This is a genomic window from Actinomycetospora termitidis, assembly GCF_030286555.1.
GTDB classification, from domain to species: domain Bacteria; phylum Actinomycetota; class Actinomycetes; order Mycobacteriales; family Pseudonocardiaceae; genus Actinomycetospora; species Actinomycetospora termitidis.
Map to the genome: position 1 here is coordinate 1 of NZ_JASVWF010000002.1, position 56,792 is coordinate 56,792.

Annotated in this window: 51 protein-coding genes and 2 tRNA genes (1 of these 53 running past the window's edge); 27 read left to right on the forward strand and 26 right to left on the reverse strand. The window is 73.5% G+C overall.

The annotated features are described in order from the left end of the window. Positions 1-83 precede the first annotated feature (83 nt). Positions 84-1,250, reverse strand: coding sequence for a PQQ-dependent sugar dehydrogenase (locus QRT03_RS07895; protein WP_286052094.1), 1,167 nt, complete (start codon positions 1,248-1,250; stop codon positions 84-86). Between the two features lie 69 nt (positions 1,251-1,319). Between QRT03_RS07895 and QRT03_RS07900 the strand changes: the two genes are divergently transcribed. Then, on the forward strand, positions 1,320-2,255 hold the full coding sequence (locus QRT03_RS07900) for a 2-hydroxyacid dehydrogenase (protein ID WP_286052095.1): 936 nt from the start codon (positions 1,320-1,322) through the stop codon (positions 2,253-2,255). A gap of 65 nt (positions 2,256-2,320) precedes the next feature. Next, on the forward strand, positions 2,321-2,983 hold the full coding sequence (locus tag QRT03_RS07905; RefSeq protein ID WP_286052096.1) for a DoxX family protein: 663 nt from the start codon (positions 2,321-2,323) through the stop codon (positions 2,981-2,983). Here the strand turns inward: QRT03_RS07905 and QRT03_RS07910 are convergent, their stop codons facing one another. The 4 genes from QRT03_RS07910 to QRT03_RS07925 form a co-directional block, all read right to left on the reverse strand. Then, positions 2,984-3,481: a DapH/DapD/GlmU-related protein gene (locus QRT03_RS07910; RefSeq protein ID WP_286052097.1), complete on the reverse strand. Its 498-nt coding sequence runs from the start codon at positions 3,479-3,481 to the stop codon at positions 2,984-2,986. Positions 3,482-3,522: 41 nt separating this feature from the next. Further along, positions 3,523-4,026, reverse strand: a complete 504-nt coding sequence (locus QRT03_RS07915; protein ID WP_286052098.1) for an LbetaH domain-containing protein — start codon at positions 4,024-4,026, stop codon at positions 3,523-3,525. Between the two features lie 103 nt (positions 4,027-4,129). Beyond that, positions 4,130-5,971: a dihydroxy-acid dehydratase gene (ilvD, locus tag QRT03_RS07920; RefSeq protein WP_286052099.1), complete on the reverse strand. Its 1,842-nt coding sequence runs from the start codon at positions 5,969-5,971 to the stop codon at positions 4,130-4,132. Positions 5,972-6,007: 36 nt separating this feature from the next. Continuing rightward, positions 6,008-6,637, reverse strand: a complete 630-nt coding sequence (locus QRT03_RS07925) for a PH domain-containing protein (protein WP_286052100.1) — start codon at positions 6,635-6,637, stop codon at positions 6,008-6,010. A 254-nt stretch (positions 6,638-6,891) separates the two neighbouring features. Between QRT03_RS07925 and QRT03_RS07930 the strand changes: the two genes are divergently transcribed. From QRT03_RS07930 to lysS, 9 genes are all read left to right on the forward strand, one after another. Beyond that, entirely contained in the window at positions 6,892-8,790 is a 1,899-nt protein-coding gene (locus QRT03_RS07930; protein WP_286052101.1) for an acetolactate synthase large subunit, read from the forward strand. Further along, positions 8,790-9,290, forward strand: a complete 501-nt coding sequence (ilvN, locus tag QRT03_RS07935; RefSeq protein WP_286052103.1) for an acetolactate synthase small subunit — start codon at positions 8,790-8,792, stop codon at positions 9,288-9,290. Before QRT03_RS07930 ends, ilvN begins: the two co-directional genes overlap by 1 nt. A 43-nt stretch (positions 9,291-9,333) precedes the next feature. Continuing rightward, a complete protein-coding gene (gene ilvC / locus QRT03_RS07940) occupies positions 9,334-10,338 on the forward strand; it encodes a ketol-acid reductoisomerase (protein ID WP_286052104.1) in 1,005 nt (334 codons plus the stop codon). Between the two features lie 246 nt (positions 10,339-10,584). Then, entirely contained in the window at positions 10,585-11,565 is a 981-nt protein-coding gene (locus QRT03_RS07945; protein WP_286052105.1) for a hypothetical protein, read from the forward strand. Between the two features lie 251 nt (positions 11,566-11,816). Next, positions 11,817-13,385, forward strand: coding sequence for a phosphoglycerate dehydrogenase (gene serA / locus QRT03_RS07950; protein WP_286052106.1), 1,569 nt, complete (start codon positions 11,817-11,819; stop codon positions 13,383-13,385). 142 nt (positions 13,386-13,527) lie between these two features. Then, complete coding sequence (locus QRT03_RS07955) at positions 13,528-14,574, forward strand: 3-isopropylmalate dehydrogenase (protein ID WP_286052108.1); 1,047 nt, start codon at positions 13,528-13,530, stop codon at positions 14,572-14,574. A gap of 4 nt (positions 14,575-14,578) precedes the next feature. After that, positions 14,579-15,523 carry a hypothetical protein gene (locus QRT03_RS07960; RefSeq protein ID WP_286052110.1) on the forward strand — a complete coding sequence of 315 codons (945 nt, stop codon included), beginning with the start codon at positions 14,579-14,581 and terminating at the stop codon, positions 15,521-15,523. Positions 15,524-15,533: 10 nt separating this feature from the next. Further along, complete coding sequence (locus QRT03_RS07965) at positions 15,534-16,337, forward strand: fumarylacetoacetate hydrolase family protein (RefSeq protein WP_286052112.1); 804 nt, start codon at positions 15,534-15,536, stop codon at positions 16,335-16,337. Beyond that, positions 16,334-18,040 carry a lysine--tRNA ligase gene (gene lysS, locus QRT03_RS07970; protein WP_286052113.1) on the forward strand — a complete coding sequence of 569 codons (1,707 nt, stop codon included), beginning with the start codon at positions 16,334-16,336 and terminating at the stop codon, positions 18,038-18,040. The genes QRT03_RS07965 and lysS overlap by 4 nt, the downstream gene beginning before the upstream one ends. Here lysS and QRT03_RS07975 read toward each other — a convergent pair. The 4 genes from QRT03_RS07975 to QRT03_RS07990 all read right to left on the reverse strand — a co-directional run bounded on the left by QRT03_RS07975 (position 18,030) and on the right by QRT03_RS07990 (position 23,307). Next, positions 18,030-18,884 (reverse strand): transketolase family protein, encoded by an 855-nt coding sequence (locus QRT03_RS07975; RefSeq protein WP_286052115.1) that lies wholly within the window; start codon positions 18,882-18,884, stop codon positions 18,030-18,032. The genes lysS and QRT03_RS07975 overlap by 11 nt on opposite strands. A 2-nt stretch (positions 18,885-18,886) precedes the next feature. Beyond that, positions 18,887-19,576 carry a thiamine pyrophosphate-dependent enzyme gene (locus tag QRT03_RS07980; RefSeq protein WP_286052116.1) on the reverse strand — a complete coding sequence of 230 codons (690 nt, stop codon included), beginning with the start codon at positions 19,574-19,576 and terminating at the stop codon, positions 18,887-18,889. 48 nt (positions 19,577-19,624) lie between these two features. Then, positions 19,625-20,374, reverse strand: coding sequence for an AIM24 family protein (locus QRT03_RS07985; protein ID WP_286052117.1), 750 nt, complete (start codon positions 20,372-20,374; stop codon positions 19,625-19,627). 284 nt (positions 20,375-20,658) lie between these two features. Next, the gene (locus QRT03_RS07990) at positions 20,659-23,307 is read right to left on the reverse strand and encodes a class F sortase (RefSeq protein WP_286052118.1); all 2,649 of its coding nucleotides are present in this window, start codon (positions 23,305-23,307) and stop codon (positions 20,659-20,661) included. A gap of 143 nt (positions 23,308-23,450) precedes the next feature. On the opposite strand from QRT03_RS07990, the gene QRT03_RS07995 reads away from it, so the two are divergent. Then, the gene (locus tag QRT03_RS07995; RefSeq protein ID WP_286052120.1) at positions 23,451-24,578 is read left to right on the forward strand and encodes a CaiB/BaiF CoA transferase family protein; all 1,128 of its coding nucleotides are present in this window, start codon (positions 23,451-23,453) and stop codon (positions 24,576-24,578) included. 90 nt (positions 24,579-24,668) lie between these two features. Here QRT03_RS07995 and QRT03_RS08000 read toward each other — a convergent pair whose 3' ends face one another. Together QRT03_RS08000 and QRT03_RS08005 are read right to left on the reverse strand one after the other, a co-directional pair. Beyond that, entirely contained in the window at positions 24,669-24,953 is a 285-nt protein-coding gene (locus QRT03_RS08000; protein ID WP_286052121.1) for a hypothetical protein, read from the reverse strand. Between the two features lie 16 nt (positions 24,954-24,969). Next, positions 24,970-26,631 (reverse strand): sodium:solute symporter family protein, encoded by a 1,662-nt coding sequence (locus QRT03_RS08005; protein ID WP_286052122.1) that lies wholly within the window; start codon positions 26,629-26,631, stop codon positions 24,970-24,972. Between the two features lie 119 nt (positions 26,632-26,750). Between QRT03_RS08005 and QRT03_RS08010 the strand changes: the two genes are divergently transcribed. Genes QRT03_RS08010 through QRT03_RS08025 form a run of 4 tightly spaced genes read left to right on the forward strand, consistent with a single transcriptional unit; the run spans position 26,751 to position 30,071 of the window. Further along, positions 26,751-26,969 carry a hypothetical protein gene (locus QRT03_RS08010; protein WP_286052123.1) on the forward strand — a complete coding sequence of 73 codons (219 nt, stop codon included), beginning with the start codon at positions 26,751-26,753 and terminating at the stop codon, positions 26,967-26,969. Then, positions 26,966-27,958, forward strand: coding sequence for a galactose-1-phosphate uridylyltransferase (gene galT, locus QRT03_RS08015; RefSeq protein WP_286052124.1), 993 nt, complete (start codon positions 26,966-26,968; stop codon positions 27,956-27,958). The genes QRT03_RS08010 and galT overlap by 4 nt, the downstream gene beginning before the upstream one ends. Further along, the gene (gene galK / locus QRT03_RS08020) at positions 27,955-29,061 is read left to right on the forward strand and encodes a galactokinase (RefSeq protein WP_286052125.1); all 1,107 of its coding nucleotides are present in this window, start codon (positions 27,955-27,957) and stop codon (positions 29,059-29,061) included. Before galT ends, galK begins: the two co-directional genes overlap by 4 nt. A gap of 29 nt (positions 29,062-29,090) precedes the next feature. Further along, positions 29,091-30,071, forward strand: a complete 981-nt coding sequence (locus QRT03_RS08025; RefSeq protein WP_286052126.1) for a LacI family DNA-binding transcriptional regulator — start codon at positions 29,091-29,093, stop codon at positions 30,069-30,071. On the opposite strand, the gene QRT03_RS08030 is transcribed toward QRT03_RS08025, so the two are convergent. Together QRT03_RS08030 and QRT03_RS08035 are read right to left on the reverse strand one after the other, a co-directional pair. Further along, a complete protein-coding gene (locus QRT03_RS08030; protein WP_286052127.1) occupies positions 30,068-30,787 on the reverse strand; it encodes a DUF899 domain-containing protein in 720 nt (239 codons plus the stop codon). The genes QRT03_RS08025 and QRT03_RS08030 overlap by 4 nt on opposite strands. A gap of 40 nt (positions 30,788-30,827) precedes the next feature. Continuing rightward, positions 30,828-31,691 carry a Vgb family protein gene (locus QRT03_RS08035; protein WP_286052129.1) on the reverse strand — a complete coding sequence of 288 codons (864 nt, stop codon included), beginning with the start codon at positions 31,689-31,691 and terminating at the stop codon, positions 30,828-30,830. 41 nt (positions 31,692-31,732) lie between these two features. Here QRT03_RS08035 and QRT03_RS08040 point away from each other — a divergent pair, with 41 nt between their 5' ends. Together QRT03_RS08040 and QRT03_RS08045 are read left to right on the forward strand one after the other, a co-directional pair. Continuing rightward, the gene (locus QRT03_RS08040; protein WP_286052130.1) at positions 31,733-32,305 is read left to right on the forward strand and encodes a TetR-like C-terminal domain-containing protein; all 573 of its coding nucleotides are present in this window, start codon (positions 31,733-31,735) and stop codon (positions 32,303-32,305) included. A gap of 81 nt (positions 32,306-32,386) precedes the next feature. Further along, positions 32,387-33,826 carry a glycosyltransferase family 39 protein gene (locus QRT03_RS08045; protein ID WP_286052131.1) on the forward strand — a complete coding sequence of 480 codons (1,440 nt, stop codon included), beginning with the start codon at positions 32,387-32,389 and terminating at the stop codon, positions 33,824-33,826. Positions 33,827-33,923: 97 nt separating this feature from the next. Here the strand turns inward: QRT03_RS08045 and ileS are convergent, their stop codons facing one another. After that, on the reverse strand, positions 33,924-37,052 hold the full coding sequence (gene ileS, locus QRT03_RS08050; RefSeq protein WP_286052132.1) for an isoleucine--tRNA ligase: 3,129 nt from the start codon (positions 37,050-37,052) through the stop codon (positions 33,924-33,926). A 176-nt stretch (positions 37,053-37,228) separates the two neighbouring features. Here ileS and QRT03_RS08055 point away from each other — a divergent pair. Next, positions 37,229-37,300 (forward strand) — tRNA-Gln (locus tag QRT03_RS08055). 53 nt (positions 37,301-37,353) lie between these two features. After that, positions 37,354-37,426 (forward strand) — tRNA-Glu (locus QRT03_RS08060). 43 nt (positions 37,427-37,469) lie between these two features. Here the strand turns inward: QRT03_RS08060 and QRT03_RS08065 are convergent. Next, positions 37,470-38,045 carry a dimethylsulfonioproprionate lyase family protein gene (locus tag QRT03_RS08065; RefSeq protein WP_286052133.1) on the reverse strand — a complete coding sequence of 192 codons (576 nt, stop codon included), beginning with the start codon at positions 38,043-38,045 and terminating at the stop codon, positions 37,470-37,472. A gap of 228 nt (positions 38,046-38,273) precedes the next feature. On the opposite strand from QRT03_RS08065, the gene QRT03_RS08070 reads away from it, so the two are divergent. Continuing rightward, entirely contained in the window at positions 38,274-39,347 is a 1,074-nt protein-coding gene (locus QRT03_RS08070; RefSeq protein WP_286052134.1) for a winged helix DNA-binding domain-containing protein, read from the forward strand. Here the strand turns inward: QRT03_RS08070 and QRT03_RS08075 are convergent. Both QRT03_RS08075 and QRT03_RS08080 read right to left on the reverse strand, forming a co-directional pair. Beyond that, a complete protein-coding gene (locus tag QRT03_RS08075; protein ID WP_286052136.1) occupies positions 39,322-39,951 on the reverse strand; it encodes a pyridoxamine 5'-phosphate oxidase family protein in 630 nt (209 codons plus the stop codon). The genes QRT03_RS08070 and QRT03_RS08075 overlap by 26 nt on opposite strands. A 16-nt stretch (positions 39,952-39,967) precedes the next feature. Next, positions 39,968-40,651 carry an IclR family transcriptional regulator gene (locus tag QRT03_RS08080; protein WP_286052137.1) on the reverse strand — a complete coding sequence of 228 codons (684 nt, stop codon included), beginning with the start codon at positions 40,649-40,651 and terminating at the stop codon, positions 39,968-39,970. Positions 40,652-40,707: 56 nt separating this feature from the next. On the opposite strand from QRT03_RS08080, the gene leuC reads away from it, so the two are divergent. Together leuC and leuD are read left to right on the forward strand one after the other, a co-directional pair. Then, complete coding sequence (gene leuC, locus QRT03_RS08085; RefSeq protein ID WP_286052138.1) at positions 40,708-42,120, forward strand: 3-isopropylmalate dehydratase large subunit; 1,413 nt, start codon at positions 40,708-40,710, stop codon at positions 42,118-42,120. Positions 42,121-42,122: 2 nt separating this feature from the next. Then, positions 42,123-42,710: a 3-isopropylmalate dehydratase small subunit gene (gene leuD, locus QRT03_RS08090; protein WP_286052140.1), complete on the forward strand. Its 588-nt coding sequence runs from the start codon at positions 42,123-42,125 to the stop codon at positions 42,708-42,710. A 27-nt stretch (positions 42,711-42,737) separates the two neighbouring features. Here the strand turns inward: leuD and QRT03_RS08095 are convergent, their stop codons facing one another. Next, positions 42,738-43,448: an SDR family NAD(P)-dependent oxidoreductase gene (locus QRT03_RS08095; RefSeq protein ID WP_286052141.1), complete on the reverse strand. Its 711-nt coding sequence runs from the start codon at positions 43,446-43,448 to the stop codon at positions 42,738-42,740. An 83-nt stretch (positions 43,449-43,531) separates the two neighbouring features. On the opposite strand from QRT03_RS08095, the gene QRT03_RS08100 reads away from it, so the two are divergent. After that, complete coding sequence (locus QRT03_RS08100) at positions 43,532-44,359, forward strand: LysR family transcriptional regulator (protein WP_286052142.1); 828 nt, start codon at positions 43,532-43,534, stop codon at positions 44,357-44,359. Between the two features lie 13 nt (positions 44,360-44,372). Here QRT03_RS08100 and QRT03_RS08105 read toward each other — a convergent pair whose 3' ends face one another. From QRT03_RS08105 to cofC, 7 genes are all read right to left on the reverse strand, one after another. Continuing rightward, entirely contained in the window at positions 44,373-46,049 is a 1,677-nt protein-coding gene (locus QRT03_RS08105; RefSeq protein ID WP_286052143.1) for a flavin monoamine oxidase family protein, read from the reverse strand. Beyond that, on the reverse strand, positions 46,043-46,750 hold the full coding sequence (locus QRT03_RS08110) for a nitrilase-related carbon-nitrogen hydrolase (protein ID WP_286052145.1): 708 nt from the start codon (positions 46,748-46,750) through the stop codon (positions 46,043-46,045). Before QRT03_RS08110 ends, QRT03_RS08105 begins: the two co-directional genes overlap by 7 nt. Before the next feature lie 77 nt (positions 46,751-46,827). Further along, entirely contained in the window at positions 46,828-47,760 is a 933-nt protein-coding gene (gene speB, locus QRT03_RS08115; RefSeq protein WP_286052146.1) for an agmatinase, read from the reverse strand. A 60-nt stretch (positions 47,761-47,820) separates the two neighbouring features. After that, positions 47,821-49,758 carry a radical copper oxidase GlxA gene (glxA, locus tag QRT03_RS08120; protein WP_486598981.1) on the reverse strand — a complete coding sequence of 646 codons (1,938 nt, stop codon included), beginning with the start codon at positions 49,756-49,758 and terminating at the stop codon, positions 47,821-47,823. A 132-nt stretch (positions 49,759-49,890) separates the two neighbouring features. Further along, entirely contained in the window at positions 49,891-50,841 is a 951-nt protein-coding gene (locus tag QRT03_RS08125) for an NUDIX hydrolase (protein ID WP_286052148.1), read from the reverse strand. Next, positions 50,838-53,120, reverse strand: coding sequence for an RNA degradosome polyphosphate kinase (locus QRT03_RS08130; RefSeq protein WP_286052150.1), 2,283 nt, complete (start codon positions 53,118-53,120; stop codon positions 50,838-50,840). The genes QRT03_RS08125 and QRT03_RS08130 overlap by 4 nt, the downstream gene beginning before the upstream one ends. Before the next feature lie 42 nt (positions 53,121-53,162). Further along, positions 53,163-53,855: a 2-phospho-L-lactate guanylyltransferase gene (cofC, locus tag QRT03_RS08135; protein WP_286052151.1), complete on the reverse strand. Its 693-nt coding sequence runs from the start codon at positions 53,853-53,855 to the stop codon at positions 53,163-53,165. A 156-nt stretch (positions 53,856-54,011) separates the two neighbouring features. Between cofC and QRT03_RS08140 the strand changes: the two genes are divergently transcribed. The 3 genes from QRT03_RS08140 to QRT03_RS08150 all read left to right on the forward strand — a co-directional run bounded on the left by QRT03_RS08140 (position 54,012) and on the right by QRT03_RS08150 (position 56,274). Next, positions 54,012-54,770 (forward strand): lysophospholipid acyltransferase family protein, encoded by a 759-nt coding sequence (locus QRT03_RS08140; RefSeq protein WP_286053329.1) that lies wholly within the window; start codon positions 54,012-54,014, stop codon positions 54,768-54,770. After that, on the forward strand, positions 54,770-55,768 hold the full coding sequence (locus tag QRT03_RS08145) for an NAD(P)H-dependent glycerol-3-phosphate dehydrogenase (RefSeq protein WP_286052152.1): 999 nt from the start codon (positions 54,770-54,772) through the stop codon (positions 55,766-55,768). The genes QRT03_RS08140 and QRT03_RS08145 overlap by 1 nt, the downstream gene beginning before the upstream one ends. 77 nt (positions 55,769-55,845) lie before the next feature. Next, positions 55,846-56,274, forward strand: coding sequence for an ATP-binding protein (locus QRT03_RS08150; RefSeq protein ID WP_286052153.1), 429 nt, complete (start codon positions 55,846-55,848; stop codon positions 56,272-56,274). Positions 56,275-56,286: 12 nt separating this feature from the next. Here the strand turns inward: QRT03_RS08150 and QRT03_RS08155 are convergent, their stop codons facing one another. Then, positions 56,287-56,792 carry the 3' portion of a pyridoxamine 5'-phosphate oxidase family protein gene (locus QRT03_RS08155; RefSeq protein ID WP_286052154.1) on the reverse strand. Its footprint extends 139 nt past the window's final position, so 506 of the gene's 645 nt are visible here — the last part of the coding sequence; its start codon lies off the right edge, out of view; it ends in the stop codon at positions 56,287-56,289.

The following is a 56,792-nucleotide window of genomic DNA, read 5'->3' on the forward strand; positions in this document are numbered from 1 at the left end:
TCGTCGCTGACAGCCAATCCCGAGGGGCTCACCCCCTCAAGATCTCACCTCCAGCCATGTCAAGCAACTAACGACGCGCGACACTAGTCCGGCCCGGAGCCCCCGCCCGACGGCGGACGGATGCGGACGACCCGGTCGTCGGTGGCGCCGGGCGCGCCACCGGGGTCCTTGTTCACGGTGCCGAACCAGACGAAGCCGTCGGAGGCGAGGTCGGCGCCGGAGATCCGACCGTAGGTGTTCTGCAGGACGGTCTCGGGCGGCCCGACGAACCGGCCCTCGGCGGTCGGCTTGAGCACGAACAGCCCCTTGGCGTCCGCGAGGCCGACGAGCAACGTCCCGCCGCCCGCGGCGCACCCGGACACGCCGGGTCGGTCCGGCCAGGTCCAGGCCGGCGCGGCGGCCGCCGCCGTGCCCGCGGGCGCGCCGGGCGGGACGTTCAGGAGCACGTCGCGGGGTCCCGTGCGGTCGGTGACCCACGTGGCGTTCGACGACGGGTCGGCGCAGGCGTCGCCGGGGGAGTGCAGGCCCGACCCGACGATCGGCGACGCGGGGTCCGGGTTGCCCGGTGCGGGCCGGCCGAAGGGATCGATGCGCAGCAGCTTGCCGGCCAGGGAGGTCGGGCCGGGCGCGGTCCCCGCGTCGCCGGTCGCGACGAGGAGGGTCCCGGTCGGCTCGACGCCGAGCGCTCCGCGGTTGTTCGACGACCCCCGCGGGATGCCGGACAGCACCGGCTTCGGCACGTCGCCGGGCGCGATGCGCAGCACGGCGTTGCCCGACGAGGTCGTCGCGTAGACGTAGAGCAGCTGGTCCTCGGCGTAGGAGGGGGAGAGGACGAGCCCGGTGAGCCCGCCGTCGCCCGCGGCGTCGACGGGCACCGTCGTGACGACCTCGGGCGCGGTCTGCGGGGCCACCCGCAGGATGCGGCCGGTGGTGCGCTCCGCGACCAGCGCGGCCTGCCCGCCGGGCAGCGTCACCACCGCCGAGACCGGAGCCAGGCACGTGGCCACCACCTGCGGGTCCGGGTCCACGCACGCCCCGGTCGGAGCGGGGGCGCCCCCGGGCGGGGCCGACGGGGCCTGCGGCTCGGACGGCGGCGGCGACTGCGGCTGCGGAGCGCGCTCGGCGCCGATGTCGGGCTTGTCGCGCCACGGCTCGTCCGAGGCGTCCGGGAAGCGGGCGCACCCGGCGACGAGGGCCAGCAGCACCACGGCCAGGCCGATGGCGCGCGCGAACGGACCCGGGTGCTGCATCGCCGGTCACCCTAGGCGCCCCCGGCTGAGCCCACCGTGAGACCCGGGCTGGTCTAGCCTCCGGAGCCGATGAGCGAGGACATCCTGACGGTGCTGGTCCCCGACGAGGTCGGCGAGCGGGAGCTCGACCGGGTCGACGGGGTCCGGGCGGTCCGCTACGACGAGTCCGCCGGCGTCGACGGGCTCCCGCCCGAGGCGGCCGAGGCCGAGGTGTTCGTGCCCGGCTTCCTCGGTCAGGACGCCGCCCGCGAGCTGATCGCGGCGTGCCCGCGGCTGCGCCTGGTGCAGCTGCTCTCGGCGGGCGCGGAGAAGTTCGTGGGGATGCTGCCCGACGGCGTCGCGCTCTCGGACTGCAAGGGCGCGCACGGCGGGGTCACCGCGGAGTGGGTGCTCGCCGCGATCCTCGCCGTCCTGCGCGAGATCCCGGAGTTCGTCCGCCACCAGGTCGCCGCCCACTGGGACCAGCACCTCACCGACACCCTCACCGGCAAGAGCGTCCTGCTCGTCGGCGCCGGCGACCTCGCCGAGCAGACCCGCCGTCGTCTGGAGCCGTTCGACGTCGGCCCGATCACGCTGGTCGGCACCCGCGCCCGCGACGGCGTCCACGGCGTCGACGAGCTCCCCGACCTGCTCGGACGCCACGACATCACCGTCCTGCTCGTCCCCCTCACCGACGCGACGCACGGGCTGGTCGACGCCGCCTTCCTCGCCGCGATGCCCGACGGCGCCCTGCTCGTCAACGCCGCACGCGGCCCCGTCGTGGACACCGACGCCCTGCTCGCGGAGCTGACGTCGCAGCGGCTCCGGGCGGTCGTCGACGTCACCGACCCGGAACCGCTGCCCGCCGACCACCCGCTCTGGCGCGCCCCGAACCTGCTGATCACCCCGCACGTCGGCGGCAGCGTCCCCGGGCACCTGGACCGCGCGTACCGGATCGTCGTGCCGCAGATCGAGGCGGTCGTCCGCGGCGAGGACCCACCGAACCTCGTCGTCGGTCAGTATTAGGCAGTATCGGGCACCTCCCGCGCGGCGCCACGACCACCCGAACGCGCCGACCTACGCTGCCGGGCGTGAGTCTGTGGCGACGGGACCGGGCCCCGGCCGCCGACGGTGAGGTGGCGTTCCTGGGCTTCGAGGGCGCGCCGAGTGACACCGCGGTGTTCCCGTGGCGCGAGGAGCGGGGCGCGTCGACGGTCGACGAGCCGGTCCCGACGACGACGGTGCTCGCGGTGCGCCCGTGGGGCACCGAGGTCGGGCTGCTGGTCGCGCGGGTCACCCTCGGGGTCACCGCCGTGCTCGGCGGCGCGCGCACCCTGTTCGACCTGCCCCGCGGTCACGGCGACGGCACCGCCCACACGCAGGCGCTCCTCGGCGGGCTCGGGTTCGCGCCGCCCGCCGAGCTCGCGACCGCCCTCGGGTGGGCCCAGCTGGTCGCGGGGCTCCTGGTGGCGCTGGGGATGTTCGCGTCGTTCGCGGCGTCGGCACTGCTCGCGGTCGCGCTGGTGGCCGTCGTCGTGACGATCCCGACCGCGTGGGCCTCGGGCACCGTCGGGCCGGCCGAGGCGCCGCTGTTCGGGCTGGCCCTTGCCGCGGTCGTCGTGTTCGCCGGGCCCGGGCGGATCAGCGGGGACGCCGACCGGCCGTGGTACCGCGCGCAGACGCCGGTCGGGACCACGTGCGCCGTCATCGGCGTCGGGACCGCCCTGACGGTGCTGCTCGCGATGCGCGCCTGATCAGGCCTCCGCGGCGTGCCGCGCGCCGACGGCGAGGCCGAGCGCGCGGGCCTCGACCTCGTCGCGCCGGGCGACGCACCGGGCGGGGTTGCCGGCCCACACCTCGCCGACCCCGGTCGAGCGGGTGAGCACCGCGTTCGCGCCGATCACGGTGTCCCGGCCGATGATCACCGGGCGCTCCGGGCTGCCCGCGACCACCGCCCCGGTGCAGATCACGGCACCGTCCTCGACGATCACGCAGGGACGCTCGTCGTGCTGGTGCAGCCACGGCACGTCCCGGCCGAGCATCACGCCCTGGTAGAGCGTGACGTCGGCGCCGATGCGGGTGTGCGGGTGGACCATCGTGCCCAGCGCCCGGTGCTGCAGCGAGAGCCGCGGGCCGACCTCGATGGTGTGGTGCCAGTCGATGCCGTAGAGCGCGAGCAGTTCGAGGGCGGCCCGGCGGACCAGCCGCGAGCGGCTGCGGCGGGCCCGGATCAGGCGGTGGACGACGGACATGCCCGGATCCTGCGATCACCCCGCGCCCGCCGTCGGGTGGATCACCCGATCGGGACGGGTGCCCGGTCCTGATCGTGAGCGGCCGGTGACGCGACCGTGGCCCGGTCACGGGCGCCGAGGCACCGGGCGGGGTTGCCCGCCCAGATCTCGCCGACGCCGGTGGAGCGGGTGAGGACGGCGTTCGCGCCGACCACCGTGTCCCGCCCGACGATCGTCGGCCGTTCCGGGCTCCCGAGGACGACGGCCCCGGCGCACAGCACCGCCCCGTCCTCGACGATCACCCGCGGACGGTGGTCGCCGGGCCGCGGCTCCCACGGCGCACGATCGCCCAGGGTGACGCGGTGGAAGACCGTCACGTCGGCCCCGATGCGGACCCACGGGTGCACGACCGTCCCGAGCGCCCGGTGCTGCAGGACCAGGCCCGGCCCCACCTCGACCGTGTCCGGCCAGTCGATGCCGTACAGGGCGAGGAGCTCGAGCGCGGAGCGCCGCACCAGCGGCTGACGGCTGCGGCGGGCGCGGAGGAGGCGCTGCACGATGGGCACGATTCGATCGTGCACAGTTGACCGTCGCGGCGACAGTCGGACCACCCGAAGGAGAACACCCTTTCCCGACGACGGGCCCGGCAGGGCCCGTCGTCAGGAACGGTCAGAGGTCGCGGACCGCGCCGGTGGCGCCCGACGTCACGAGCTTCGCGTAGGCGCGCAGGGCCGCGGTGAGGTGCCGGCCGCGGTCCGTGCGCGGCTGCCACGGGCGCTCCGAGGCCTCCATCTTGGCCCGCCGCTCGGCGAGGACGTCGTCGTCGACGAGCAGCTCGATCCGCCGCGAGTCGACGTCGAGGAGGATCTGGTCACCCTGTTCGACGAGCGCGATCACGCCACCGTGCGCGGCCTCGGGCGAGATGTGCCCGACGCTGATGCCCGAGGAGCCGCCGGAGAAGCGGCCGTCGGTGATCAGCGCACAGACCGCGCCGAGCCCCGCCCCCTTGAGGAACGCCGTCGGGTGCAGCATCTCCTGCATCCCGGGGCCGCCGGCCGGGCCCTCGTAGCGCACGACGACGACGTCGCCCGGCTGCACCTCCCGCTTGAGGATGATCGAGACGGCCTCCTCCTGGGAGTCGACGACGCGCGCCGGACCCTGGAAGTGCCGCCCGTCCTCGGGCAGGCCGGCACTCTTGATGACGGCGCCGTCGGTGGAGAGATTGCCGGTGAGCACGGCGAGCCCGCCGTCAGCGCTGTGCGCGTGGGCGACGTCGCGGATGCAGCCGCCGGACGCGTCCGTGTCCAGCGACGACCAGCGGTTCTGCGTGGAGAACGGTTCCACGGTGCGGACGCCACCCGGGGCGGCGTGGTAGAGCTCGATCGCCTCGGCGGAGGGGTTCTCGGCGCGGATGTCCCAGGCGCCGAGCCAGGCCTCCAGGCTGTCCGCGTGGACCGCGTGGACGTCGCGGTGCAGCATCCCGCCGCGGTCGAGCTCGCCGAGGATGGCCGGAATGCCGCCGGCGCGGTGCACGTCCTCCATGTGGAAGTTCGAGTTCGGCGCGACCTTCGCGACGCACGGCACCCGGCGGCTGACCGCGTCGATGTCGGCGAGGGTGAAGTCCAGGCCGGCCTCGTGGGCGGCGGCCAGGATGTGCAGGACGGTGTTCGTCGAGCCGCCCATCGCGACGTCGAGCGCCATCGCGTTCTCGAAGGCGTGCTTGTTCGCGACGTTCCGCGGCAGCACCGACTCGTCGTCCTGCTCGTACCAGCGGCGGGCGATCTCGACGACGGTCCGACCCGCCGTCAGGAAGAGCTCCCGGCGGGCGGCGTGCGTGGCGAGCGTCGACCCGTTGCCGGGGAGGCTCAGCCCGAGGGCCTCGGTCAGGCAGTTCATCGAGTTGGCGGTGAACATGCCCGAGCAGGAGCCGCACGTCGGGCACGCGGACCGCTCGACCTCGGTGAGGCCCTCGTCGGTGACCTCGCTGCTGGCGCTGGCCGAGATGGCGGTGATGAGGTCGGTCGGGGCCTGCGCGACGCCCCCGACGACGACTGCCTTGCCGGCCTCCATCGGCCCGCCGGAGACGAAGACGGTCGGGATGTTCAGCCGCATCGCGGCATTCAGCATGCCCGGCGTGATCTTGTCGCAGTTCGAGATGCAGACCAGGGCGTCGACCGCGTGGCCCTGCACCATGTGCTCGACCGCGTCCGAGATGACCTCGCGGCTCGGCAGCGAGTGGAGCATCCCGCCGTGGCCCATCGCGATGCCGTCGTCGACGGCGATGGTGTGGAACTCGCGCGCGATCCCGCCCGCCTCGCGCACGGCGCCGGCGACGAGCTCGCCCATCTCCTTGAGGTGCACGTGCCCCGGCACGAACTGCGTGTAGGAGTTCGCGATCGCGATCAGCGGCTTGCCGAAGTCGTCGTCGGTCATGCCGGTGGCCCGCCACAGGGCACGGGCGCCGGCGGCGTTGCGGCCCTGGGTGGTGACGCGGGAACGGAGCGGCGGCACGGGATCCTCCAGGTCGGGGTGGGGTTGCCCCGGAGGCTACGCCCGGGGCTCCGGGCCGCCCGGCCGGTCGCCGGGACGGTCGGTCGTCGGCTCGGCGTTCGGCTCGGCGTTCGGCTCGTCCGCGGGTTCCTCCGCCGGCTCGTCGGCCGTCCGGGCCTCGTCCTCGGCGGCGCGGCGTTCGCGGAGCTTCGCGACGCGCATGCGGGCGGCCTCCAGCTCGCGGGCGTGCTCCGCGGCGGCCTCGGCCTCGGCCGGCGTGGGCGCGGAGATGCGGCCGCCGCTGGCCTCGCCGACCCGCCCGAGGTCACGCACCCGCACTCCGCGCAGCTCCAGCTCGGCGCCCTCGGTGGGGACGGCCCGGACCCAGCCGCGGGGGACCAGACGCAGCGTCGCCACCTCCGACCACGGCAGCGTCCGGCTCCCGACGAGGCGGTGGACGTGCAGCCCCTCGGTGTCGACCCGGGTACGGGACCGGACGATCCACACGCCGAGGGCCACCGGGAGCGCGAACAGCAGGAACCACGCGCCGCCCTGGAACGCGATGGGGGAGAGGCAGAGGGCGAGGAACCCGGCTGCCACGAGCGCGACGGTGGGGACGGCGCGGAAGGTCGCGGGCGCGGCCGGCGTCGTCGCCTCCGCGGTCGAGGTCTGCTGGTCGTCGGCCACGTCCGTCATGGTGCCAGGGGGGTCCGACAGCGGCCGGGTGTGACCGAGGAGGCGGTCCCGGGCCGTGTGCGGTGCGTGCTACCGTGATCCGCATGCAGCGAATTCTCGTACTCGCCGGGCGCGTCAGCGTCTGACGAGCCTCGTGCTCGCTGTTCGAGTTCGCTGACGCGCCTGCCCTCCCCGCCATCGGCGGAGAGGGCTTTTGTCTGTCCGGACCCCTGTCGCCACCTGTCCCACCCAGAGGCTGATCACCGATGACCACGGCCAGACCCCGCCCGGCGCCGCGCACCGGCGCGCCGAGCGAGCAGCAGGACTCCGCGAGCCAGGCGGCGGCGTCCGCCCGCCCGGCGACCCGTCCCGCCCGCGTCGACCCCACCCCCGCCACCGGCGCGCAGTCGCTCGTGCGCTCCCTCGAGGCCGTGGGCTGCGAGGTCGTCTTCGGGATTCCCGGCGGCGCCGTCCTCCCGGCCTACGACCCGCTCTACGACTCCACGCTCGTGCGGCACATCCTCGTGCGCCACGAGCAGGGCGCCGGGCACGCGGCCACCGGGTACGCGCAGGCGACCGGGCGCGTCGGGGTCTGCATGGCGACGTCGGGTCCCGGGGCCACCAACCTGGTGACCCCCCTGGCCGACGCGATGCTGGACTCGGTGCCGGTCGTGGCTATCACCGGGCAGGTCGGGCGCAAGCTGATCGGCACGGACGCGTTCCAGGAAGCCGACATCTGCGGCATCACGCTGCCGATCACCAAGCACAACATGCTGGTGACCGACCCGGCCGACATCCCGCGGGCCATCACCGAGGCCTTCCACATCGCCTCGACCGGCCGTCCCGGCCCGGTGCTGGTCGACCTGCCGAAGGACGTCCTGCAGGCGCAGACCACCTTCTCCTGGCCGGTCGACATGGCCCTGCCCGGCTACCGCCCGACGACGAAGCCGCACGGCAAGCAGATCCGCGAGGCCGCCCGGCTGATCGCCGAGTCGCAGCGTCCCGTCCTCTACGTCGGCGGGGGTGTCATCAAGGCCGAGGCGTCCGCGGAGCTCATGGAGCTCGCCCGCGAGACCGGCGCACCCGTCGTCACGACCCTGATGGCGCGCGGTGCCTTCCCCGACTCGCACCCGCAGAACCTCGGCATGCCGGGCATGCACGGCACCGTGGCGGCGGTCGCGGCCATGCAGAAGGCAGACCTCCTCATCGCCCTCGGCGCCCGCTTCGACGACCGCGTGACCGGCGACCTCTCGACGTTCGCGCCGGGCGCGAAGATCGTGCACGCCGACATCGACCCGGCCGAGATCGGCAAGAACCGGGTCGCCGACGTGCCGATCGTCGGCGACGCCCGCGAGGTGATCGGTGAGCTGACCGCCGCGCTGCGCGGCCGGGACGGCTCCCCGGACCTCACGGCCTGGTGGAACCAGCTCAACTCGTGGCGGGAGACGTTCCCGCTCGGCTACGACGAGCCCGCCGACGGCACCCTCTCCCCGGAGTACGTCATCGAGCGGATCGGGGCGATCGCCGGGCCGGAGGCGATCTACGCGGCCGGCGTCGGCCAGCACCAGATGTGGGCTGCGCAGTTCGTCCGCTACGAGAACCCGCGCACCTGGCTGAACTCCGGCGGCGCCGGGACGATGGGCTACGGCGTGCCGGCGGCGATGGGCGCGAAGGTCGGTCAGCCCGACACCACCGTCTGGTGCATCGACGGCGACGGCTGCTTCCAGATGACCAACCAGGAGCTCGCCACCTGCGCGATCGAGGGCATCCCGATCAAGGTCGCCGTCATCAACAACGGCAACCTCGGCATGGTCCGGCAGTGGCAGACCCTGTTCTACGGGGAGCGCTACTCGAACACCGAGCTCGGTACCCACAAGCACCGCGTGCCCGACTTCGTCATGCTCGCCGAGGCGCTGGGCTGCGAGGGCCTGCGCTGCGAGTCGAAGGACGACGTCGACCGCGTCATCCACGAGGCGATGGCCGTCACCGACCGACCCGTCGTCATCGACTTCACGGTCGGGGCCGACGCGCAGGTCTGGCCGATGGTCGCCGCCGGCACCGGGAACGACCAGATCATGGCGGCGCGGGACATCCGGCCGCTGTTCGACGACCCCGAGTCCGGCGGTGCGGACGAGGTCGTCACGGACATCGAGCGGGAGCAGTGATGAGCACGCACACGCTGTCGGTCCTCGTCGAGGACAAGCCCGGCGTGCTGGCCCGCATCTCGGGTCTGTTCTCCCGGCGCGGCTACAACATCCAGTCGCTCGCCGTCGGGCCGACCGAGGAGCAGGGCATCTCGCGGATGACCATCTGCGTCAGCGTCGAGGAGTTCCCGCTCGAGCAGGTGACCAAGCAGCTCAACAAGCTGGTCAACGTCATCAAGATCGTGGAGCTGGAGCCGACGACCTCGGTCCAGCGCGAACTGGTCATGCTCAAGGTGCGGGCCGACGCCACCGTGCGCTCGCAGGTGCTCGAGGTGACGCAGATGTTCCGGGCCAAGGTCGTCGACGTTGCCCCCGACGCCGTCACCGTCGAGGCCACCGGCACCGCCGACAAGCTGTCGGCGCTGCGGCGGATGCTCGAGCCCTACGGCATCCGCGAGATCGTCCAGTCGGGGATGGTCGCGTTGGCCCGCGGGCCGCGCGCGATCGCCGCGAATCGCTAGTACGTCTTCTCAGTACGTCAGTCAGGAAGGAACCGCAGTTCCCATGAGTGTCGAGATCTTCTACGACGCCGATGCCGATCTGTCGATCATCCAGGGCCGCAAGGTCGCGGTGATCGGCTACGGCTCCCAGGGCCACGCCCACTCGCTGTCGCTGCGCGACTCGGGCGTCGACGTGCGCATCGGTCTCCCCGAGGCCTCCAAGTCGCGCGCCAAGGCCGAGGAGGAGGGGCTGCGGGTGGTCACGCCGTCCGAGGCCGCCGCCGAGGCCGACCTCATCATGATCCTGGCGCCCGACACGAAGCAGCGGACGATCTACGCCGAGGACATCGCGCCGAACCTGAACTCCGGCGACGCGATCTTCTTCGGGCACGGGTTCAACATCCGCTACGACCTGATCAAGCCGCCGTCGGACGTCGACGTCGCCATGGTCGCGCCGAAGGGCCCGGGGCACCTGGTCCGCCGTCAGTTCGTCGACGGCAAGGGCGTGCCGTGCCTCATCGCGGTCGAGCAGGACGCGTCCGGCCACGCCGAGGCGCTGGCGTTGTCGTACGCCGCCGCGATCGGCGGTGGGCGTGCCGGCGTCATCAAGACGACGTTCACCGAGGAGACCGAGACCGACCTCTTCGGTGAGCAGGCCGTGCTCTGCGGCGGGACGTCGGCGCTGGTCCAGGCCGGGTTCGAGACCCTCGTCGAGGCCGGCTACCAGCCCGAGATCGCCTACTTCGAGTGCCTCCACGAGCTCAAGCTGATCGTGGACCTCATGTGGGAGAAGGGCATCTACGGCCAGCGCTACTCCTGCTCGGACACCGCCGAGTACGGCGACCTCACCCGCGGCCCGCGCATCATCAACTCCGCGGTCAAGGACGAGATGCGCCGCGTGCTCACCGAGATCCAGGACGGGTCCTTCGCCCGCGAGTGGATCGCCGAGGACGACAACGGCCGTCCGAACTTCACCAAGCTCGAGGACGAGGGCAAGGCCCACCAGATCGAGCAGGTCGGCGCCAAGCTCCGCGACCTGATGCCGTTCATCCCGAAGCAGGCCCTCTGACCTCTCGGGTTCCCTGACGGCGGGCGCACCGGACCGGTGCGCCCGCCGTCGTCGTCTCGGGGTACCGCTGCCGGGCGACGATGGCGTGCTGCTCTCACTGCATGCGTGCAGGACGCCATCGTCGGCGGAGGTCGAGCTGCGCCGTTCGGCGGCCTCGTCGATCCCCAGCGGTCACGCAGGGCCGGTTGTCCACAGGCCGTCCCGAGCGATCACCGCGGCCAGCCGCGTGGGCGCACCCTCGTGATCATGAAGCGGGGATCGTGGGCCGACGACCTGGAACTCGTCCGGGCGGCGGCGGACGACGACACCATCCACGTCCATGTCCTCACCGGGCTCGGTGTCCCCGAGTCCACCATCTACCGCCGGTGTCTCCCGGACGGTCCCTGGACCCTCGTGGCCCCGTCCACCGTCCGGCTGAGCACCGGCACCCCGACGCGGCGTCAACTCGCGCGGGCGGGCCTGGTGTACGGCGGCGCGGAGGCGGTCCTCACCGGCCTCGACGCCGCGCGAGCGCACGGGCTTCGTCGCGGCGAGCTCCTCGAGGTGGTGCACGTCCTCATCCCGGCGACATCCCGAGCGCGCTCCGTGCCCGGCATCCGGGTGGAGCGCACCCACCGCCCGCTCCTGTCGCGGACGCGTGACGGGCTGCGGGTCGTCCCGATGGAGCGGTGCGTGATCGACGCCGTCCGGTCGATGTCCTCTCGCTCGGACGTCGCGGCGATCCTCACCGAGCCCGTGCAGCGGAGGATGCTGCTGCCCGAGACGCTGGTCGCAGAGCTCGACGCCGGCCCTCGTCGAGGTACTGCGCTGCCGCGTGCGGTGTTGGGCGCGGTCGTCCTCGGAGCTCGGTCGGCCGCCGAGGTGGAGTTCCACGACTGGTGGTCGACGAGCCTCGAGCTCTCCCGGTGGCCCGTCCTGCTCAACGTCCGGCTCACCGTCGGCGACGACTTCCTCGGGATCGCGGACGGCTACCTCCCCGACGTCGGGCTGGTCCTGCCCATCGACTCGGTGGAGCAGCACTTCATGACGCCGGATCAGGTCGCGGCGGCGGAGCGGCAGCACCGCGCCTATCGGTCAGCGGGGCTGCACGTCTACGGGGTGCGGCCCTCGCGTGTTCGCGGCGATCCCGCCGGGCTGCACCGTGACGTGCTCGACGCAATCGCCGTGGCCGCGCAGCTCCCGACCCCGCTCGTCCGCTGGGCGGCGGACCTGCCGAGACCTTCCTGACGATGGCGCCTCACACGCATGCGGTGGGTGCCAGCCGCCATCGTCGGTAGCCGGCGGGGCCGTGGCCGGCGCGAGCCCGCGTGACGATGGCGCCTCACACGCATGCCATGCGTGCCAGCCGCCATCGTCGGCGGCCGGCCGGGCCGTCGAACCACCGAGAACGGAGCCGAACGGGATCGGCCCTTGGGTCGCGGTGTGGTCTACGGCACGATGAGCCACCGTTCGCAGCGTCGCCGCCCCGGGGGAGAGCCATGTCGAAGCCCGTCGTGCTCATGGCCGAGAAGCTCGCGCCGTCGGCGCTGGAGGTGTTCGGCGACGAGGTGGAGATCCGTCAGGTCGACGGCACCGACCGCGCGGCCCTGCTCGAGGCCGTCCGGGACGCCGACGCCCTCCTCGTGCGCAGCGCCACCCAGGTCGACGCCGAGGTGTTCGCCGCCCAGCGGCGCCTGACCGTCGTCGGGCGCGCCGGGGTCGGGCTGGACAACGTCGACGTGCCGGCCGCGACGGCCGCGGGCGTCATGGTCGTCAACGCCCCCGTCTCGAACATCGTCTCGGCCGCCGAGCACGCGATCGCGCTGCTGCTCGCGACCGCCCGCCACATCCCCGCCGCCGACGCGAGCCTGCGCCGCGGCGAGTGGGCGCGCTCGCGGTACGGCGGCGTGGAGATCCAGGGCAAGACGGTCGGCGTCGTCGGGCTGGGCAAGATCGGCCAGCTGTTCGCCGCGCGCATCGGGGCGTTCGACACCACCGTCATCGCCTACGACCCATACCTGCCCGCCAGCCGCGCCGCGCAGCTGGGCATCGAGCTCGTGAGCCTCGACGAGCTGCTCGGGCGCGCGGACATGATGACGATCCACCTGCCGAAGACCCCCGAGACCCAGGGGCTCATCGGCAAGGAGGCCCTCGCACGGACGAAGCCCGGCGTGATCATCGTCAACGCGGCCCGCGGCGGGCTCGTCGACGAGGAGGCGCTCGCCGAGGCGATCCGCTCCGGGCACGTGGCGGGCGCCGGCGTCGACGTGTACGTCACCGAGCCGACCACGCAGAGCCCGCTCTTCGAGCTCGAGCAGGTCACCGCGACCCCGCACCTGGGCGCCTCGACCGCCGAGGCGCAGGACCGCGCCGGCACGGACGTCGCGCACTCGGTGCTCAAGGCACTGCAGGGCGACTTCGTCCCGGACGCGGTGAACGTCCAGGGCGGCGCGGTCGGTGAGGAGGTCCGGCCGTGGCTGGGGATCACCCAGAAGCTCGGGACCCTGCTCTCCAGCCTGGTCGGCCAGCCCGACGCGGTGACGGTCGAGGTCCGCGGCGAGCTCGCCCACGAGGACGTCGCGGTGCTGCAGCTCGCGGCGTTGCGCGGGGTGTTCGGCGGGGTCGTCGAGGAGCCGGTCACGTTCGTCAACGCCCCGGCGCTCGCGGCCGAGCGCGGCGTGCAGGTCACGGCGGAGACGGCCACCGAGAGCCCGAACCACCGCAGCGTCGTGACCCTCCGCGCCGGGCACACCACCGTCTCGGGCACTCTGACCGGCACCGACCAGACCGAGAAGCTCGTGGAGATCAACGGCCGTTCGTTCGACCTGCGCGCCGAGGGCCACGTCCTGCTCTTCGAGTACTCCGACCGGCCGGGCGCGATGGGGCTCGTCGGCACCCGGCTGGGCGAGTCCGGCGTCAACATCGAGGCGGCCCAGCTGTCCCAGACGCGCGACCGCGGCTCGTCGGTCATGCTGCTGCGCGTCGACCGGGCGGTTCCCGACGACGTCCTCGCCCCGATCGGGCAGGCGCTCGACGCCCGGACCACCCGATCGATCCCGTTCGGCTGACCCCCGAAGAGGGCACGCGGGCCCCGGACGCATCCCATGGAGTGATCCGGTGAGGAGTCCCACCGACACGCGCGGTAGCCTCCACCGCAGGTGAGGTCGGTCGCACCATCGAGGTCGGCCCGTCGGGGGAGGAAGGCTGGACATGCGACTCGCGGTGGTTCCCGGTGACGGCATCGGTCCCGAGGTCGTCAACGAGGCCCTCAAGGTCCTCTCCGAGGTCGCGCCGCAGATCGAGCCGACGCAGTACGACCTCGGTGCGGCCCGCTGGCACTCGACGGGCGAGCTGCTCCCGGAGTCGGTGCTCACCGAGCTCCGCGAGCACGACGCGATCCTGCTCGGCGCGGTCGGCGACCCGTCGGTCCCGAGCGGCATCCTCGAGCGCGGCCTGCTGCTGCGCCTGCGCTTCGAGCTCGACCACCACGTGAACCTGCGGCCCGCCCGGCTCTACCCCGGGGTCCGCGGCCCGCTCTCCGCGCAGCCCGAGGTCGACCTCGTCGTCGTCCGCGAGGGCACCGAGGGCCCGTACGCGGGCACCGGCGGCCTGCTGCGCAAGGACACCCCGCAGGAGATCGCGACCGAGGTCAGCGTGAACACCGCGTTCGGCGTCGAGCGGGTGGTGCGCGACGCGTTCGCCCGGGCCTCGAACCGGCCGCGCCGACACCTGACCCTGGTGCACAAGACGAACGTCCTCACGCACGCCGGCTCGTTGTGGTCGCGCGTGGTCGAGGAGGTCTCGCTGGAGCACCCCGAGGTCGCGGTGGACTACCAGCACGTCGACTCGACGACGATCCACCTGGTCACCGACCCGTCGCGCTACGACGTGATCGTCACCGACAACCTCTTCGGCGACATCCTCACCGACCTCGCGGCCGCGGTCACCGGCGGCATCGGCCTCGCGGCCTCGGGCAACCTCGACGTCAGCCGGGCCAACCCGAGCATGTTCGAGCCGGTGCACGGCTCGGCCCCGGACATCGCGGGCAAGGGCATCGCGGACCCGACGGCGGCCGTGCTCTCCGTCGCGCTGCTCCTCGACCACCTGGGCGAGCCCGAGCTGGCCCGCCGCGTCGAGGCGGCCGTCGCCTTCGACCTCGCGACCCGTGACCACCAGAACCCGGGCGGGACGTCGGCGGTGGGCGACCGGCTCGCCGCCCTGGTGTCCAGCGCCGCCGGGACCCGCACCTCGGCCTGACGCCGTGCGGCGCTGGTCGCTCGACGACGTCCTCGCCCTGCTCTGGTTCGTCGGCGGGCTGGTCGTCGCGGGCTACCTCCTCCACCTCGCCGTCGGCCCCGGGAGCCTCGAGGGCTCCCGGTGGCCGTTGGTCGGGCTCGCCGTCGTGGCGTTGATCGGGTTCACGACGGTGGCCGTGCGTCACCTGTGGGCCGCGCGCCGGGCGCGGGCGGAGCGCGAGTCCGGCCCCGTGCACGGATGGTTTCCCGACGCCGGGTCGGTGCGGTACCGCGACCCCGGCCCGCCGGTGCCCATCGCACCGGAGCCGTCCGGCATGCCGTTCACGCCGGGCCCACCCCCCGAGCTCTCGCCCGAGGGCCGCGCCGAGCTCGCCCGCGTCGTCGGGATCCTCGACCGCGCCGGGCTCTTCCGGCCCCGGACCCCGCGACCGGTCGACCTCATGGAGGCCGTGGCCGACGCGGGCGAACCGGTCACGAGCTGCACCGCACTCTCCGCGTTGTGGGAGGGCGGGTACTACCACGAGGACTTCGACACCGACGACCACCTGGCCGCCCTCGCGTTCCACGACAGCCACACCGAGCAGGTCGAGGACACCCTGCGCGAGCACGTCGCCGACCTCGCCCGTCTCACCGGCGCCGACATCGTCGTCGAGGACCTACAGGTCGGCGACACCCGCACGACGGTGCGGCTCACCGTCGACGGGACCACGCTCGACCTCGCGTGGGCGAGCGCGTGGAAGTACCTCTCGACGGTCCTCCACGTCGCGGTCGCGCGGGCCCTGCCGGAGGTCGGCCTGGGGTGGGTGTGGTCGGACCAGGGCGCCTGGCTGGGCGTGCCGCGCGGTGGCGTGGCGGCCCTCGACGCCGAGCTCGGGCGGGCCGGGGGTTGGACGCTCGTCGCCGACGAGGAGCCGGTGGCGGCCGGGGAGGTCGTCCTACCCCGCGACTAGGGTGGTCGGCGTGCGTCTCGCCCGGATCGCCCATGCCGACGGTGTCTCCTTCGTCGCCCTCCAGTCGCCCACCGCCGCCGGTGGCAGCCCGGAGGGCGGGGACGTCTGCGCGGAGATCGCCGAGCACCCGTTCGGCGACCCGACGTTCACGGGGAAGACCTGGCCGCTGGCCGACGTCCGGCTGCTCGCGCCCATCCTCCCGTCGAAGGTCGTCTGCATCGGCAAGAACTACGCCGAGCACGTCGCGGAGATGGGCGGTGGCGACGCCCCGGCGAACCCGCTGATCTTCATGAAGCCCTCCACCAGCGTGATCGGGCCGGGGCTGCCGATCCAGCGTCCCGCGGACTCGGAGCGGGTGGACTACGAGGGCGAGCTCGCCGTCGTCATCGGCCAGCCCTGCCGGGACGTGCCGGAGGCGCGCGCGAAGGACGTCGTCCTGGGCTACACCGTCGCGAACGACGTGACCGCGCGCGACCTGCAGTCCGCCGACGGGCAGTGGACGCGCGCCAAGGGCTACGACACGTTCTGCCCGATCGGCCCGTGGATCGAGACGTCGCTCGACCCGTCCGACCTCGCGATCGAGACCACGCTCGACGGCGCGTCGGTTCAGAAGTCGCGCACCAGCATGCTGATCCACGGCATCGAGAAGCAGATCGCCTACATCTCCCGGGTCATGACGCTCCTGCCCGGCGACACGATCCTCACCGGCACCCCGGCCGGCGTCGGTCCGATGGTCGACGGGCAGACCGTGTCGGTCACCGTCGAGGGGATCGGGACGCTGACCAATCCGGTACGGGACCGGACGACGGCGTGAGCAGGCGTCGCGGCGAGGCCGAGTCGACCTCGCAGGACTGGGTGGCGACGCTCGCCGACGAGGTCGTCGCCGCCCAGAAGGAGATCGACGGGGCCGAGTCGGGCCGGACGATCATCTGCGCGTCCGGCCTGAGCCCGTCCGGCCCGATCCACCTGGGCAACCTGCGCGAGGTGCTCACGCCGCACCTCGTCGCGGACGAGATCCGCCGCCGTGGCATCCCGTGCGAGCACGTCATCTCGTGGGACGACTTCGACCGCTACCGCCGGGTCCCGAGGGGCGTCGAGGGCATCGACGACTCGTGGGCGGAGCACATCGGCAAGCCGCTGACCGCGGTGCCGGCGCCCCGCGGCAGCGGGCACCCCAACTGGGCCGAGCACTTCAAGGCGCCCATGATCGCGGCGCTCGAGCAGCTCGGCGTGCCCTACCGCGGCATCTCGCAGACACAGATGTACACCTCCGGTGCCTACGTGCCGCAGACGCTGCTCGCGATGCGCGAGCGCTCGCGCATCGACGCGGTGCTCGGCCGGTTCCGGACGAAGAAGACATCCGCAGACGGCGAGGAGGGGCCGGACGACGAGGCCGTGGGCTCGGCGACCGGCGAGTACTTTCCCTACAAGCCGTTCTGCACCGCGTGCGGCAAGGACGACACCACGATCGTCGCCTACGACGACGACACCACCGAGATGTCGTTCACCTGTGCGTGCGGGTCGTCCGAGACGGTGCGGCTCGACGGGTTCACCCGCGGCAAGCTGGTGTGGAAGGTCGACTGGCCCATGCGCTGGGCGTACGAGGGCGTGGACTTCGAGCCGAGCGGGGTGGATCACTCGTCCCCGGGCTCGTCGTACGAGGTCGGCGGCCTGCTGGTGTCGGAGGTCTTCGGCGGACGGCAGCCGATCGGGCCGATGTACGCGTTCGTCGGCATCTCCGGGCAGGCGAAGATGTCGTCGTCGAAGGGTGGCGTGCCCACCCCGTCGTCGGCCCTCGAGGTCTTCGAGGCGCCGCTGCTGCGGTGGCTCTACGCCCGCCGTCGTCCGAACCAGGCCATCAAGGTCGCGTTCGACGCCGAGCTCTCCCGGCTCTACGACGAGTGGGACGCGCTTTCCCGCAAGGTCGCCGGCGGCACCGCGCCGCCGATCGAGGCGCTGGGCCACGCGCGGTCGGTGGCGACGGCAGAGCGCGCGCTGCCGCTCACGCCGCAGCCGGTCGCGTTCCGCACGCTGACCTCCGTCGTCGACGTGACCACGGGCGATCCGGAGCAGCTGGGCCGCATCCTGACGGGGCTGGTGTCGAGCGACCCCGAGGAGCCGGTCACCCTCGACGACCTGCAGCCCCGCCTGGACCGCGCGGAACACTGGGTCGAGCACTACATGCCCGAGGAGTCGCACACCCGCCTGCTGCCGGCGCCCGACACCTCGTTGCTCGGGTCCCTGGACGACACCGACCGCGAGTCGCTGCGGCTGCTGCTCGACGGGCTGGAGCAGGACTGGTCGCTCGAGGGCCTCACCACCCTGGTCTACGGGGTGCCGAAGCAGCAGGCCGGCCTGCCGTTGGACACGAAGCCGACCGACGAGCTGAAGGCCGCCCAGCGCCGCTTCTTCGTGCTGCTCTACCGGGCGCTCGTCGGGTCGGACACCGGGCCGCGCCTGCCCACGCTGCTGCTCGCGGCGGGGCCGGAGGCGGTGCGCCGACAGCTCACAGCCTGAGCTCGTGGTCGCCGTAGCGGTGCGACTCCTCCCGCGGGTGGCCGATCATGACGGCGCGGTGCGGCCGGTCGGACAGCGCCTCGGCGAGCACGCGGGCGGAGGTCCCCTCGAGGTAGGGCTCGACCATCGTCACCGTCGGGACCTCTCCGACGACCCTCCGCAGGCCGGCGGCGTCGAACGGCCGGACCGTCGAGGTGTAGAGCACGGTCGCGTCGCGGAACCGGCTGGCGGCGAGCACGCGGTCGAGCGTCGGGCCGACGGCGACGACGACGTCGTCGGGTGACCCGCGCCGGATCGTCTGCAGGCCCTCGCCGTGGTGCGGCTCGGCGTTGGTCTCGTCGGAGAGCCGGACGTAGACCAGGCCGTCGGCGTCGATGGACTCCCGGACCAGCCGGTCGGCCTCCTCGGGATGCCCGGGGACGTGCACCGTCCAGCCCGGGAGCGTGTCGATCACGGCGACGTCCTCCGGCGCCTCGTGCGTGCGCCCGATGCCCGGCTGGTCGTACGACGCGCCGATGGAGACGAGCACGGCCCCGACCCCCTGGTGCCCGAGGTCGAGCTTGAGCTGCTCGTAGGGCCGCTCCACGAGGAACGGTGCGTAGGAGTGCACCACCGGGCGCAGTCCCGTCAGGGCCAGCCCGCCCGCGACGCCGAGCATCAGCTGCTCACGGATGCCGACGTTGACCACGCGGTCCGGGTGGCGGGCGGCGAGGTCGGGGACGGGGTCGGCGCCGGCGGAGATGTCGGCGAGGACGAGGGCGGTGCGGTCGTCGGCGTCGATCGCGTCGGCAGCGGCGCGCAGGAAGGCCTCGCGCATGGTGGGGGCGGCGATTCTCGTCGTCATGGTCATCCCTTCGACTCCACGACGGCGACGACCGCGAGCGGCCGGTCGTCGTGAGCGGCGGTCAGTGCGGTCTCGAGGACGTCGTGGTCGCGGCCGTCGACGGTGATCGCACGCCAGCCCTCGGTGAGGAACAGCTCGGCGAGCTCCCCACGGTGCGTGGCGGAGGCGTTGTCGACGACGACGGCCGTCAGGTTCGCCATCCCGGAGCGCCCGGCGTAGGCGATGGCCTCGTGGTTCGAGCCCTCGTCGAGCTCGGCGTCGCCGACCAGGACGAACACCCGGGGCGTCGTCAGGCCGCGGATGCGCAGGCCGAGCGCGGTCCCGACGGCGAGCGGCAGGCCGTGGCCGAGCGACCCGGACCCGATCTCCACGCCGGGCACCAGCACACGGTCCGGGTGGAGGCCGAGCCGCGAGCCGGGCTGTGCCCACGTCGCCAGTTCGGACTCGTCGAGGAACCCGTGCGCGGCCAGCACTGCGTAGAAGGCCATCGGCCCGTGGCCCTTGGAGAGCAGGAAACGGTCACGGACCGGGTCGTCGGGGTGCTCCGGATCGACCTGGAGCACGCGGTCGTAGAGCACCTGCAGGACGTCGAGGGTCGAGGTCGCGGCGGCCGAGTGCTTCTCGTCGCCCGTCATCAGCGACATCAGCCGGTGCAGCTCGGCCGGGTCGGTGGGAGGTCGCATGGTCGTCATGGCGACGACCGTGCGACCTCCACTGCGGTTGAGGTCAAGGAGAGGAGCTCACCGCAGGAAGTTGTTCAGCACGCCGCCGACCCCGCCGACACCGGCCTCCTGGCCGCTCCCACCGCCGGAGATCATGTCGAGCGGGACCTCCTCGCTGGGCTGCACGATGACGAAGCCGCGGCCGCCGAAGGCCATCGTGAAGGCCTCGCCGGTGGTGCGGCCCATGAGCGTCTTCAGCCCGAACTGCTCGGCGTGGTGCACCCCGACCTGCAGGCCCGCCGACCACGCGATCGCCGCCTGCGGGTCGGCGTAGGTCGGCGCATCGACGTTGAGGACGACCGGGGAACCCTTGCAGGTGATGGCGAGCCGGCCCTGGCCGCGGAACACGCAGTTGAACAGGCCCGCGCCGCCCATCGAACCGGCGCCGGAGACCATCTGGATGTCGTAGGACAGCGTCGAGTCGAAAGCGAGCACGTTCTTGCCGTTGATCGTCAGGGCGTCGTTCGGGCCCTCGAGGTCGATCACGTGCACGTCGGAGGCGGCGTTGGCGAGGAACACGTCGCCCCGGCCACTGACCTTCATCAGCGGGACGCCCTCGCCCGTGAGCTTCTGCTTGAAGAAGTTGCCGATGCCGCCGGCGCCCATCGCCTCGAAGCGCACGTCACCCTGGTAGGCCACCATCGACCCCTGCCGGGCCATGGCCTCGCCGTTGAGCTCGATCTTGAGCATCTTGGAGTTCTGCAGGCGGAGCCCCGGCTGGGCCGACTCCTGCTCCTGGTTCTCGGGGGCGAAGAGGTTGCTGCGCACGACGGTCTCCTGATCACTCTTGGTGATTGCTACCGGGACGTCCGGCCGAGATCATTCTCGCGACGAACACGCACGGTCAACGAGGGGGAGAACCCCCGAAGTTCCCGGGGGTCACCCCTAGGAGCAGCCCTGATCAGCGAGGACCCTCGGCGGTGCGGCGCGGTGTCCGACCGCCGAGGGTGCTCGCTCGGCGAGTCGGGCGGGCGCGGTGTGGGCCGCGCCTGTGATCAACGAGCACTCTCGGCGGTGTGGCGCGGTGTCCGACCGCCGAGGGTGCTCGCTCGTCAGCGCGGGGACGCGTAGACGATGACGTTGTCCTCGTACGAGCGCACCGACCGGTCGAACGGCCCGCCGCAGGTGATGAGGCGCAGCGAGGGACCCGCGGTCGCGCCGTACACGGCCTCCGTCGGGAAGGCGTCCTTGTCGACGGTCTGCACCCGGTCCACCGCGAACCGCGCGACCGTGCCGTCGCTGCGCGGCACGTCGATCGGGTCACCCGGCTTCAGGTCCTTGAGGTTCCAGAACACGCCCGGTCCGCGCCACGAGTCGACGTGCCCGACCAGCACCGCCGGTCCGGCGTCGCCCGGCGTCGACCCGAACCACCCGACGTCGTGCGGGGTGGACGGCGCCTGGAGCTCGCCGTCGCGGTCCAGGCCGAGGTTCCCGACGGCGGGTGCGTCGATCTTCGCGCCCGGCACGACCAGACCAGCGGGCCGGACGGGGCTCGTCGGCGCGCCCCAGGTCGGGAGTTCGGGCTCGACGGGCGAGGCCGGCCGTGCCTGGAGGTCGACGAAGGTGCTCGCCATCCCGCCGAACCCGGCCGGCACGCCGCCCTGCGGGGTCGGACGGGTGGAAGGTGCGGGAGTCGGCTTCGGTGCAGGGGCCGGCGCCGGGGTCGTGGTCGACGGGGTCGTCGACGGCGCCGGCGTGCTCGACGGGGCACTCGGCTGGGCCGGAGCGGGTGAGGCCGGGGCGGCGGGTGCCGGGGACTGGGGCGCAGCCAGGGCGGGGGATGCCGGTGCGGCCGGAGCGGCGGGTGCCGCAGGAGCGGGTGAGGCCGGTGCGGCGGGTGCCGGGGACTGAGGCGCAGCCGGGGCGGGGGATGCCGGTGCGGCCGGAGCCGGCGAGGCCGGAGCAGCTGGAGCCGCGGGTGCTGCCGGAACCGCGGGCGCGGGGACGGCGGGTGCCGGGGACTGCGGTGCGGCGGGGGCGGCGGGTGCCGGGGACTGCGGTGCGGCGGGTGCCGGGGACTGCGGTGCGGCGGGAGCCGGGGACTGCGGCGCAGCGGGGGCGGCCGGTGCCGGGGACTGCGGTGCGGCCGGAGCGGCCGGCGCCGGGGACTGGGCGGCGGCCGGGGCGAACAGGGGAGCGGCGTCGGGGACGGCGGTGACCGTGAGCGCGCCCTGCGGGTCCCGGGAGACGACGACGGTGTTCACCGAGGTGCTCGTGACCGGCAGCGTCGTCCGGGCGGTCTCACCCGACGTCGTCGTGACGTCCATCGTCCAGGACCGGGCGTCGACCTCGGCGTACGGCGAGCTGGTGCCGTAGAAGACGTTGCTGGCCAGTGGGCCGCCGCCCTCCGCGACGACGCTCAGCGGGCCGACCCCGGAGGCGGCCGAGACGACGCGGACGTACGCCCTGCCCGGGGACGCGAGCTGCGTGCCGTCGTCGAGCACCTCGGCCTGCGGCGTGGAGTTCGGGCCGATGTCGACGAACGCCGCCGTCTGCGCAGTCCGGACCCCCACCTCGACGTTCGCGCTCAGGGCCGGCGGGGACGCGGGGTCCGCGCCGGCGGGGCGGGCCGCGAGCGTGTAGGTCCCGGGCGACGCGGTGAGGTAGCTCGACAGGGTCCGGTAGGTGACGTCGGAGGCGACCTTCGTCGCCGGCAGACCCGGGCCGCTGACGTACATGTCGACCGCGCCGGTCGACGGGGACAGGTGCGCGACCCGGAGCACGCCCTGGTCGCCGGTCGGCGGTGCGGTGAGCTGCGTCGGGAGGAGCGGGAGCGCGACGGCGGCCGGGACCACTGCGAGCGGGACCAGCGATGCCCGCGGAGGTGCCGCGACGGCCGCGGTGAGCGGCGACACCGGGCGGAGCGGGAGGGTCGACGCCGCGCGGGCGGCGGCCGGGACCACGCTCAGCGGGACGACGGCCGGCGGGACCACGACCGACGGGACGGCGACCGGGCCGACCGACGTCGGGCCCACCGCCACCGAGGGAACCCCGACGGAGGGCGCCCCGCCCGAGGCCGACACGGTCGTCGATCCGACGGCCACCGACGGCGCCGCGACGGGGCCGACCCCGGCCGAGCCGACGTCCACGGACGGGAGGCGGAGGGTGCCGACCTCGACCGGGGCGGGCTGCTGCGGCGCGACCCGGATCGAGGGGACGCTCGCCGCCCCGAGCCCGAGCGACGGCGTCGTCACGGGCCCGACGGAGGCCGACGGCACCTGCACGGACGGCAGGTTCACCGTCGGGGTGTCGAGCAGCGACGGGGCGGACGACGTGCTGCTCCGCGCCGCGGGCGGCGTCACGGTGAGCTCGCGCAGCGCCCTGCCGACACCCGATCCGGACTCCGACGACCGCGTCGAGTCCGACTCCGACGACCCCGACGACGAGTCCCGCGAGGAGGAGGACCGCTCCGAGGAGGACGAGGACTCCTTCGACGACGACCCGGAGTCCGACGATTCCTTCGACGACGACCCGGAGTCCGACGACTCCTTCGACGAGGACCCGGTCAGCTCGCGCACGAGTCCGCCCAGACCGCCGGAGCCGCCCGACCCGTCGTCGGAGCCGGAGCGGTCCTCGTCGGCGACGGCGAGCGTCGGGCCGGACGCGAGGACAGTGGGTGGTGGGGCCTGGGCGCAGAGTGCGACACCGACACCGAGTGTGGACACCACGACCAGTGCGGTCGCCGTACTCGCGCCCCTCATGCTGCTGACTCCCGGGTTCCGCTGGTCCGAACAGGTGTCACTCATTCGAGGAAACGACGCTGGCCGGTTCGCGTGACGCGGGAACGGGGCGTGATCGCGGTGACGCCGCGCGTCGCGCCGCCACGCCGGGCACGATCGTCGTCATGGCCAGCACCCGGGCGCTCCCGTTGGACGGCATCCTCGTCGTGAGCTGCGAACAGGCGGTGGCGGCGCCCCTCGCGACGCGGCATCTCGCGGATCTCGGCGCGCGCGTGGTCAAGGTCGAGCGTCCGGGGCGCGGGGACTTCGCCCGCGACTACGACACGACGGTGAACGGGCTGTCGAGTCATTTCGTGTGGCTGAACCGGTCGAAGGAGTCGGTCACGGCGGACCTCAAGGACCCCGAGCAGTTCGGGCGGGTGCGGGAGCTGATCGCGCGGGCCGACGTGTTCGTCCAGAACTTCGCCCCGGGCGCGGCCGAGCGGCTCGGCCTGGGCGCGGAGGACCTCCGTCGGGAGCACCCGCAACTGGTCCACTGCAGCATCTCGGGCTACGGCTCGTCGGGTCCGTACCGCGACGCGAAGGCGTACGACGCGCTGATCCAGGCGGAGGCCGGGCTGGTCTCGGTCACCGGGACCGAGGAGCACCCGGCCAAGGCGGGGATCCCGGCGGCCGACATCGGCGCCGGCATGTACGCCTTCTCCGGCATCCTCGCCGCGCTCTACGACAGGGAGCGCACGGGCGAGGGCACGACCTTCGAGGTCAGCCTCTTCGACGCCCTCAGCGAGTGGATGGGGTTCCCGCTGCACTACGCCGCGGGCAGCGGGACGGCGCCGGTCCGGGCCGGGACCAGCCACGCCGCGATCGCCCCCTACGGCGCGTTCGCGGCCGGCGACGGGCAGGAGGTGGTGCTCTCGATCCAGAACGACCGGGAGTGGCGGCGCTTCTGCGAAACCGTCCTGGGCGACGCCTCGATCGCGGACGACCCCCGCTTCGTCACGAACTCCGACCGGATCGAGAACCGTCCCGCGCTGCACGCGGTGATCGACGGGGTGCTGCGCGACCTCACCGGCGACGAGTTCGTCGAGCGCCTCGAGCGGGCCGGGATCGCGAACGCCCGCCGTCGGACCCTCGACCAGGTGCTCGCGCACCCGCAGCACGAGCAGCGCGGGCGGTTCGTGGAGGTCGGGACACCGAACGGCCCGATCCGGACGCTGCTCCCGCCGATCACCTTCCTCGACGGGCGGACCCCACGGATGGATCCGGTGCCCGACGTCGGGCCGCAGATCTAGGCCGTTCGGCCGCACCCCCGAACCGAACGAGCGGCACTCTCGCGCGCGTAGATGCAGCGAGAGTGCCGTTCGCTCGGAAGGGGGGAGGGCTCAGTCGATGTTCTCCTCCACGTCGATGCCCAGCGGACGCGTGATGCCCCAGACCAGGAAGATCGCGGCGACGACGAGCAGGCCGATCCCGGTCCAGAGGTTGATCGAGACGCCGGCCGCGCGGGCCAGCTCCTCGGGGCCGTCGATCAGCCCGCGGATGACGAGGACGATCCCGTAGACGCCCATGAGGGCGCCGATGACGTAGCGCAGGTCGAACAGCCGCTGCATGCGGCTGCCGGTCTCGACCGTGGTCTGGGGCTGACCGGGCTGTACCGGTTCGCTCACGACGACTCCCTTCCGTTCAGGCGAAGACGATGTTGAGGACGACGGTCAGCGCGAGCGCGAGACCACCGAGGAGGACGGGCTTGCGGTACCAGACGCGCTCCTTGGGCTGGCGCAGCGTCGGGACCACGCCGTCGGCGCCGGGCACGCCGTAGACGATGCCCGCGAGACGTTCCGGCTCGGGCTTCGCGGTGGCCAGCGAGACCACGACCGTCACGACGACGTCCACGAGGAACGCGGCGCCGGCCTGGTAGAAGCTGGTCGCGATGCCGGAGCCGAAGTCGACCGCGCCGGCCTCGGCCAGGATGAACACCAGCGCCCCGGCGAGCACGCCGGTGAGCAGGCCCGCGAAGCCGCCCCAGCCGCTGGTGCGCTTCCAGAACATGCCGAGGATGAAGGTCGCGAAGATCGGGGCGTTGAAGATCCCGAACAGCGACTGCAGGTAGGTCATGATGTTGTTGAAGTCGGCGGCGAGCAGAGCGGTGAAGATCGCGATGACGACGCCGACGGCCGTGACCACCCGGCCGGCGTTGAGGTAGTAGCGGTCGCTGCGGCCCTTCGCCAGGTAGGGCTGGAGCAGGTCGTAGGTGACGACCGTGTTCAGGCTGGAGACGTTCGCCGCGACACCGGCCATGAACGAGGCGAACAGGCCGGTCAGCGCGATGCCGAGCACACCCTCGGGGAGCAGTTGGCCGATGAGGGCCGGGATCGCGTCGTTGTACTCCAGCCCGCCCGCGCCCTCGTTGCCGAAGTTCGGGATGGCGATGAGGGCGACGAGGCCGGGGATGATCGTGACGGCGGGGATCAGGATCTTCGGGAACGCCGCGATCAGGGGTGTGCGCTGCGAGGCGCTGCGGTCCTTCGCCGAGAGGGCGCGCTGGATCTCGGCGAAGTTCGTCGTCCAGTAGCCGAAGGACAGCACGAAGCCCAGGCCGAGGACGATCGAGACCCAGTTGGCGCCGATCGGGTTCGTGACGTCGCCGACGCCGGTGCCCTGCCAGGCGTGCAGGCCCTCCTCGCCGAGCGCGGAGGCGGTGACCTTGTCGGCCAGCGCGGAGAAGCCGCCGACCGACCGGACGGCGACGATCGCGAGCGGGACGAGGCCGGCGAGGATGACGAAGAACTGCAGCACCTCGCCGTAGATCGCCGAGCCGAGGCCGCCGAAGCCGATGTAGACCAGCACGACCGCGGCCGACACCACGATGCCCAGGAACTCCGGCCACCCGAGCAGCGCGTTCAGCACGATCGCCAGGGCGTACAGGTTCACGCCCGCGATCAGCACCGAGGCGACCGCGAAGACGATCGCGTTCAGCACGTGGGTGTAGTTGCCGAAGCGCAGCCGCAGGAACTCCGGCACCGACCGGACCTTCGAGCGGTAGTAGAACGGCATCATGACGATGCCTAGGAAGACCATCGCCGGGACGGCGCCGATCCAGTAGTAGTGCACCGTCGCGACGCCGTACTCGGCGCCGTTCGCGGCCATCCCGATGATCTCGGTGGCGCCCAGGTTGGCGGCGACGAACGCGAGGCCGGTGACCCAGGCGGGGAGCGACCGGCCGGCGAGCAGGAAGTCGGCGCTGGTGCCGACGGCGCGTCGGGCGACGACGCCGATGCCCAGCACGACGACGAAGTAGAGCGCCAGGAGCGTGTAGTCCAGCCATCCTGGGTTCAGGCGCAGCATCGCGACCTCTCGGGCTTGCTCGGGGTTCCGTGAAGGTTCCCGTGAACGTTATCGTTAGCTGGCGCACACCATGGGCCCGCGGGGCCCGGGCGTCAAGAGGGCATGAAGGGTGGCGGTCGATGACGACGCCGGACGAGGCGGCGGTGACCCGTACCGGGCACTTTTCTGACGTCGAGCGTCAGCATGGCCGCACTGCTGACATCGGGGGGCCCACGATGCCCGGACTCGTCGTCGAACCCGAGCGGCTTCCCGACGGCCGGTCGATCACCTATTTCTCGGCGGGAGACCCAGCGCAGCGGAGCTCGACCGGGTTTGGCCGCGAGGACCAGGACGTATGAGCGAGCGCCGCTACGACCCCACGCACGACGAGTGGGTCACCTTCGCCACGCACCGTCAGGACCGCACCTACAAGCCGGCCACCGCGGACTGCCCGCTGTGCCCGACGCACCCCGGCGGCCCGGAGACCGAGATCCCGCGCGAGCACTTCGACATCGCCGTGTTCGACAACCGCTTCCCGTCGCTGTCGGCCGACCCGCCGCCCCCCGATCTCGAGGGCACCGACCTCGTGCCGGTCGAGCCGGCGTACGGGCACTGCGAGGTCGTCGTGTTCACCGACGACCACGAGGCCACCCTGGCGAGTGTGGGGGAGCGCCGCGTCCGGCTGCTCGTGGACGCGTGGGCGCACCGCTTCGCCGCACTGGCCGCCGACGAGAAGATCGGCTACGTGCTGCCGTTCGAGAACAAGGGCGAGGCGGTCGGCGTCACGCTGCACCACCCGCACGGCCAGATCTACGCGTACCCGGACGTCCCCCCGCGTCCGGCCCGCGAGCAGCGCGCCGCCCGTCGGCACCGCGAACGCACCGGGCGCTGCGTGTTCTGCGACGTCGTCGACCAGGAGAAGGGGGGCCCGCGCGTCGTGGTCGAGGGCACGCACTTCCTCGCCGGGGTGCCACCGTGGGCGCGGTTCCCGTACGAGGTCGACCTCTGGGCCCGCGAGCACGTCGGCACGCTGCCCGAGCTCGACCGCGAGGCCCGCGACGACCTCGCCCGCGTCCTCGCCCGGGTCCTGGCCGGCTACGACGAGTACTTCGGCTTCCGGACGTCCTACCTGCTGGGCATCCACTCCGCGCCGGTGAACGGTCCCGACGACGAGCGCGTGCTCGGCCACCTGCACCTGGAGATCTGCCCGCCGCACCGCGGGGGCGGGAAGCTGAAGTACCTGGCCGGGTCGGAGACGTTCGGCGGTGCCTTCCTCACCGACGTCGCCCCCGAGGTCGCGGGGCCCCGCCTGCGCGAGGCGGCCGGGCGCGCGACGGTGCCGGCATGAGCGCCGGGCACGCGGTCGAGGCCTTCCGGGCGGCCCACGGCCGGGACCCGGAGGGGGTGTTCTCCGCCCCGGGCCGCGTCAACCTCATCGGCGAGCACACCGACCACAACGAGGGGCACGTCCTGCCCTTCGCGGTCGACCGTCGCACGTGGGTCGCGGTCGGGCGGCGCGACGACGACCTCGCGACGGTGCGCTCGGACGACCCGGGCACGGAGCCGGTGGAGCTCGCCGTCGGGAAGCTCGCGACCGCGTCCGGGTGGAGCGCCTACCCGCTCGGCACGCTGTGGGCGCTCGGCGTCGGGCGGGGATGGGACCTCGTGGTGCACGGCGAGGTGCCGCTGGGGGCCGGGCTGTCGAGCTCGGCCGCGCTGGAGAGCGCCGTCGCGCTCGCGGTGGACGAGCTGGCCGGGCTCGGGCTCGAGCGGGTCGCGCTCGCGGCGGCCGGGCGTCGGGCGGAGAACGAGGTGGTGGGCGCGCCGGTCGGGATCATGGACCAGGCGGCCTCGCTGCTGTGCCGGGAGGGCTCGGCGCTGCTGCTCGACTGCCGCTCGATGGCGGCGGAGGACGTCGCGCTCGGCTTCGAGGCCGCAGACCTGTCCGTGCTGGTGATCGACTCGCGGGTCCGCCACGACCTCGCCGACGGCGGCTACGCCGACCGCCGTGCCGGGTGCGTCGCGGCGGCCGAGGCGCTGGGCGTGCCGGCGCTGCGCGACGCGACCCTGCCCGCCGTCGAGAACCTCCCGGAGGGCGCCCCGAAGAAGCGGGCGCGGCACGTCGTCACCGAGGAGTCGCGGGTGCACGAGGTCGTCGGCCTGGTGCGGGCCGGGCGTCCGGAGGAGGTCGGGGCGGTGCTGTCCGCCTCGCACGCCTCGCTGCGCGACGACTACGAGGTGTCCGTGCCCGAGGTGGACGCGATCGTCGGCGCGGCCGTCGGGGCCGGTGCGCTCGGCGCCCGCATCATGGGCGGCGGGTTCGGGGGATCGGTGATCGCCCTGGTGCCGGCCGACCGCGTCGACGCCGTCACCGCGGCCTGCGGGGCCCTGCGCCCGGAGCCGACGGTGCGCGAGGTCGCGCCGGCCGCGGGCGCGCGACGGGACATCTGACGTGACCCGCCTCGATTAGGGTCGGAAGCGTGGATCACGGGTCGTCGGTCCGGGTGACGATCGACGACGTCGCCCGGGCCGCCGGCGTCTCCCGGCAGACCGTGTCGCGGGCCATGAACGACAAGGGCGACATCAGCGAGGCGACCCGGCGCAAGGTCCTCGCGACGATCGAGGAGCTCGACTACCGGCCGTCCGCGTTCGCCCGCGGCATGCGCACCCAGAAGGCCGGGACGCTCGCGCTGATCATCCCGGACATCACCAACCCGTTCTTCCCCGCCGTCGCCCGCGGCGCGTTCGACGCCGCGGCGGCCCGGGGCCTCGGGGTCGTCGTGCACAACACCGACGCCGATCCGGCTGCCGAGGCGGAGGCGTCCCGGCGGATCGTCGACGACGGGGTGGCGGGCGCGATCGCGTTCTTCGAGGAGGTCGACGACGGCGCCGTGACGGCCCTCGGACGGCGGGTGCCGCTGGTGGTCGCCGACCGGCACTCCCCGGACCCGACGGTGGCCTCGGTGCGGTCGGACTTCGCGACCGGCACCCGGACCGCGATCGCCCACCTGCGCGACCGCGGGCACGTCGAGCTGGGGATGCTCGACGGCGCGGTGCACGGGAAGCCCGAGCGACGCCGGGCCTTCCTGGAGGCCCTGGGCGACGACGGGGACCGGGTCGTGACCGCGCCCGCCACCGTCGCGGGCGGGACGGCGGGCCTGCGCGAGCTCCTCGCCCGGCACCCCGGGACCACGGCGGTGTTCGCGTTCAACGACCTGCTCGCGATCGGGGCGGTGCGGGCGCTGAAGGCGGCGGGGCGGCGGGTGCCGGGCGAGGTCGCCGTGGTCGGCTACGACGACATCCCGATGGCCGCGCTCGTGGATCCGCCGCTGACCACGGTGCACACCGACAAGTACGAGCTCGGCCGGACGCTGGTCGAGGTGTTGGGCCGTCGCCTCGACGGCCACCCGGCCGAGCACCGCACGCTCGCGCCGCGGTTGGTGGTCCGGGGGACGTCCTAGTCGAACACCGGGATGCCGGCCCGCACCGAGTCCGCCCGGCCCTTCGGCTCCTCCCAGTCCTCCTGGCGGCCGAGGGCGGTGAGGTCGAGGTAGGCGTACGAGCCACCGAACCACTCCGCGGCCCGGGCGTAGGACGAGTAGGTGTGGAAGATCCGGTCGTCCACGCGCAGGAAGGCGCTGAACCCCGGCATCTCGCTCGTGCCCTCGGCGCCCTCCCAGGTGGGGTCGTCGCGGTAGTTGAAGGACATCGTCGGGCCGGAGACGTCGACGGTGACGCCGAAGTCGGCGTTGAAGCTCGATCCGTACGACGAGTACCAGGGGATGGTCCAGCCCTGACGCTCCTTCCAGGCGGCGAGCTTCTCGTACGGCGCGCGGGAGACGAACACCTGCTCGGTGTCGCGCGAGCGCAGGTGCTCGCGTACCCCGGGCGTCCACTCCCGGATGCCGGCCGAGCAGCTCGGGCACATCTCGTCCCAGTCCGGGTCGAACATGACGTGGTTGACCGTGAGCTGGCGATGGCCGCCGAACAGGTCGGCCAGCGACACCTCGCCATCGGCGCCGGTGAAGCGGTACGGCTCGGTGACCTCCACCATCGGGAGTTCCCGACGACGGGTGTTCAGGGCGTCGCGGGCCCGCGTGTGCTCCTTCTCGGCCACGAGCAGCTCGCGGCGGGCCTTCAGCCAGGTCTCACGGTCGGTGATCTGCGGGAGGCTCATGTCCTCACCGTGACACATGTCGCTCCGAACAGGCAACAGGTCAGTCCTGATTCAGGACCACAACGGTTCCGCTGTCGCACGCGACCCATAGTTCACCGTCCCGGACGAGGAGTCCGTGCGGGTGGTCGTCGGCCTCCAGGACGTCGTGCACGGTGACGGTCCCGTCGTCGGCGACGTGCGCGAGGCCGCTCGACCCCCACAGCGACACCCAGCATCCGCTCTCGGCCGTGACGACGGCGTGCGGCTTCGACGCGCGATCGGGCAGGTCGTACTCGGTCAGGGCGCCGTCGGTGGTCAGGCGGCCCACGCGCCCGGCGAGGATCTCGACGAACCACAGTCCGCCGGCGTCGCCCGCGATCCCGACCGGGCCACACCCGGCGTCGGGAAGATCGCGGAGCTCGACCGTTCCCGAGGCCGGGTCGAGGCGTGCGAGCGCGCCGACCCGGTTGAGCGTGCACCAGAGGGCGCCGTCGGGGCCGGTGGTGATCATCGCGACCATCCCCGCCACCGGCAGCGGGTACAGCGTCACCTCCTCGGTCACCGGGTCGATCCGGCCGATCGCCTCGGCCTCCATCGCGGTGAACCAGGCCGCGCCGTCGGGGCCGGCGGTGACGTCGTAGGGCCCGGTTCCGGCGCCCGTGCCGACGCCGCGCCAGGCGCCGTCGACGAGGCGGTCGACGCGGTGGTCGCCGGTGCGCGTGCACCAGAGGCTGCCGTCGGGCGTGGTGGCGAAGCGGGAGGGGCGGGAGTTCGGTGCGCGCAGGTCGACGAGTTCGGGCCCGTCGGCCGTGACGTGCGCGAGGCGCCCGGAGTACACGAGCGACGCCCAGACGTCGCCGGTCGCGTCGAGCCCGAGGGCGTAGGGCCCGTCGTCGGGACGACCCACGGGGATGCGGCGTGGCATGCGACCTCCAAATGCGACTGATGTCGCGATAGAGTGCCGTCGTGGAGCGTGGGACGTCAAGGCCGGGCGGGCGGACCGCCCGGGTGCGGGAGCAGGTGCTCGCGGCCGTCGTCGACGAGCTGGCCGAGCATGGGCTCGAGGGGCTGGGCGTCGACGGGGTGGCGGCGCGGTCGGGCGTGCACCGCGCGACCGTGTTCCGGCGCTGGGGCGACGTCGGCGGGCTGCTCGCGGACACCTTCGACGCCGCCGCGTCCGACACCTGGACCCCGCCCGACCACGGCTCGCTGCGCGCCGACCTCGAGGCACTGGCCCGGGAGGTGCTGGAGTACGTGGGCCCGCCGGAGTCGTCGGTGCGCGCGCTGATGGGTGCGGCCGAGCGGTTCCCGCGGGCGCGGGAGGCCCTGCACCGCTTCCTGGACGATCGCTACCGGCGCAGCGCGGTCGTGGTGGAACGAGCGGTGGCCCGGGGGGAGGTCGGGGCCTCCGTGGTGCCGCGGCAGGTCCTCGTCGGCGCTCTGGGCCCGCTGTACCACCACCTGCTGCACCTCGGCGATTCGCCGACCGAGGCGGACGCCGTGGCCTACGTCCGGATGGTCGTCGGCGGGCTGCCCTGAGACGGCCTCGGGGTCGGCCCGGGGTCGTCTCCGTGATCGCCCCGGATCCCCGCCGGATGGTGCGCGCCGACGATCGTCGGTATGGCACTGAAGGAGACGCTCGCGACCGCCCCGGAGGCGGCGGGGCCACGGTTCGCGTGGCGGCCGGTGGCGGCGATCGCCGCGCTGGTCGCGGTCGGGCACCTGGTGTCCGCGTCGCTGACCAGCGGCTACTGGCTCGACGAGGCCTACATGCTCGCGATCGGGCGGCACCACCTGGACTGGGGCTCGGTCGACCAGCCGCCGCTCGTCCCGGCGCTCGCGTGGCTCATGGACACGGTCGCGCCCGGGTCCGAGCTCCCTCTTCGGGTGCCGGTGATCCTGGTGACGACGGCCGCGGTCGTGGTGGCGGCGTCGATCGCCCGGGAGCTGGGTGGCGGCCGCCGGGCCCAGGTGCTCACGGCCGCCGCGCAGGCGACGGGGCTGTTCGCGGCGGTGTTCGGGCACTGGCTGACGCCGTACGCGTTCGAGCCGCTGGAGTGGCTCGTGGTGTTCTGGCTGCTCGTGCGGTGGGTGCGGGTCCGGGACGACCGCCTGTTGCTCGTCCTCGGGGTCGTGCTCGGGATCGCGCTCATGACGAAGCTGCAGGCGGCGTTGCTGGCCGGGGTGCTGCTGGTCGCCGTGGCGGTGTTCGGCCCGCGGGAGCTGCTCGCGCGCCCGAGGCTGTGGCTGGGCGGGGTGATCGCCCTGCTGCTCGCCGCCCCGACCCTGGTCTGGCAGGCCGTGCACGGGTGGCCGCAGCTCGCGATGTCGTCGGTCGTCGCGCGGGAGGTCGAGCTGGTCTACGGCGGCCGGCCCACCGTGGCCTGGGAGCTGATCGCGTTCGGCGGCCTGCTCGGCGTCGGGCTGGCGCTCGCGGGGCTGTGGTTCCTGGTCCGTGACCCCGGCCTGCGGTCCTACCGGTTCGTCGGCGCGGGGTTCGTGGCGCTCTACGTACTGTTCGTGGCGACCGAGGGGCGCCCGTACTACCTGCTCGGCTACCTCGGGGTGATGGCCGCGGTCGGGGCGGTCGGTGTCGAGCGGCGGGGGCGGACCCGGACGTGGCCGGCGTGGACGGCCGGGGTGCTCGCGGGCGTCCTCGCCGTGGCCGGCCTGGTCGTCTCACCCGCTTTCGTCTCCGCGGCGGGCGATCGCGACCAGGTGGTGGCGGCCGCGGCCACGTTCCGCGCGGTGCCCGACACGGGGCGTACCGCGCTCGTCGGGTCGAGCTACGTCACCGCGGCCTACCTCGACGCGTACTCCGACGAGCTCGGGCTGGCGCCCGCCCACAGCGCGAACCGCGGCTACGGCTACCTCGACCCGCCGTCGGAGACGGACACGGACGTGCTCTACGTCGGCGGTGACCCGGACGAGCTCCGTCCGTACTTCCGGTCGGTCCGGTCACTGGGCACGCCGGACGGGGTGCCCGCCTGGCTGCTCACCGACCGGACGCGGCCCTGGGCCTCGTTCTGGCCCGGGCTGCGTCACCTCGACATCGTGTGAGCGGCTCCCGAAACGGCATGAACGGGCCGTTCGTCACTATTGAAGGTGACGAACGGCCCGTTCGTACGGATGTCGGGCGGGTCGGGGGACGGGCCGCTCAGGCCACCCGCGCCCACACCGTGAGGCCGAGCTCCGTGGAGGTCTGCGGCTCCAGCTCGGCGGGCCCGCCGGCCTCGGTGACCGACACGGCGAGGCACTCGGTGCCCACCGTGTCGGCGCCGTTCCGGATCGCCGTCGCCGTGTCGGCGCGGGTCGCGGTCCACCACAGGTCGATCCGGTCGGAGACCTCGAAGTCCAGCCGCTTGCGGGCGTCCTGGACGAAGCGCAGCACGTCGCGCAGGAGGCCCGCCTCGCGGAGCTCGTCGGTCAGCTCCGTGTCGAGGCCCACCGACAGGCCGCCCTCGGAGCGCACCGCCCAGCCCTCGCGCGGGGTCTCCGAGATCACGATCTCGTCGCCCTGCAACGCCACCGGCTCGCCGTCCACCGTCACCGTCAGCACCCCGTCGACGGGCGCGTCCGTCGAGGCCTTCACGGCGTCCGCGACGGTGGGCGTCTGCTTGCCGAACCGCTTCCCCAACGCCCGGTAGTTCGGCTTCACGTCGAGCTCGACCAGCTCCGACCCGGCCGCCTCGACGCGCGCGACGTTGAGCTCGTCGGCGATCTCGGCGAGCAGTTCGGGGTCCAGGTCGGCGAACCCGGGCGCGGAGACGACCGCGCGCGAGAGCGGCTGGCGGGTGCGCACGCCGCTGGCCGCGCGGGTCGACCGGCCGAGCTCCACGACCCGCCGGACGAGCTCCATGCGGGACCGGAGCCCGTCGTCGGGAACGTTCGAGACGACCGGCCAGCTCGCGAGGTGCACCGAGTCCGGCGTGCCCTCGGGCAGGCCCGCGCCGCCCTCGCCCTGCAGCAGTGTCCACAGGTAGTCCGTCGCGAACGGCGTGAACGGCGCCATCAGGCGGCTGACCGTCTCGACGCACTCGTGCAGCGTCGCGAGCGCGGCCGGGTCGCCGTCCCAGAAGCGGCGCCGCGAGCGGCGGACGTACCAGTTCGACAGGTCGTCCACGAACGCGACGATCGCCCGGCCGGCCCGCGAGGAGTCGAAGTCCTCGAGCGCCGCGGTCACCTCGGTGACGCACGCCCGCAGTTCGCCCAGCGCCCACCGGTCCATGACGTGGCGGGTCTCCGGCCGCGGCGCCGACGGCGACCACCCGGCCGCGTTGGCGTAGGTGACCAGGAACGACGCGGTGTTCCAGTAGGTCAGCAGGACCTTCCGGACGATCTCGCGCAGCGTCTCGTGCCCCACGCGCCGGTCGACCCACGGGTTGCCCTGGGCGAGCATCAGCCAGCGCACCGCGTCGGCGCCGTGGGTGGCGAACAGCTCGAACGGGTCGAGGATGTTGCCGAGGTGCTTGGACATCTTGCGTCCCTGCTCGTCGAGCAGGAGGCCCAGGCAGACCACGTTCTCGTACGACGAGCGGTCGAAGACGAGGGTCCCGACCGCCATCAGCGAGTAGAACCACCCGCGCGTCTGGTCGATCGCCTCGCAGATGTACTGCGCGGGGTAGGCCTGCGCAAAGTCCGCCTCGTGGTGGTGCGGCGCGCCCCACTGGGCGAACGGCATCGCGCCGGAGTCGTACCAGACGTCGATGACGTCGGGGACCCGGCGCATCGTCCCCGTGCCGGAGGGCGCCGGGAACGTCACGTCGTCGACGTAGGGCCGGTGCGGGTCGAGCGCGCTCAGGTCCTGGCCGGCCCAGCTGCCCAGCTCCGCGAGGGACCCGACGACGACGACCTCGGACGGGTCCGCGTCGTTGCGCCACACCGGCAGCGGCGTGCCCCAGTAGCGCTTGCGCGACAGCGCCCAGTCGACGTTGTTCTCCAGCCACGCCCCGTACCGACCGTGCTTGATGTGCGGCGGGTACCAGTTCGTGCCCTCGTTCTCCTCGAGCAGGCGCTCGCGGATCGCGGTCGTGCGGATGAACCAGCTGGGCAGTGCGTAGTAGATCAGCGGCGTGTGGCAGCGCCAGCAGTGCGGATACGAGTGCTCGTAGGACTCCGCCCGGAACATCACGCCGCGGGCCTCGAGGTCGGCGACGAGCGAAGGGTCGGCGGCCTTGAAGAACATCCCGCCGACCAGGGGCACGTCGTCGTAGAAGTGCCCGTTCGAGCCGATCGGGTTGACCATCTCCAGGCCCTCGGCGCGCGCGACCTGGTGGTCCTCCGCGCCGAACGCGGGCGCCATGTGGACCAGGCCGGTGCCGGCGTCGGTGGTGACGTGGTCGCCGTGGACGATGCGGAACGCGTCCCCGAAGCGGCCGGCCTCGAGCAGCTCGAACGGCCGCGTGTAGTGGCTGCCGATGAGCTCGGCGCCGGTGAGGCGGGCGGTGACCTCGACGGCGTCGGACCCCAGCACCGGGCCCAGGAGGTCCTCGGCGAGCACGAGGTCCTCGGCCCCGTGGCGCACGCGCACGTAGACGACCGACCGCTCGACCGCGACCGCCGTGTTCGACGGCAGCGTCCACGGCGTCGTCGTCCAGACCAGCAGGTTCGCGCCCGCCCACGGGCCGTCGGTCAGCGGGAAGCGGACGTAGACGCTCGGGTCGACGTCGTCCTCGTAGCCGAGCGCGACCTCGTGGTCCGACAGCGGCGTCTCGTCGCGCGGGCAGTACGGCGTGACGCGGTGGTCCTCGACCAGCAGGCCCTTCTCGTGGATCGCCTTGAGCGACCACCACACGCTCTCGACGTAGCGCGGGGCCATCGTCAGGTAGGCCTCGTCGAGGTCCACCCAGTAGCCCATGCGCTCGGTCATGGCCGCGAAGGCGGAGACGTTGCGCAGGGCGGACTCGCGGCAGGCCGCGTTGAACTCGGCGATCCCGTAGCGCTCGATGTCGCCCTTGCTCGTGAACCCGAGCTCCTTCTCGACGGCGAGCTCGACCGGCAGACCGTGGCAGTCCCAGCCCGCGCGGCGCGGCACGTGGTAGCCGCGCATCGTCCGGAAGCGGGGGAACAGGTCCTTGAAGGCGCGGGCCTCGACGTGGTGGGTGCCCGGCGTGCCGTTCGCGGTCGGCGGGCCCTCGTAGAAGATCCACGGCTCGCCCTGCGCGGTCTGCTCCAGCGAGCGCCGGAACACGTCACGCTTGTCCCACCGCTCGAGAATCTCCTGCTCGACGGCCGGCAGGTCGACACTCGAGGACAGCGGGGCGAAGTGGTGTTCCGGGGCGCTCACAGGTGGTGCTTTCCCTAGCGTTCGGTGGGGCGTGCGAACCGCTCCAGCCTACCCAGCGGCCGATGACGGCCTGCTCGGACACCGGGACGGGTGGGGGGTGCTCGAACGACGTCGACGCGGTCGGTACAGTTGTCGCCGTTGCCGCCGCGACCGATGGTCACGGTGGGTGACGGCCATGGGGTATGGTGTAATTGGCAACACGGCTGATTCTGGTTCAGTTGTTCTAGGTTCGAGTCCTGGTACCCCAGCTGCGAGCAGCGGACGGGCGATCTTGTAGAGTTCCAGCCGCTGTTCCTCCTAGGGCCCCGTCGTCTAGCGGCCTAGGACGCCGCCCTCTCAAGGCGGTAGCGGGGGTTCGAATCCCCTCGGGGCTACACACGAGAGCGCCTCGGCCTGCGGGCCGGGGCGCTTCGTCGTTCACGGGTCCACGAACGCCGACGGGGTGTCGACCTCGTCGAACCACAGGTAGGCCAGCAGCACCGGTCGCTCGCCGGTGCGCATCGCGTGCGGCTGCCAGGGCGCGTGGTGCACGAGCTCGCCGGCGGGCTCGTCGACCCACTCCTCGCCGTGGTCCCAGCCGATCGTCCCCAGCGGCAGGTAGTACTCCTCGGCGGGGTGGTGGTGGGCCCGGTAGTGCACGTCCGGGCCGAGCACGACGAGCCCGAGCACCACGTCGTCGTCGGTGCGCAGCGGGGCGTGGGCGTAGCCCGCGAACAGGGCCTCGTCGTCGGCGTAGGAGGCGGTCCGGGTCCAGGCCGCGCGCTTCGTGACGACGGCCAGCGCGTCCCGGAGCTGCTCGTCCACCTCCTCGCCGACCCGCGCGAGGGCGTCCTCGAGGTGGGCGAGCACGGGGAGGTCGGGCGCGGTGTCGACCAGCTGCGGCGCCCCGCCGAGGCTCGCCACCGCCATGAGCTCCGCCATCGCCCCGCGCCGGCCCAGTGCGGCCACGAACCGGGCGGTCAGGGCGTCGACGGCGGGCCCGGCGGCGGTCACGGGTGATCGGGTCGGCTCGGCACGGGGCGATCCTGGCACCGGTGCGCCGAGTGCGACACCACGCACGTCGGTGGGCTGCTGAACCTGCGCCACGTCGCACTCGGGGGTGGCGCCGGCTGACCCGGTCGCCGAGCGGACCCTCATCGGTCCCGACGGCGGGTCGGGAGACCGGTGAGGGTCCGCTCGAGGCGGCCACGTCCTGTCCGCCTCCTGCGGGATGCTTCCGTGGTGACCACCCTCGACGCCCGGGCGCTGAACCGCGCGACGCTCGCGCGCCAGCACCTCCTGGAGCGCGCCGATCTCGGCGTGCTCGACGCCGTCGCGCACCTCGGCGGGCTGCAGGCCCAGGAGCCGCAGGAGCCGTTCGTCGGGCTGTGGTCACGGCTGCGCGCGTTCGCGCCCGCGACGCTCGACGGCCTGCTCACCGACCGGCACGTGACGCGGATGCACCTGATGCGCCGCACCGTCCACCTGGTGACGGCGGCCGACGCGCTCGCGTGGCGGGACCGCCACCAGGCGATGCTCACCCAGCGGATGCTCGGGGTGTACCGCCGTGACCTCGCGGACGTCGACCTCGACGAGCTCGCGGAGGCGGTGGCCGAGCTCCTCGCCGACGGCGGGCCGCGGACGGCGGGTGAGGTCGGGAGGGCCCTTGCGCAGCGGTGGCCCGGGGTGGCCCCGCGGACGCTCGGCGACGCGGCCCTGACCGTGCTGCCCGTGGTCCAGGTGCCACCGCGCGGGCTGTGGCGCCAGGCCGGAGGTGCGGAGTTCACCCCGCTCGCGGATTGGCTGGGCGGGCCACGGCCGTCGTCGGGAACGGGCCTCGTCCGGCGCTACCTCGCGGCCTACGGGCCCGCGGCCACCGCGGACCTCCGCGCGTGGAGCGGGCTCGCCGGGCTCCCGCAGGAGGTCGACGCGGTGCGCGACGAGCTGGTGAGCTTCCGCGACGCGCGCGGCCGCGAGCTGCTCGACCTCCCCGACGCGCCGCGCCCGGACCCCGACACCCCGGTCCCGGTGCGCTTCCTGCCGGCCTTCGACAACGCCGTGCTGGGCTACGACGACCGCAGCCGGATCATCGACGACGCCCACCGCGGGCTCTCGGTGGCCGGGACCCGGTTCGTGCTGCTCGACGGGCGGGTCGCGGCGACGTGGACCGTGTCCGCCGGGGTGGTCACGGTGGAGCCGCTGCGGCGGTTCAGCAGGCAGGACCGGTCCGCGGTCGCGAAGGAGGGCCGGGCCCTCGCGACCTTCCTGGCCGACGGCGGGAAGGGCCGGGTCAGGGTGGCGTCGTCCCGTACATGATCGAGCGGGTGTTCTCCTCGGAGTAGTACGCCTCCATCTCGGGGAGCGTCATGTCGTCGGTCGTGCGGGCGGCCATCTGCGCGATGCTCGGGAGGTCGTCCTCCGGCCACGCCTCGGGCTCCCACAGGTCCGAGCGCAGGAACGCCTTCGCGCAGTGCGTGAAGACCTCCTCGACGGCGACCTCCAGCACGATCCGCGGCACGTGGCGGCGGTGGCGCATCGCCTCCGCGTAGGGCGGGTCGAGCAGCAGGCGCGCGGTGCCGTTTACGCGCAGCGTGTCGTGCCGGCGCGGCACCAGGAAGATCAGCCCGACGTGCGGGTTCTCCAGGATGTTGGTGAACCCGTCGACGCGGCGGTTGCCGGGGCGGTCCGGGATCGCGAGCGTGCGGTCGTCGAGCACGTGGACCGAGCCGGCCGGGTCGCCCTTCGGCGAGACGTCCAGGGAACCGTCGGCACCCGCCGTCGCGATCATCTGGAACGGGCTGCGCGCGATGAACGCCCGGTCGGTCTCGTCGAGACGGTCCCGCTGCTTGACGACGGCCCGGCGAACCGGCTCCCCGACGACGTCACGGAGCTGCTCCAGGGACGTGATCTGCTCGCTCACCGTCCCACGGTAGGTGTCAGCGCAAGGCCTTCTCCAGCGCCCGGGCGGCCGCGAGCAGGTCGTTCGCCCAGCGGGAGCCCGGCTTGCGGCCGATGCGGTCGACGGGACCGGACACCGACACCGCGGCGACCACGGAACCATCGGGGCCCCGCACCGGCGCCGACACGCTGGCCACGCCGACCTCGCGCTCGGCGACGCTCTGCGCCCAGCCGCGCCGGCGGATCTCGGCGAGCAGGTCCGGGTCGAAGGCCCCCGGGGCCTCCGGCGACCACGCGATCAGCACCTTCGCCCCCGACCCCGCGCTCAGGGGCAGTCGTACTCCCACCGGCACCGTGTCGCGCAGCCCGGACGCCGGCTCGGCCGCGGCCACGCACACCCGGGAGGCGCCCTCGCGGCGGTAGAGCTGGACGGACTCGCCGGTGAGGTCGCGCAGGGTGGGCAGGACCTCCTCGGCGGCGGTGAGCAGCGGGTCGTGGTGGCCGTGGGCCATCTCCGCGAGCGCCGGGCCGGGCCGCCACCGGCCGTCGGGATCACGTTCGAGCAGCCGGTGGGTCTCCAGCCCGACGGCGAGGCGGTGCGCGGTGGCGCGGGGGAGTCCGGTGCGTTCCACCAGTTCGCCCAGGCCGCACGGCGCGACGGCGGCCGCGCGCAGCACACCCACCGCCTTGTCGAGCACGCCGATTCCGCTACTCTGTCCCACGGAGCGACACAGTAATCTCAGATTTTGAGATACACCACCACCGCGGGCAGGGATCGATGGGACGCACACTCGCCGAGAAGGTCTGGGACCAGCACGTCGTGAGGCACGGGGAGGGTCAGGAGCCCGACCTCCTCTACATCGACCTGCACCTCGTCCACGAGGTGACCAGCCCGCAGGCGTTCGACGGGCTCCGGCTGCACGGCCGGAAGCTCCGCCGTCCGGACCTGACGATCGCCACCGAGGACCACAACGTCCCGACCCTCGACATCCTCGCGCCGATCGCGGACGAGGTCTCCGCGACGCAGGTCGCGACGTTGCGCAAGAACGTCGAGGAGTTCGGCGTGCGGCTCTTCCCGATGGGCGACGCCAACCAGGGCATCGTCCACATGATCGGCCCGGAGCTGGGGTTGACCCAGCCGGGCACGACGGTCGTGTGCGGCGACTCGCACACCTCGACGCACGGCGCGTTCGGGGCGCTCGCGTTCGGCATCGGGACGTCCGAGGTCGAGCACGTCATGGCGACCCAGACGCTGCCGCTGCGCCCGTTCCGGACGATGGCCATCGAGATCTCCGGGGCGCTCCGCCCGGGGGTGACCAGCAAGGACGTCATCCTCAAGGTCATCTCGCAGATCGGCACCGGCGGTGGGGCGGGCTACGTGCTCGAGTACCGCGGCGAGGCGGTGCGGACCATGTCGATGGAAGCGCGCATGACGATGTGCAACATGTCCATCGAGGCGGGCGGCCGCGCCGGGATGGTCGCGCCGGACGAGACGACGTTCGCGTACCTGAAGGGTCGCCCGCACGCCCCGCAGGGTGCCGAGTGGGACGCGGCGGTGGAGGCGTGGCGCGAGCTGCGCACCGACGACGACGCCGAGTTCGACGCGGTCGTGCACATCGACGCGGACGCCCTCACACCCTTCGTCACCTGGGGCACCAACCCCGGCCAGGGCCTCCCGCTCGGCGACTCGGTGCCCGACCCCGCGACGATGGACGACGACGACGCGGCCGCCACCCGCAAGGCGCTCGCCTACATGGACCTCGAGCCCGGGACGAAGCTGCGCGACATCGCCGTCGACGTCGTGTTCCTCGGCTCGTGCACGAACGCCCGCATCGAGGACTTCCGCGCCGCCGCGGACGTCCTGCGCGGCAACACGATCGCCGACTCGGTGCAGATGCTCGTCGTGCCCGGCTCGATGGCCGTCAAGGCGCAGGCCGAGTCCGAGGGCCTGGACCAGGTGTTCATCGACGCGGGGGCCGAGTGGCGCAACGCGGGCTGCTCGATGTGCCTCGGCATGAACCCCGACCAGCTCGCACCGGGGCAGCGCTGCGCCTCGACGTCCAACCGCAACTTCGAGGGCCGGCAGGGCAAGGGCGGGCGCACCCACCTGGTGTCGCCGCTGGTCGCCGCGGCCACCGCCGTGCGCGGCACGCTGTCCTCGCCCGAAGACCTCGTCACCGTCGGGAGCTGATCATGGACAAGTTCACCACGCACACCGGCATCGGCACCCCGCTGCGGGTGTCGAACGTCGACACCGACCAGATCATCCCGGCGGTCTACCTCAAGCGCGTCACGCGCACCGGGTTCGACGACGGGCTGTTCGCGTCGTGGCGCTCGGACCCCGCGTTCATCCTGAACCAGGAGCCCTACGACCGCGGGTCCGTGCTGGTCGCGGGCCCGGACTTCGGCACGGGCTCGTCGCGCGAGCACGCGGTCTGGGCGCTGCTGGACTACGGGTTCCGCGTCGTGATCTCGTCGCGCTTCGGAGAGATCTTCAAGGGCAACTCGTCGAAGGCGGGCCTGCTCGCGGCCACCGTCGAGCAGTCCGACGTCGAGCTGCTCTGGAAGAAGATCGAGTCGCGCCCGGGCCTGGAGCTCACCGTCGACCTGCAGGCGAAGACGGTCACGGCGGAGGACCTCGTGGTGCCCTTCGCCGTCGACGACTACACCCGCTGGCGCCTGCTCGAGGGCCTCGACGACATCGGCCTCACCCTGCGCCACGAGGCCGACATCGACGCGTACGAGAAGGGCCGCCCGTCGTACAAGCCGACGACGGTGTAGCCGCTCTCCTGTCATCCCGGACGCCCGTCACCACGGGATCTCGCCGGCGTCCTCGAAATACCCACCGGTCGGCCCGTCGTCGGGCAGGGTCGCGAGGCGGATCGCCGTCGCCGCGCCCTGCTCCGGGGTGCGGTGCCCGCGGAAGCCGTTGAGATCGGTCGCGACGAACCCCGGGCACGCCAGGTTGATCTTGACGTCCGTGTCCGCGAGCTGCTTGACGTACTGCAGCGTGACGGCGTTGAGGAAGGTCTTCGACGGCGCGTAGGCCCCGGAGATCGGGCCGGTGTCGCCGCCGGAACTCTGCCGCGCGAGCGACCCGACGCCCGAGGACACGTTGACGATCCGCGGGTGCGGCGAGCGCCGCAGCAGCGGCAGCATCGCGTCCATCGTCCGGATCACCCCGTAGACGTTCACCTCGACGACGGACCGCACCGTGTCGAGGTCGATCTCCGTCGGACGCTGGTTCCATCCGCCGGTGATCCCGGCGTTGTTGACCAGCACGTCCAGCCGGTCCAGCGACGCCGCGGCGGCCGCCACGCTCGCGTCGTCCGCGACGTCGAGCGGCACGCCGAACGCGTCCACGCCGGCGGCCCGCAGCTTCTCCACGGCCTCCTGACGCCGGGCGTCGTCCCGTGCGCCCACGCCGACGCGGTACCCCAGCGCGCCCAGGCCGGCCGCGATCTCGTACCCGATGCCCTTGTTCGCCCCGGTGACCAGGGCGACGCTCTGCTCGCTCATGGTGTCCATCGTCGGCGCGGTGCCCGGTCCGGGTCCAAGACCGACCCGGTGCCCACCCATACCGCAGGGGTATCAATGAGAGGGTGGAGACGCGGGAGCTGAGGTACTTCGTCGCGGTCGCCGAGGAGCGGCACTTCGGGCGCGCCGCCGAACGGCTCGGGATCGCCCAGCCGCCGCTGTCCCGGGCGATCCAGCAGCTCGAACGCCGCCTCGGCGCCCGGCTGCTCGACCGCACGACCCGCGAGGTCGCGCTCACCGAGGCCGGAGCGGTCCTGCTGACCGAGGGGCGGGCGGCGCTCGACGCGGTCGACGCCGCGGAGCGCCGGACCCGCCGCGCCGCCGTGGGCCCCGGCATCGTGCTCGTGTCGAAGGCGGGTGCCTCGGAGGAGCTGCTCGCGAAGCTGCTCGACGCCTACGCCGCGGAGCCCGGCGCGGTCGAGGTCGACGTGCAGCTGTGCGGGCCGGCGCAGCAGGAGCGGCTCCTGCGCGACGGGCGGGCCGACGTCGCGCTGTTGCACTGTCCGTTCGACTCGACGGCCGGCTTCGACACCGACGACCTCACGACCGAGGGCCAGTCGTTGTTCCTCCCGGCCGGGCACCCGCTGTCCGCCCGGTCCGAGCTCCGCATGGCGGACGTCGCCGGCGTGCCGCTGCCGCGCTGGCCCCTTCCCGACGGCGGGTACCCGGACGGCCCCGGCCCGGAGGTCCGGGACACCATGCAGCTGCGCCAGCTCGTGTCCCTGGGACGCGCCGCGGCGGTCCTGCCCGACTCCGCGCGCCACGGTCTGGTCGACGACGTCGTCGCGGTGCCGGTCGTCGACGCCCCGCGGGTCACCACCGTGATCGCGTGGCCGCCGCACAGCCGCTCGCGGGCGGTGGCCGACCTCGTGCGCTGCGCGGCGCGCCTGTAGCGGCTCCGACCACTCACGAGGGGAGCACCACCGGTGCCAGCTCCGCGAAGCGGTCGCCGGGGCCCGGGTTGCCCGGCGCCGACCGACCGCCGAGCTGGTGGACCACGCCCCACACCGCGTTCAGGGCGGTGTGCACCGCGCCCTCCGCCCAGCCGGGGGTGAACGAGATGTCGTCGCCGGCCAGGAAGATGCCCCGGTGGGCCGGGTCGGACCCGTCATGCACGAAGTGGGTGAACATCCGCCGCTGGTAGCGGTAGTGCCCCGGCAGGTTGCCGCGGAACGCGCCCATGAAGTGCGGCTCGCGCTCCCACGAGATCGTGATCGGCTCGCCGAGGACGTGCGCGGCGACGTCGAGGTCGGGATAGATCTGGCGCAGCGAGTGCAGCATCAGGCGCACCCGCTCGTCGGTGGGCAGCGCGAGCCACTTCAGGGCGTCGTCGTTCCAGGTGTAGCTCAGGCACAGCACGGCGGGCCGGGTGCCGGCGTCCGGGTCGTCCGCCCCGCCCCCGCCGTCGAGGAGGTAGGTCCCGCGGGTCATGCGGTCGGTCAAGGTCGTCGACATGACGTGCCGTCCCGACGACGGGTCGCGGTCGCGCCAGAACGGGCGGTCGACCAGCACGAACGTCTTCGAGCTCTGCATGTAGTGGGACCGCTCGAGCGCCATCCAGAGGTCGTGGGAGAACAGCGACTCGTCGGTGTCGATCCCGGCGGAGAGCAGCCAGGACTGCACGGTCGAGATCACCGCGGCGTAGGCCCGCTCGGTGCCCCAGCGGTCGAGGACGCCGATCCGGCCGTCGTCCAGCCGGCGGATCCGGCGGACGGCGGGCCGGGGCGATCCGCGGTGCATCGACTCCAACGACGCTCCGGGGGTCCAGTGCGTGAGCTGCGACGGTGCCCGCCGCCAGAGGGCGAGCGGCACGGTCTGGGCGCCGCCCTGGATGCGGACGTGCTGGTCGTCGGCGTCCGTCGCGACGACGCGGAGGATCTCCAGCATCGAGTTGGGGAAGTCGGTGTCCCAGCCACCGGTGCCGAACCCGACCTGGCCGAACAGCTCGCGGTGCTCGAACCGCGCGAAGGCCGGCGAGCGGGCGAGGAAGCCCGCGAAGCTCTCGTCGTCCAGCCGGGGCACCAGCCGGTCCCAGATCTGCTTGACCGCCGAGGTCGACCGAGCGGCGATCGCGGCCCGCAGCGCGGGCAGGTCGGCGCCCTCGGCGAGCGCGGTCGCCCAGGCCCGCGAGACCTCGGCGAAGACCGGCGGCAGGTCCTCGGGGCGCTCCGCGTAGTGCGACCGCCCGGCGAGCTCGATGACCGTCGACGGCGTCTGCGGCGCCAGCGGGTTGGGGAACGGCGAGGTCCGGACGCCGAGGACGCGCAGGTAGTGCCCGAAGGCGCGGCCCGAGGCCGGGAAGCGCATACCGCCGAGGTCCGCGACCGCGTCCGGGACGCCCGGGAACGCCTGCGACCGCAGCCGGCCCCCGATCTCGCCGGCCTCGTACACGACCGGCCGGAGCCCCAGCCGCATGAGCTCGTAGGCCGCGACGAGCCCGGACATCCCGGCACCGACGACCGCGACCTCCGTCCCCAGCGCGTCGTCGGGGATCTGCCCGAGGCCCGCGGGGTGCGCGAGGTAGGTGTCGTAGGGGAACGGGAAGTCGGGGACCAGCATCGCGGGGCCGGGGTCGGTCACCATCGGTAGGTCTCCGGCCGGCGGGCGGCGAGGTAGTCGGTGAGGCCCTCGGGCCGGTCCACGTCGGCGACGAGCAGCTCCTCGCCGTCGCCCGCGCGGGCGAGCACGGCCCCGTCCGGGCCGGCGATCAGGCTGGACCCGCAGAACGGGGCGCCGCACTGGTTCGCGTAGGCGATCGTGACGCCGTTCTCCATCGCCCGGGCCGGGAGGAGCACGGTCGCGACGGCGGGGTCGTCCAACGCCGTCGGCACGAGCACGACCTCCGCCCCCGCGAGCGCGACGCCGCGCACGACCTCCGGGAACTCCACGTCGAAGCAGATCACCACCGCGCACCGGAGCCCCGCCAGGTCGACCAGGAGGGGCGTCCCGTCGCCCGGCACGAACGCCGCCCGCTCGTCCGGTCCCCAGAGGTGGGTCTTGGCGTACCGGCCGAGGAGCTCGCCGTCCGGCCCGACGACGACGGCGGTGATCCGGCCGCCGTGGGGCTCGGAGGCGACGAGGGCGATGTCGTGCTCCGCGGCGATCAGCTTCAGCCGGCGGTCCAGCGCCGGGTCCGCGGGCCCGAAGGGCGCCCCGTACCCCGTGCTGAACAGCTCCGGGGTGACGAGGACGTCCGCGTCCGCCGCGGCGGCCTCGGCGGCCGCCCGGGCCAGCCGCCGTGCTCCGTCGTCGGGACCCCGTGCCTGCCAGACCGCGATCCTCACGCCAGGCCCTCCCGTCCACCCCGCGATCGTGACGTCCGGTGTCAGCATGGCCGCACCGCTGACACCGTCGGTCGGGCTCAGCGAGCGGTGGCCAGCACCGCCAGCAGGTCGTACACCACGTGGGCGGCGGCGATGCCGGTGATCTCCGCGTGGTCGTAGGCCGGGGCGACCTCGACGACGTCGATCCCCACGATGTCCAGTCCGGCCAGCCCGCGCAGGGTGTGCAGCAACTCGCGGCTGGTCAACCCGCCCGCCTCCGGGGTCCCGGTGCCGGGTGCGGCCGCCGGGTCGAGGACGTCGATGTCCACCGACACGTACACCGGCCCGCCCGTGAGGCGGCGGCGCAGCCGGTCCACGGCCCGGGCGACCCCGTCGGTCTCGTAGTCGTCCGCGCGGACCACCGCGAAACCGAGTCGGGCGTCGTCGTCGAGGTCGGCGGCGGAGTAGAGCGGCCCGCGGATGCCGACGTGCATCGAGCGCTCGCGATCGATCAGGCCCTCCTCGCTCGCGCGCCGGAAGGGGGTGCCGTGGGTGTAGGGCGCGCCGAAGTAGGTGTCCCACGTGTCGAGGTGCGCGTCGAAGTGCAGCACGGCGACCGGGCCGTGCAGGGCGTGCAGCGCCCGCAGCGCCGGGAGCGCCAGGGTGTGGTCGCCGCCGAGCCCGACCACCCTCGCGCCGTCCTCGGCCAGCGACCGGATACCGAGCTCGGCCGCGCCCAGGGCCTCGGGGATGTCGAACGGGTTCAGCGCGAGGTCCCCGGCGTCGGCGACCTGGAGGTCCGCGAACGGGGAGACGCCGACGGCGGGGTGGTAGGCCCGGAGCAGGCGGGAGGACTGCCGGATGTGCGCCGGCCCGAAGCGGGCGCCCGGGCGGTAGCTCACGCCGGCGTCGAACGGGAGGCCGACGATCGCGACGTCGGCGCGGGACACCTCGTCGAGGCGGGGCAGGCGGGCGAACGTGGGCGGCCCCGCGTACCGGGGGACCGCCCGTCCGTCCACCGGGCCGATCACGATGTGGCTTCGCCAGGTGAGCACTTCGCGGGCCCAGAGGCCCTCGAAGTGCTCACCTGCCTACGGCACATCGACGACCTTCGCCTCGCTCGGCACGCCCTGGTCGTCGACCAGGAACAGCATGTACGGCCCGGGCGGCACGATCGTGGCCTGCGGCGGGACCGTCACCGAGACCCCGTCCGGCGTCTTCTGCATGTCCAGCGCCACGTCGCGCATGTCCGAGGTGGTGACGTGCGTGGCCGACGAGGTGCGGATCAGGCGCGCCTTCGCGATGCGCGACCCGTCGGGGGTCGGGATGTTCACGGTGGAGCCGCGGGTCATCACCGGCGGGGCCGAGGTGATCGTCGGGCGGGGCGCGTCGGTCTGCAGGTACGGCGGCGTGAAGATCTCGATGCGCTGCTCGAACGTGCCCGGCACGGTGTTCTTCTCGTCGTCGAACAGCGGGTCCGACCCGGCCACCAGCACGCGTCCGTCGGGCAGCAGCAGCGCCTCGGTGTGGTAGTCGCGCCCGATGCGCGGGTCCGCCATCGGCGTCAGCTGGTTCGTCGCCGGGTCCAGGGTGTAGGCGAGGTGGTTGTTCGTCGCCCCCTTGCCGCGGTAGTCCAGCGAGCCGTTCGTGATCAGCGTGGTGTCGTCGGGCAGGTTGACCAGGTTCGGGTACCGGGTCGGCTGCGCGAGGTCCGGGCCCGGGGTGAAGTGCGGCGCCGGGTCCTTGAGGTCCAGGAAGTCGATGCGCGACGAGGAGATCGGGCTCTCGCCGACCCCGCCACCGCCGACGACGGCGAGCCGCTGGTCCTGCACCGGACCGATGAACGCCGACCCGGACGTCTCCATGAGATCGGGCTGACGCAGGCCGGGGATCGGGGTGAACGCGCCGGTGTCGATGTCCCAGAAGCCCGGGACGCGGCCGTCCTGCGCGGGCCCGTAGCCGGCGTTGGAGCCGGTGTAGACCATGCGCCGCGGGGTCGCGGTCTCGAACAGCGCCGGGTAGGTGGGGAAGTACTGCTTGAGGGTGTCCCGGCGGTCGATCCAGGTGTTTGTGCGCGGGTCGAACTCCTCGGACAGGCCGTTCAGCACCTGCCCGACGCCGTCGAGCCCGGCGACGGTGAGGACGTTGCCGTCGGAGAGCGGGGTGAGCGTCGGGTACCAGCGGGGCTGGTTCATGTCCGGCAGCTCGGTCCACGTCTCGGACTTCGGGTCGAACGTGTACGCCTTGTTCGTGCCCTGGTAGTCCTGCTTGTCCAGGGTCATCGGCTCGCCGATGCCGTAGAGGTTCTTCGCGTCGGCGGCCGGGAGGCCGGAGATCGAGTACTTGTCGCGGTTGCCGTTGACGGCGGACGGCCCGGGTGTCTCCGACTCGACGAAGACCTTCTCCTCGGAGGCGGTGACCTGGGTCCGCCGCCCGACGCCGGTCTTGGCGGCCGGCGGGAGCGTGGTGTCGTAGGCCGACTTGTACTTCTGGCCGGTGGGGGAGACGAACTCGGTGCCGGCGGGCAGGGTGCGCGGGGCGTTCGGGTTCTCGTTCTTCACCCGCATGGCGCCCGCGGCGTTGGTCACCGCGCCGTCGAGCTTCTCGTAGCGCTGGGTGCCGCCGGCGAAGAGCACGCGGCCGTCGGGGAGGACGGTCTGGCCGCCGCAGAACATGTCGTCGGGCACCGGGATCATGCGCGACTGACCCGTCGTCGGGTCGTAGACCAGGCTCTTCAGGGCCCGGGTCGCGAACATGTCCTCCTTGTTGCCGGAGCCGGCGATGAGGAGGACCTTGCCCGTGTTCATCAGGATGGCGTGGATCGCGTTGACGCGCTGGTCGGGCGGGACCTCGATGGTGTCCCAGTGCCCGTACTGCGCCTTGTACTCCGGGCTGTTGATCAGCCGCTCGTGCTGCCACTCCTGCACGTAGGAGAAGGCCGGGGGCACGTTGACGCCGAGCAACACGGCAGCAGCCACGACCACGAGGGCGATCTGCCGGTACCGACGTGTCTTCGCGCGCAAGCCCACTCTCCACGGTCGGGAACCGGATCGGGCCTGTCGACGGGGGAGCGCAGGGCGGGGCCGATCCGGTGACGGCCGTAGCTCACGCTAACCGAGACGCATCCGTGACCTGACGACGGGGCCGGACGAGTGAACCGTTCACACCGAGGCGTCCCGCACGTAGTCCGCGGCCACCAGCTCCCCGTCGTGGAACGACAGCACCCAGACGCTGCCCTTGCGCGACGGCGGGTCGGCCAGCCGCCGGTTGCTGCGGACGTCGGGGCGGGGCCCGGCGTCCGAGTCGGGGTCGGCGGCGAGGTCGCGCACCAGCGCCGGGATGCCGTACCCCTGGGCGCAGACCGCCGCGACACCGTCCCCCGCGGCGAGCGCGAGCAGGTGCTCCCGCGCCCGGTGCGGGTCGGCGGCGACGGCCTCGTCGGCGAACGCGTCGTCGACCTCGATCCCGACGCCGAGCCGGTGCGAGGCGGGCTCGAGGGTCTGCACGCAGCGGGTCCGCCCGACCGCGTACAGCCGCGTCACGCCGTGCGCGGCGAGCAGGTCACCGACCCGGCGTGCCTGCTCCCGTCCCTCGTCGACGAGCGGGCGGACGTCGTCGTCGGCGTGGCTCCCGCGGCTGCCGGCCTTCGCGTGCCGCACGAGCAGCAGCGTCGTGAGCGGGAACGGGGCGGCGGTGAAGTGGTCGAGGACCTCGCGGTCGGAGCCGTAGGTGAGCAGTGGGGCCGCGTCGGCGGGGGCGAGCCAGCGCAGCTCGTCGGTCTCGCCGTTGGGCGTGAACGTCCCGTCGCCGGCCCGCGCGTCCCAGTAGTCCACGACCTTGCGGTCGGCGCCGACCGGGTAGCGCACCGCCGTCAGGTGCCGGCCCAGGGTCGCGGCGAAGCCGGTCTCCTCGCCGATCTCGCGCACGGCCGTCCGGGCCCGGGACTCGCCGGGGTCGACCTTGCCCTTGGGCAGGCTCCAGTCCCCGTGGTGCGGACGGTGCACGAGCGCCACCTCGACGCCGGCCGCGGCCGGGCGCCACAGCACCGCGCCCGCGGCGTGCACCGAGACCGGCACCGCCCCGTCGTCGTCGTCGGAGTCCGGACTGCTCACGCCTTCCCGTCCCGGCGCAGCAGCAGCTGGCTCTGGTGGTCGCACACCTGCATCCCCTCGGTGCCCTCCCCGGCCGCGACCGGCCACGGCGTCCAGGAGCCGTCCGGGTCGAGGCTCCAGCACCGGGTGGACGGTGCCGTCGCCGAGTCGAGGATGTCGTCGAGCTGGGCGACCAGCCGCGGGTCGGTGACCGGCGCCAGCACCTCGACCCGGCGGTCGAGGTTGCGGTGCATGATGTCGGCGCTGCCGATCCAGTGCTCGTCCGCCCCCACGAAGTGGAAGATCCGGGAGTGCTCGAGGAACCGGCCGAGGATCGACCGGACCCGGATGTTCTCCGAGAGCCCCGGCACGCCGGCGCGCACCGCGCAGATGCCGCGCACCACGAGGTCGATCGGCACCCCGGCCAGCGAGGCGCGGTAGAGCGCGTCGATCACCTGCTCGTCGACCAGGCCGTTGACCTTGATCCGGATGCCTGACTTCTTGCCCTTCGCCGCGCGCTTGCGCTCGGTGTCGATCCGCTCGATCAGCCCGCGCCGCACGCCGTAGGGGGCCACGAGCAGCCGGCGGTACTTGCGACGCCGCGCGTACCCGGTGAGCACGTTGAACAGGTCGGTGAGGTCCGCGCCGATGGTCTCGTCGGCGGTGAACACCCCGATGTCCTCGTAGAGCCGTGCGGTCTTCGGGTTGTAGTTGCCGGTGCCGAGGTGGCAGTACCGCTTGATCGTCGAGCCCTCCTGGCGCACCACCAGCGCGGCCTTGCAGTGCGTCTTGAGCCCGACCAGCCCGTACACCACGTGCACCCCGGCGCGCTCCAGCGCCCGGGCCCAGTTGATGTTGGCACGCTCGTCGAACCGGGCCTTGATCTCGACGACGGCCACGACCTGCTTGCCCGCCTCGGCCGCCTCGATCAGCGCCTCGACGATCGGTGAGTCACCCGAGGTCCGGTAGAGCGTCTGCTTGATCGCGAGGACCTTCGGGTCGTTCGCGGCCTGCTCGATGAAGCGGTGCACGCTCGTGGAGAACGAGTCGTAGGGGTGGTGCACCATCACGTCGCCCTCGCGCAGCGTCGCGAAGACGCTCTTCGGCGTCTCGCCCTCGCTGAACGCCGGGTGGGTCGCGGGGACGAACACCGGGTCCTTCAGCTCGGGGCGGCTCAGCGCGAGCAGCTCCATGAGGCAGGACAGGTCGAGCAGGCCCGGGACCTGCACGACGTCGTGCGGGTCCACGTCGAGCTCGCGCAGCAGCAGCTCGAGCATGTGCTCGCTCATCGAGTCGGTGATCTCCAGGCGCACCGGCGGGCCGAAGCGGCGCCGCGCCAGCTCGCGCTCGAGGGCCTGCAGCAGGTCCTCGTCGCGGTCCTCCTCGACGTCGAGGTCGGCGTTGCGGGTCACGCGGAACACGTGGTGCTCGGCGACCTGCATGCCCTCGAAGAGGTGGTCGAGGTGCTCGGCGATGAGGTCCTCGATCGGCAGGAACCAGCACCGCTGGTCGACCCGCGCGTCCGCGTCGTCGTCACCGTCGCCGGGCTCGGGTCCGACCCGCACCAGCCGCGGCACGTTGTTCGGCACCTTGACCCGGGCGAAGTGCTCCGTGCCGGTCTGCGGGTCGCGTACCGCGACCGCGAGGTTCAGCGACTGGTTGGAGATGTAGGGGAACGGGTGCGCCGGGTCGACCGCGAGCGGCGTCAGCACCGGGAACACCTGCGCGTCGAACCACGCCGAGAGCCGCTCGCGCGCCTCCGGGGACACGCGGTCCCAGCCGATGACGTGGACGCCGACCCCCTCGAGCGCCGGCCCGACGTCGGTCTGCCAGATCTTCGCGTGCTTCTCCGCGAGCTCCTGGTTGCGCGCGGCGATGCGGGCCAGCTGTTCGCGCGGGGTGAGGCCGTCCGCGCTGCGCACCGCGAGCCCGGTCTCCTCGCGGCGCTTCAGCCCGGCCACGCGGACCATGTAGAACTCGTCGAGGTTCGACGCGAAGATCGCCAGGAACTTCGCCCGTTCGAGCAGCGGCTGGCTGGTGTCCTCGGCCAGCGCGAGGACGCGGGCGTTGAACTCCAGCCACGACAGCTCACGGTTGTCGTACCGGTCGTCGGGCAGGTCCGCGGGCACGTCGTCGGCCGCCGGGGTCGCGGGCGCCGGAGCCTGCGGCATCCGCGTGCGTCCGTCGCCGGTCCGCACCGGGGAGGCCGGTGCGGGCGGGGGAGGGCCGGGCTCCGAGATCGGGCCGGTCTCGGAGAGCGTGGTGTCCGTGGTGTCCGACGTGTCGCTCACCCGGCCCATTCTCCACGGCGGACGCGCCCGACGGCGAGTGCGCGACCCCGATCAGCGACAGCCGCCGGCGAGCGCCGGCACCTCCGGCCATGCCCGGGTCGCGGGCCCGACGCCGAGCGCGCGCACCTCGTCGAGATCGCTCGGGACGTCGACGTCGTGGCGCAGCCCGGGCCAGTCGCCGGTCAGCGCCACCGCGCCCGCGGCCGCGTGGGCGGCGGCCGACCCCGGGCCGAACCGCGGCGTGAAGCCGGGCGCGAGCACGAGCAGCGAGGTGCCCTCCCCGGTGTGGTCGGCGACGAAGGCCGCGGGCGCGCGGCGCAGCGCGGCGCGGGCGGCCGCGAGGGCGTCGTCGAGCTCGGCGGCCCGCAGCGCGGGGAGGTCGGCCAGCAGCACCCCGACCGGCGCCGATCCGCCCCACCGCTCGATCCCCGCGCGGATCGCGGCGTTCAGGCCGCGGCCCGGGTCGGCCACCAGGTCCACCCTCGGGTCGTTCCCGACGACGGGGTGGGGCGCGAGCGGGCCCGCGACACGCGGCTCCGAGGTGACCAGGGCCAGCCGTCGGACCGAGGAGGCGAGGACCGCGGCGAGCGTGTCCGCGGCGAGCGCGAAGGCGAGGTCGTCGTGCGCGGCCCGACGGCCCCGGGCGGTGCTCGCGACGACCGCGCTGGCGGCCGCGAGCCGGGTCTTCGCGCGGCGCAGCTCCTTCACCGGCACGACGAGATCCGTCACCCCGGGCTCGGTCATGGGTCCATCCTGGACCCGCCGGACGGCGGGCGGCCACCGCCGCGACGATCCCCTCGTCGTCTGGACGGCGATCACCGGCCACGGGATGATCCGCGCGGCAGCGTCCCGGGGCGGCCCGGGACGGCGCACGGCGGACAGGAGGCGGCCCGGGTGGCGATCGCAGACGGAGCCGGCACGCGTCGGGTGCCCCTGCCGCGCGAGGTGGCGCAGCGGCGTCGGGAGCCCGGTGGCCTGGCGGTGTTCCTCGCCGCGGTCGTCTTCTACCCGCTGACCTGGTTCCTGGCCCGGCGCCGGATGGTCGGGCTGGAGAACGTCCCCGCGGAGGGCCCCGCGCTCCTGGTGTGCAACCACGTCTCCTACCTGGATCCGGTCTACACGGCGGTGTTCGTGCACCGGTCGCGGCGCACGCCGCGGTTCCTGGCCAAGGACTCGCTGTGGCGGGTGCCGGTGTTCGGCCGGATCATGGCCGGCAGCCGCCAGATCCCGGTCGCCCGCGGCTCGCGGGACGCCGGGTCGAGCCTCGCGGCGGCCGAGGCCGCGTTCGACGACGACGGCGTCGTGGTGATCTACCCGGAGGGCACGATCACCCGCGACCCGGCCGGCTGGCCGATGGACGCGCGGTCCGGCGCGGCCCGGCTCGCCCTGACCCACGGCGTGCCGGTGATCCCGGTCGTGCACTGGGGCACGCTCCAGGTCTACGACCACTACCGGAAGCGGTTCCGGCCCTCGCCGTTCGGACGGTCGATCACGGTGCGGGCCGGGACGCCGATCGAGCTGGACGACCTGCGGGCCCGGGTGGGCGACCGCGCCCCCGGCGCACGGCTGATGAAGGAGACGACGGACCGGCTGATGGCGGCGGTCACGGCGCTGCTCGAGGACGTCCGGGGCGAGGCCCGGCCGGCGGGGGAGGCGTGATGAGCCGGTACGCCGTGCTGGGCGCGGGGTCGTGGGGCACCACCTTCGCCAAGGTGCTGGCCGACGCGGGCACCGACGTCGTGCTCTGGGCGCGCCGCCCGGAGGTCGCGGACGCCATCACGACCGATCACGTCAACGCGGAGTACCTGCCCGACGTCAAGCTCCCGACGTCGCTGCGGGCGACGCACGACGCCGGGGCCGCCCTCGACGGCGTCACGACGGTCGTCCTCGCCATCCCCGCCCAGAAGCTGCGCGAGCACCTGGAGGACTGGGCCGGGAGCCTGCCCCGCGGTGCCACGGTCGTCAGCCTGGCCAAGGGCGTCGAGATGGGCACCCTCAAGCGCATGAGCGAGGTGGTCGCGGACGCGGGTCGCGTCGACCCGGAGCGCATCGCGGTGCTCTCCGGCCCGAACCTCGCCGGCGAGATCGCCGCCGAGCAGCCCACGGCCACCGTCGTCGCGTGCACCGACCACGACCGGGCGGTCGCGGTCCAGCACGAGTGCTCCACCCGGTACTTCAAGCCCTACACCAACGTCGACGTCATCGGCTGCGAGCTGGGCGGGGCGTGCAAGAACGTCATCGCGCTCGCCTGCGGGATGGCGTCCGGGCAGGGCTACGGGGACAACACGACCGCCTCGCTGATCACGCGCGGGCTCGCCGAGATCTCCCGGCTGACCGTGGCCCTCGGCGGGCAGGCGATCACACTCGCGGGCCTGGCCGGGATGGGCGACCTGGTGGCCACCTGCTCCTCGCCGCTCTCGCGGAACCGGCGCTTCGGCGAGTCCCTCGGCCGGGGGCTCTCCGTGGCCGAGGCCGAGGAGGCCAACCACGGGCAGGTCGCCGAGGGCGTGAAGTCGTGCGAGGCCATCGGCGAGCTCGCCCGCCGCGCCGGGGTGGACACGCCCATCGTGGACGCGGTCCGCAGAGTGTGCGCCGGCTCCGTCTCGGCCCGCGACGTGGGCGACGAGCTGATCAACCGGGAGCGCAAGCCGGAGTAGTCCCGGAGACCACCGCCCACACGCGTTTCACGTGGGGCGCGGCGGGAACTCCGGATTCCGTGGACGTGCTGCAGCGGATGGGACCCCCTCCCCGCCTGACCGCCGACCGCCCGGTGGTCTCGTTGGAGCGCTGCGGCCCGGCCACCCGGACGGACGCCTCGTCGATCCGCCGGTCGTTCCGGGCCTGGATCGCCGAGTGGGCCGACGCGGACACCGCGGACGACCTCGCGCTCGCCGTCTACGAGGCCCTCGCCAACGTGGTCGACCACGCCTACGCGACCGCCGACGGCCCGGGCCAGATGCGCCTCTGGGCCGCCGTGTCCCCGCCGCTGTTCGGCGGTCGCGAGCTCGTCGTGACCGTCTCCGACGACGGGGCATGGCGCCGCTCCACCGGCCGTGGCTGGCGCGGCCGGGGCCTGCCGCTGATGCACACCCTCACCCGCGCGACCGTGCTCTGCGGGCCGGGCGGGACCACGGTGCAGATGCGGAGCCGGGTCTCGCCGTAGCGCCGCCCGACGTCAGGCGCGACGCCGCTCGCGCACGTGCTCCGGGACCGCCACGTCCGCCGGGAGCGCCGGGCACGTCTCGGGCTCGCCGAGAACCGTCGTGATGGGCACCACGCCGGCCCAGCGGCGGTCGCCCTGTGCCACCCGCTCGGGGTCGCCGGGCGGTCCCTGCCGCACCTTGACGCTGGCCTCGGCGAGGTCGAGCGCGAGGACGGCGGTCGCGGCGCTCTCCTTGCGGTCCGGTCGTGCCGCGTGGTCCCACTGGCCCGGGGTGAGGTGCTCGACGATCGCCTCGAGCGCCCGGAGCTGTTCCGCGGGGTCGGTGACCCGCCGGGCGCGGCCGCGGACGACCGCGCTGCGGTAGTTGGCCGAGTGGTTGAACACCGACCGCGCGAGGACGAGCCCGTCGAGCAGGGTGACGGTGAGGCAGACCTCCCGGTCGAGCGCCAGGCTCGCGGCGCCGCTGGACCCGTGGACGTAGACGACGTCGGCCACCCGCGCGTGCATCGTCGGCAGCA

Excerpts from the sequence above, each read along its gene's own strand:
- QRT03_RS07895 (WP_286052094.1), bottom strand. The coding sequence starts at position 1,250 with ATGCAGCACCCGGGTCCGTTCGCGCGCGCCATCGGCCTGGCCGTGGTG.
- QRT03_RS07900 (WP_286052095.1), top strand. The coding sequence starts at position 1,320 with ATGAGCGAGGACATCCTGACGGTGCTGGTCCCCGACGAGGTCGGCGAG.
- QRT03_RS07910 (WP_286052097.1), bottom strand. The coding sequence starts at position 3,481 with ATGTCCGTCGTCCACCGCCTGATCCGGGCCCGCCGCAGCCGCTCGCGG.
- QRT03_RS07930 (WP_286052101.1), top strand. The coding sequence starts at position 6,892 with ATGACCACGGCCAGACCCCGCCCGGCGCCGCGCACCGGCGCGCCGAGC.
- ilvN (WP_286052103.1), top strand. The coding sequence starts at position 8,790 with ATGAGCACGCACACGCTGTCGGTCCTCGTCGAGGACAAGCCCGGCGTG.
- ilvC (WP_286052104.1), top strand. The coding sequence starts at position 9,334 with ATGAGTGTCGAGATCTTCTACGACGCCGATGCCGATCTGTCGATCATC.
- QRT03_RS07945 (WP_286052105.1), top strand. The coding sequence starts at position 10,585 with ATGAAGCGGGGATCGTGGGCCGACGACCTGGAACTCGTCCGGGCGGCG.
- serA (WP_286052106.1), top strand. The coding sequence starts at position 11,817 with ATGTCGAAGCCCGTCGTGCTCATGGCCGAGAAGCTCGCGCCGTCGGCG.
- QRT03_RS07955 (WP_286052108.1), top strand. The coding sequence starts at position 13,528 with ATGCGACTCGCGGTGGTTCCCGGTGACGGCATCGGTCCCGAGGTCGTC.
- QRT03_RS07975 (WP_286052115.1), bottom strand. The coding sequence starts at position 18,884 with ATGACGACGAGAATCGCCGCCCCCACCATGCGCGAGGCCTTCCTGCGC.
- QRT03_RS07980 (WP_286052116.1), bottom strand. The coding sequence starts at position 19,576 with ATGACGACCATGCGACCTCCCACCGACCCGGCCGAGCTGCACCGGCTG.
- QRT03_RS07990 (WP_286052118.1), bottom strand. The coding sequence starts at position 23,307 with ATGAGGGGCGCGAGTACGGCGACCGCACTGGTCGTGGTGTCCACACTC.
- QRT03_RS07995 (WP_286052120.1), top strand. The coding sequence starts at position 23,451 with ATGGCCAGCACCCGGGCGCTCCCGTTGGACGGCATCCTCGTCGTGAGC.
- QRT03_RS08005 (WP_286052122.1), bottom strand. The coding sequence starts at position 26,631 with ATGCTGCGCCTGAACCCAGGATGGCTGGACTACACGCTCCTGGCGCTC.
- QRT03_RS08010 (WP_286052123.1), top strand. The coding sequence starts at position 26,751 with ATGACGACGCCGGACGAGGCGGCGGTGACCCGTACCGGGCACTTTTCT.
- galT (WP_286052124.1), top strand. The coding sequence starts at position 26,966 with ATGAGCGAGCGCCGCTACGACCCCACGCACGACGAGTGGGTCACCTTC.
- galK (WP_286052125.1), top strand. The coding sequence starts at position 27,955 with ATGAGCGCCGGGCACGCGGTCGAGGCCTTCCGGGCGGCCCACGGCCGG.
- QRT03_RS08030 (WP_286052127.1), bottom strand. The coding sequence starts at position 30,787 with ATGAGCCTCCCGCAGATCACCGACCGTGAGACCTGGCTGAAGGCCCGC.
- QRT03_RS08035 (WP_286052129.1), bottom strand. The coding sequence starts at position 31,691 with ATGCCACGCCGCATCCCCGTGGGTCGTCCCGACGACGGGCCCTACGCC.
- QRT03_RS08045 (WP_286052131.1), top strand. The coding sequence starts at position 32,387 with ATGGCACTGAAGGAGACGCTCGCGACCGCCCCGGAGGCGGCGGGGCCA.
- leuC (WP_286052138.1), top strand. The coding sequence starts at position 40,708 with ATGGGACGCACACTCGCCGAGAAGGTCTGGGACCAGCACGTCGTGAGG.
- leuD (WP_286052140.1), top strand. The coding sequence starts at position 42,123 with ATGGACAAGTTCACCACGCACACCGGCATCGGCACCCCGCTGCGGGTG.
- QRT03_RS08095 (WP_286052141.1), bottom strand. The coding sequence starts at position 43,448 with ATGAGCGAGCAGAGCGTCGCCCTGGTCACCGGGGCGAACAAGGGCATC.
- QRT03_RS08105 (WP_286052143.1), bottom strand. The coding sequence starts at position 46,049 with ATGGTGACCGACCCCGGCCCCGCGATGCTGGTCCCCGACTTCCCGTTC.
- QRT03_RS08130 (WP_286052150.1), bottom strand. The coding sequence starts at position 53,120 with ATGGGCCGGGTGAGCGACACGTCGGACACCACGGACACCACGCTCTCC.
- cofC (WP_286052151.1), bottom strand. The coding sequence starts at position 53,855 with ATGACCGAGCCCGGGGTGACGGATCTCGTCGTGCCGGTGAAGGAGCTG.
- QRT03_RS08145 (WP_286052152.1), top strand. The coding sequence starts at position 54,770 with ATGAGCCGGTACGCCGTGCTGGGCGCGGGGTCGTGGGGCACCACCTTC.
- QRT03_RS08150 (WP_286052153.1), top strand. The coding sequence starts at position 55,846 with ATGGGACCCCCTCCCCGCCTGACCGCCGACCGCCCGGTGGTCTCGTTG.